The 55,454-nt window shown below is 67.5% G+C and carries 53 protein-coding genes, 1 tRNA gene and 1 pseudogene (1 of these 55 running past the window's edge); 32 read left to right on the top strand and 23 right to left on the bottom strand.

The window, feature by feature from the left end; all coding sequences use genetic code 11:
- The 5 genes from K3F48_RS03640 to K3F48_RS03620 all read left to right on the top strand — a co-directional run.
- Positions 1-118, top strand: the 3' end of a protein-coding gene (locus tag K3F48_RS03640; RefSeq protein WP_222574035.1) for a DUF934 domain-containing protein. 383 nt of this gene lie to the left of the window's left edge; the window shows 118 of its 501 coding nt (coding positions 384-501); the start codon falls outside the window, past its left edge; it ends in the stop codon at positions 116-118.
- Positions 115-864 (top strand): phosphoadenylyl-sulfate reductase, encoded by a 750-nt coding sequence (locus K3F48_RS03635; protein WP_222574034.1) that lies wholly within the window; start codon positions 115-117, stop codon positions 862-864. The genes K3F48_RS03640 and K3F48_RS03635 overlap by 4 nt, the downstream gene beginning before the upstream one ends.
- Positions 861-1,775, top strand: a complete 915-nt coding sequence (gene cysD, locus K3F48_RS03630; protein ID WP_222574033.1) for a sulfate adenylyltransferase subunit CysD — start codon at positions 861-863, stop codon at positions 1,773-1,775. The genes K3F48_RS03635 and cysD overlap by 4 nt, the downstream gene beginning before the upstream one ends.
- Positions 1,775-3,391 (top strand): sulfate adenylyltransferase subunit CysN, encoded by a 1,617-nt coding sequence (cysN, locus tag K3F48_RS03625; protein ID WP_222574106.1) that lies wholly within the window; start codon positions 1,775-1,777, stop codon positions 3,389-3,391. Before cysD ends, cysN begins: the two co-directional genes overlap by 1 nt.
- A gap of 363 nt (positions 3,392-3,754) precedes the next feature.
- Positions 3,755-4,282 (top strand): hypothetical protein, encoded by a 528-nt coding sequence (locus K3F48_RS03620; RefSeq protein ID WP_222574032.1) that lies wholly within the window; start codon positions 3,755-3,757, stop codon positions 4,280-4,282.
- Between the two features lie 272 nt (positions 4,283-4,554).
- On the opposite strand, the gene K3F48_RS03615 is transcribed toward K3F48_RS03620, so the two are convergent.
- Together K3F48_RS03615 and polA are read right to left on the bottom strand one after the other, a co-directional pair.
- Positions 4,555-4,794, bottom strand: coding sequence for a helix-turn-helix domain-containing protein (locus tag K3F48_RS03615; protein WP_222574031.1), 240 nt, complete (start codon positions 4,792-4,794; stop codon positions 4,555-4,557).
- 76 nt (positions 4,795-4,870) lie between these two features.
- Positions 4,871-7,855 carry a DNA polymerase I gene (polA, locus tag K3F48_RS03610; protein ID WP_222574030.1) on the bottom strand — a complete coding sequence of 995 codons (2,985 nt, stop codon included), beginning with the start codon at positions 7,853-7,855 and terminating at the stop codon, positions 4,871-4,873.
- Between the two features lie 179 nt (positions 7,856-8,034).
- Between polA and K3F48_RS03605 the strand changes: the two genes are divergently transcribed.
- The gene (locus tag K3F48_RS03605; protein WP_222574029.1) at positions 8,035-9,807 is read left to right on the top strand and encodes a symporter-like protein; all 1,773 of its coding nucleotides are present in this window, start codon (positions 8,035-8,037) and stop codon (positions 9,805-9,807) included.
- 273 nt (positions 9,808-10,080) lie between these two features.
- Here the strand turns inward: K3F48_RS03605 and K3F48_RS03600 are convergent, their stop codons facing one another.
- Positions 10,081-10,605, bottom strand: a complete 525-nt coding sequence (locus K3F48_RS03600; protein ID WP_222574028.1) for a hypothetical protein — start codon at positions 10,603-10,605, stop codon at positions 10,081-10,083.
- A gap of 213 nt (positions 10,606-10,818) precedes the next feature.
- Positions 10,819-10,977 (bottom strand): hypothetical protein, encoded by a 159-nt coding sequence (locus tag K3F48_RS03595; protein WP_255608132.1) that lies wholly within the window; start codon positions 10,975-10,977, stop codon positions 10,819-10,821.
- Between K3F48_RS03595 and K3F48_RS03590 the strand changes: the two genes are divergently transcribed.
- Positions 10,969-11,190, top strand: coding sequence for a hypothetical protein (locus K3F48_RS03590; RefSeq protein ID WP_222574113.1), 222 nt, complete (start codon positions 10,969-10,971; stop codon positions 11,188-11,190). The genes K3F48_RS03595 and K3F48_RS03590 overlap by 9 nt on opposite strands.
- A 6-nt stretch (positions 11,191-11,196) precedes the next feature.
- Here K3F48_RS03590 and K3F48_RS03585 read toward each other — a convergent pair whose 3' ends face one another.
- The 3 genes from K3F48_RS03585 to dgcA all read right to left on the bottom strand — a co-directional run bounded on the left by K3F48_RS03585 (position 11,197) and on the right by dgcA (position 15,656).
- Positions 11,197-12,639, bottom strand: coding sequence for a chromosome condensation regulator RCC1 (locus K3F48_RS03585; RefSeq protein ID WP_222574027.1), 1,443 nt, complete (start codon positions 12,637-12,639; stop codon positions 11,197-11,199).
- 801 nt (positions 12,640-13,440) lie between these two features.
- On the bottom strand, positions 13,441-14,559 hold the full coding sequence (locus K3F48_RS03580) for a hypothetical protein (protein ID WP_222574026.1): 1,119 nt from the start codon (positions 14,557-14,559) through the stop codon (positions 13,441-13,443).
- Positions 14,560-14,672: 113 nt separating this feature from the next.
- Positions 14,673-15,656 (bottom strand): N-acetyl-D-Glu racemase DgcA, encoded by a 984-nt coding sequence (dgcA, locus tag K3F48_RS03575; protein ID WP_222574025.1) that lies wholly within the window; start codon positions 15,654-15,656, stop codon positions 14,673-14,675.
- A gap of 167 nt (positions 15,657-15,823) precedes the next feature.
- Here dgcA and K3F48_RS03570 point away from each other — a divergent pair, with 167 nt between their 5' ends.
- The 7 genes from K3F48_RS03570 to K3F48_RS03540 all read left to right on the top strand — a co-directional run bounded on the left by K3F48_RS03570 (position 15,824) and on the right by K3F48_RS03540 (position 22,084).
- The gene (locus K3F48_RS03570; RefSeq protein WP_255608127.1) at positions 15,824-16,948 is read left to right on the top strand and encodes an ABC transporter permease; all 1,125 of its coding nucleotides are present in this window, start codon (positions 15,824-15,826) and stop codon (positions 16,946-16,948) included.
- A 10-nt stretch (positions 16,949-16,958) separates the two neighbouring features.
- The gene (locus tag K3F48_RS03565) at positions 16,959-17,873 is read left to right on the top strand and encodes an ABC transporter ATP-binding protein (protein WP_255608126.1); all 915 of its coding nucleotides are present in this window, start codon (positions 16,959-16,961) and stop codon (positions 17,871-17,873) included.
- Positions 17,846-18,730, top strand: a complete 885-nt coding sequence (locus tag K3F48_RS03560) for an MlaD family protein (protein ID WP_222574023.1) — start codon at positions 17,846-17,848, stop codon at positions 18,728-18,730. The genes K3F48_RS03565 and K3F48_RS03560 overlap by 28 nt, the downstream gene beginning before the upstream one ends.
- Positions 18,731-18,824: 94 nt before the next feature.
- Complete coding sequence (locus tag K3F48_RS03555) at positions 18,825-19,403, top strand: ABC-type transport auxiliary lipoprotein family protein (RefSeq protein WP_222574022.1); 579 nt, start codon at positions 18,825-18,827, stop codon at positions 19,401-19,403.
- 124 nt (positions 19,404-19,527) lie between these two features.
- Complete coding sequence (locus K3F48_RS03550) at positions 19,528-19,917, top strand: 2Fe-2S iron-sulfur cluster-binding protein (RefSeq protein ID WP_255608125.1); 390 nt, start codon at positions 19,528-19,530, stop codon at positions 19,915-19,917.
- A 417-nt stretch (positions 19,918-20,334) separates the two neighbouring features.
- A complete protein-coding gene (locus K3F48_RS03545; protein ID WP_222574021.1) occupies positions 20,335-21,369 on the top strand; it encodes an NAD(P)/FAD-dependent oxidoreductase in 1,035 nt (344 codons plus the stop codon).
- Between the two features lie 37 nt (positions 21,370-21,406).
- Positions 21,407-22,084: an O-methyltransferase gene (locus tag K3F48_RS03540; RefSeq protein WP_222574020.1), complete on the top strand. Its 678-nt coding sequence runs from the start codon at positions 21,407-21,409 to the stop codon at positions 22,082-22,084.
- A 78-nt stretch (positions 22,085-22,162) separates the two neighbouring features.
- Here the strand turns inward: K3F48_RS03540 and K3F48_RS03535 are convergent, their stop codons facing one another.
- From K3F48_RS03535 to K3F48_RS03525, 3 genes are all read right to left on the bottom strand, one after another.
- Positions 22,163-22,546: a hypothetical protein gene (locus K3F48_RS03535; RefSeq protein WP_222574019.1), complete on the bottom strand. Its 384-nt coding sequence runs from the start codon at positions 22,544-22,546 to the stop codon at positions 22,163-22,165.
- 171 nt (positions 22,547-22,717) lie between these two features.
- Positions 22,718-23,110, bottom strand: a complete 393-nt coding sequence (locus K3F48_RS03530) for a DUF2946 family protein (RefSeq protein WP_370631342.1) — start codon at positions 23,108-23,110, stop codon at positions 22,718-22,720.
- A 34-nt stretch (positions 23,111-23,144) separates the two neighbouring features.
- Positions 23,145-24,092: a class I SAM-dependent methyltransferase gene (locus K3F48_RS03525; RefSeq protein ID WP_222574018.1), complete on the bottom strand. Its 948-nt coding sequence runs from the start codon at positions 24,090-24,092 to the stop codon at positions 23,145-23,147.
- A 202-nt stretch (positions 24,093-24,294) separates the two neighbouring features.
- On the opposite strand from K3F48_RS03525, the gene K3F48_RS03520 reads away from it, so the two are divergent.
- The 4 genes from K3F48_RS03520 (at position 24,295) to K3F48_RS03505 (ending at position 28,189) form a co-directional block, all read left to right on the top strand.
- Complete coding sequence (locus K3F48_RS03520; RefSeq protein WP_222574017.1) at positions 24,295-24,936, top strand: helix-turn-helix transcriptional regulator; 642 nt, start codon at positions 24,295-24,297, stop codon at positions 24,934-24,936.
- Positions 24,937-25,079: 143 nt separating this feature from the next.
- Complete coding sequence (locus K3F48_RS03515) at positions 25,080-25,865, top strand: 3-hydroxybutyrate dehydrogenase (RefSeq protein ID WP_222574016.1); 786 nt, start codon at positions 25,080-25,082, stop codon at positions 25,863-25,865.
- On the top strand, positions 25,865-26,872 hold the full coding sequence (locus K3F48_RS03510) for a patatin-like phospholipase family protein (protein WP_222574015.1): 1,008 nt from the start codon (positions 25,865-25,867) through the stop codon (positions 26,870-26,872). The genes K3F48_RS03515 and K3F48_RS03510 overlap by 1 nt, the downstream gene beginning before the upstream one ends.
- Positions 26,873-27,085: 213 nt before the next feature.
- Entirely contained in the window at positions 27,086-28,189 is a 1,104-nt protein-coding gene (locus K3F48_RS03505; RefSeq protein ID WP_222574014.1) for a hypothetical protein, read from the top strand.
- 117 nt (positions 28,190-28,306) lie between these two features.
- Here the strand turns inward: K3F48_RS03505 and pqqE are convergent, their stop codons facing one another.
- The 3 genes from pqqE to pqqB are packed head-to-tail and all read right to left on the bottom strand — an operon-like array spanning position 28,307 to position 31,471.
- The gene (gene pqqE, locus K3F48_RS03500; RefSeq protein ID WP_222574013.1) at positions 28,307-29,773 is read right to left on the bottom strand and encodes a pyrroloquinoline quinone biosynthesis protein PqqE; all 1,467 of its coding nucleotides are present in this window, start codon (positions 29,771-29,773) and stop codon (positions 28,307-28,309) included.
- Between the two features lie 13 nt (positions 29,774-29,786).
- Positions 29,787-30,545, bottom strand: a complete 759-nt coding sequence (gene pqqC / locus K3F48_RS03495) for a pyrroloquinoline-quinone synthase PqqC (RefSeq protein ID WP_222574012.1) — start codon at positions 30,543-30,545, stop codon at positions 29,787-29,789.
- Positions 30,542-31,471: a pyrroloquinoline quinone biosynthesis protein PqqB gene (gene pqqB, locus K3F48_RS03490; RefSeq protein ID WP_222574011.1), complete on the bottom strand. Its 930-nt coding sequence runs from the start codon at positions 31,469-31,471 to the stop codon at positions 30,542-30,544. The genes pqqC and pqqB overlap by 4 nt, the downstream gene beginning before the upstream one ends.
- Before the next feature lie 438 nt (positions 31,472-31,909).
- Between pqqB and otsB the strand changes: the two genes are divergently transcribed.
- The gene (gene otsB, locus K3F48_RS03485; protein WP_222574010.1) at positions 31,910-32,686 is read left to right on the top strand and encodes a trehalose-phosphatase; all 777 of its coding nucleotides are present in this window, start codon (positions 31,910-31,912) and stop codon (positions 32,684-32,686) included.
- A gap of 59 nt (positions 32,687-32,745) precedes the next feature.
- The gene (locus K3F48_RS03480) at positions 32,746-34,965 is read left to right on the top strand and encodes a trehalose-6-phosphate synthase (protein WP_222574101.1); all 2,220 of its coding nucleotides are present in this window, start codon (positions 32,746-32,748) and stop codon (positions 34,963-34,965) included.
- A 41-nt stretch (positions 34,966-35,006) separates the two neighbouring features.
- Here the strand turns inward: K3F48_RS03480 and K3F48_RS03475 are convergent, their stop codons facing one another.
- On the bottom strand, positions 35,007-36,380 hold the full coding sequence (locus tag K3F48_RS03475) for a PLP-dependent aminotransferase family protein (RefSeq protein WP_222574009.1): 1,374 nt from the start codon (positions 36,378-36,380) through the stop codon (positions 35,007-35,009).
- Positions 36,381-36,723: 343 nt separating this feature from the next.
- Here K3F48_RS03475 and K3F48_RS03470 point away from each other — a divergent pair, with 343 nt between their 5' ends.
- Positions 36,724-37,587 carry a DMT family transporter gene (locus tag K3F48_RS03470; protein ID WP_222574008.1) on the top strand — a complete coding sequence of 288 codons (864 nt, stop codon included), beginning with the start codon at positions 36,724-36,726 and terminating at the stop codon, positions 37,585-37,587.
- A 4-nt stretch (positions 37,588-37,591) separates the two neighbouring features.
- Here K3F48_RS03470 and pssA read toward each other — a convergent pair whose 3' ends face one another.
- Positions 37,592-38,422 carry a CDP-diacylglycerol--serine O-phosphatidyltransferase gene (gene pssA, locus K3F48_RS03465; protein WP_222574007.1) on the bottom strand — a complete coding sequence of 277 codons (831 nt, stop codon included), beginning with the start codon at positions 38,420-38,422 and terminating at the stop codon, positions 37,592-37,594.
- A 26-nt stretch (positions 38,423-38,448) separates the two neighbouring features.
- The gene (locus K3F48_RS03460; protein WP_222574006.1) at positions 38,449-39,147 is read right to left on the bottom strand and encodes a phosphatidylserine decarboxylase; all 699 of its coding nucleotides are present in this window, start codon (positions 39,145-39,147) and stop codon (positions 38,449-38,451) included.
- 332 nt (positions 39,148-39,479) lie between these two features.
- Between K3F48_RS03460 and K3F48_RS03455 the strand changes: the two genes are divergently transcribed.
- From K3F48_RS03455 to K3F48_RS03440, 4 genes are all read left to right on the top strand, one after another.
- Entirely contained in the window at positions 39,480-40,496 is a 1,017-nt protein-coding gene (locus K3F48_RS03455) for an iron ABC transporter permease (RefSeq protein ID WP_222574005.1), read from the top strand.
- Positions 40,493-41,254 carry an ABC transporter ATP-binding protein gene (locus K3F48_RS03450; protein WP_222574004.1) on the top strand — a complete coding sequence of 254 codons (762 nt, stop codon included), beginning with the start codon at positions 40,493-40,495 and terminating at the stop codon, positions 41,252-41,254. Before K3F48_RS03455 ends, K3F48_RS03450 begins: the two co-directional genes overlap by 4 nt.
- A gap of 253 nt (positions 41,255-41,507) precedes the next feature.
- Positions 41,508-42,341, top strand: coding sequence for an outer membrane protein (locus K3F48_RS03445; protein WP_222574003.1), 834 nt, complete (start codon positions 41,508-41,510; stop codon positions 42,339-42,341).
- A 290-nt stretch (positions 42,342-42,631) separates the two neighbouring features.
- The gene (locus K3F48_RS03440; RefSeq protein WP_222574002.1) at positions 42,632-43,507 is read left to right on the top strand and encodes an outer membrane protein; all 876 of its coding nucleotides are present in this window, start codon (positions 42,632-42,634) and stop codon (positions 43,505-43,507) included.
- Positions 43,508-43,564: 57 nt separating this feature from the next.
- Here the strand turns inward: K3F48_RS03440 and K3F48_RS03435 are convergent, their stop codons facing one another.
- Both K3F48_RS03435 and K3F48_RS03430 read right to left on the bottom strand, forming a co-directional pair.
- Complete coding sequence (locus K3F48_RS03435; protein WP_222574000.1) at positions 43,565-44,815, bottom strand: glycosyltransferase family 1 protein; 1,251 nt, start codon at positions 44,813-44,815, stop codon at positions 43,565-43,567.
- Positions 44,816-44,821: 6 nt separating this feature from the next.
- A complete protein-coding gene (locus K3F48_RS03430; RefSeq protein WP_222573999.1) occupies positions 44,822-46,804 on the bottom strand; it encodes a glycosyltransferase family 2 protein in 1,983 nt (660 codons plus the stop codon).
- A gap of 203 nt (positions 46,805-47,007) precedes the next feature.
- Here K3F48_RS03430 and K3F48_RS03425 point away from each other — a divergent pair, with 203 nt between their 5' ends.
- Positions 47,008-49,626: a plasma-membrane proton-efflux P-type ATPase gene (locus K3F48_RS03425; protein ID WP_222573998.1), complete on the top strand. Its 2,619-nt coding sequence runs from the start codon at positions 47,008-47,010 to the stop codon at positions 49,624-49,626.
- A 10-nt stretch (positions 49,627-49,636) separates the two neighbouring features.
- Positions 49,637-50,482: a polyphosphate kinase 2 family protein gene (locus K3F48_RS03420; RefSeq protein WP_222573997.1), complete on the top strand. Its 846-nt coding sequence runs from the start codon at positions 49,637-49,639 to the stop codon at positions 50,480-50,482.
- A 165-nt stretch (positions 50,483-50,647) separates the two neighbouring features.
- Here the strand turns inward: K3F48_RS03420 and K3F48_RS03415 are convergent, their stop codons facing one another.
- The gene (locus K3F48_RS03415) at positions 50,648-50,932 is read right to left on the bottom strand and encodes a hypothetical protein (RefSeq protein WP_222573996.1); all 285 of its coding nucleotides are present in this window, start codon (positions 50,930-50,932) and stop codon (positions 50,648-50,650) included.
- Between the two features lie 76 nt (positions 50,933-51,008).
- Positions 51,009-51,743 (bottom strand): hypothetical protein, encoded by a 735-nt coding sequence (locus K3F48_RS03410; RefSeq protein WP_222573995.1) that lies wholly within the window; start codon positions 51,741-51,743, stop codon positions 51,009-51,011.
- Between the two features lie 351 nt (positions 51,744-52,094).
- Here K3F48_RS03410 and K3F48_RS03405 point away from each other — a divergent pair, with 351 nt between their 5' ends.
- The 3 genes from K3F48_RS03405 (at position 52,095) to K3F48_RS03390 (ending at position 52,788) form a co-directional block, all read left to right on the top strand.
- Positions 52,095-52,325 carry a hypothetical protein gene (locus tag K3F48_RS03405; RefSeq protein ID WP_222573994.1) on the top strand — a complete coding sequence of 77 codons (231 nt, stop codon included), beginning with the start codon at positions 52,095-52,097 and terminating at the stop codon, positions 52,323-52,325.
- Positions 52,326-52,493: 168 nt separating this feature from the next.
- Positions 52,494-52,595, top strand: a complete 102-nt coding sequence (locus K3F48_RS24780) for a DUF2905 family protein (RefSeq protein ID WP_222574100.1) — start codon at positions 52,494-52,496, stop codon at positions 52,593-52,595.
- Positions 52,596-52,653: 58 nt separating this feature from the next.
- Entirely contained in the window at positions 52,654-52,788 is a 135-nt protein-coding gene (locus K3F48_RS03390) for a DUF2905 family protein (protein ID WP_222573993.1), read from the top strand.
- An 8-nt stretch (positions 52,789-52,796) separates the two neighbouring features.
- Here K3F48_RS03390 and K3F48_RS03385 read toward each other — a convergent pair whose 3' ends face one another.
- The 3 genes from K3F48_RS03385 to pal form a co-directional block, all read right to left on the bottom strand.
- Entirely contained in the window at positions 52,797-53,135 is a 339-nt protein-coding gene (locus K3F48_RS03385) for a ferredoxin (RefSeq protein ID WP_222573992.1), read from the bottom strand.
- Between the two features lie 44 nt (positions 53,136-53,179).
- Positions 53,180-53,256: transfer RNA gene (locus K3F48_RS03380), tRNA-Trp, on the bottom strand.
- A 69-nt stretch (positions 53,257-53,325) separates the two neighbouring features.
- The gene (pal, locus tag K3F48_RS03375) at positions 53,326-53,832 is read right to left on the bottom strand and encodes a peptidoglycan-associated lipoprotein Pal (RefSeq protein WP_222573991.1); all 507 of its coding nucleotides are present in this window, start codon (positions 53,830-53,832) and stop codon (positions 53,326-53,328) included.
- A 357-nt stretch (positions 53,833-54,189) separates the two neighbouring features.
- Here pal and K3F48_RS03370 point away from each other — a divergent pair, with 357 nt between their 5' ends.
- Positions 54,190-54,780: a hypothetical protein gene (locus K3F48_RS03370; RefSeq protein WP_370631341.1), complete on the top strand. Its 591-nt coding sequence runs from the start codon at positions 54,190-54,192 to the stop codon at positions 54,778-54,780.
- A 41-nt stretch (positions 54,781-54,821) separates the two neighbouring features.
- Positions 54,822-55,237 (top strand): annotated as a pseudogene (locus K3F48_RS03365) (rhodanese-like domain-containing protein).
- Positions 55,238-55,454: the final 217 nt, after the last annotated feature.

Genomic DNA, 55,454 nt, shown 5'->3' with positions numbered 1-55,454 from the left:
GCAGCGCCATGGCGAAGCCAATTGGGCGAAGGCGCTGCGCGCGCGCAGCCTCTCCTATCAGCGCGGCCATGCGGGCGGCGCGTCCATCCTCGAGCGACGTCGAAAGGGCGTATCATGAAGCCGTCGATCGTGGATATTCTCGCGCCGCGGCTCGCCGCTCTCGATCTCGATCATCGGCTGAAGCTCGCCCGCGAGGTCATTCCGGGGCGCATCGTCTTCACGACGAGCTTCGGCATAGAGGATCAGCTCGTCACCCATTCGATTTTCACGCAGGGGCTCGAGATCGATGTCGTGACCATCGACACGGGACGCCTGTTCGAAGAGACGGTCGCGCTCTGGGAGCGTACGGAAGCGCGTTATGCGCGCCATATCCGGCCTGTCTATCCGCAGCCCGAGCCGCTCGCCGATTTCGTCGCCGAGCACGGGATCAACGCTTTCTATCGCTCGGTCGAGAATCGCAAGGCCTGCTGTGACATCCGCAAGGTCGAGCCGCTCGCCCGCCTGCTCGCCGGCGCCTCGGGCTGGGTCACCGGGCTGCGCGCCGATCAATCGCAGGCGCGCGAAGGCGTGCGCCTCGCCGAGCTCGACTCGGCCCGCAGGCTCGTGAAGCTCAATCCGCTCGCCGACTACACGCGCGAGGCGATCGCCGAAAAAATCGAGGAATTCAGCGTCCCCGTGAACGATCTGCATGCGAAGGGCTTTCTCTCTATCGGCTGCGCGCCCTGCACGCGCGCCATCGAGCCCGGCGAGAGCGAGCGCGCCGGCCGCTGGTGGTGGGAAGACGATCAGAAGAAGGAGTGCGGCCTGCATGTCGGGCCGGACGGACGCCTCGTGCGCGGCGCGGCGCCGGAGGCCGAGCAATGAGTGTCGCGGCGAAGACGCTCGGCCATCTCGACAAGCTCGAGGCGGAGAGCATCCACATCATGCGCGAGGTCGTCGCCGAATGCGAGCGGCCGGTGATGCTCTATTCGATCGGCAAGGATTCGGCGGTGATGCTGCACATCGCCATGAAGGCCTTCTATCCGTCGAAGCCGCCGTTTCCGCTGCTGCATGTCGACACGACCTGGAAGTTCCGCGAGATGATCGCGTTTCGCGATCGTCGCGCGGTCGAGACCGGAATGGAGCTGCTCGTCTATTCGAACCCGCAAGGGCGCGAGATGAACATCGATCCGACGGTGCACGGATCGCAGCTGCATACGCAGATCATGAAGACCGACGCGCTGAAGCAGGCGCTCGACAAATGGAAATTCGACGCGGCCTTCGGCGGCGCGCGCCGCGACGAAGAAAAATCCCGCGCCAAGGAGCGCGTGCTCTCCTTCCGCAATGCCCAGCATCGCTGGGACCCCAAGGCGCAGCGACCGGAGTTCTGGCGGCTCTACAACGCCCGCAAGGGTCCGGGCGAGAGCCTGCGCGTGTTTCCTCTCTCCAATTGGACCGAGGCCGATGTGTGGGACTATATCGCGCGCGAGGGCATAGATGTGGTGCCGCTCTATTTCGCCAAGGAGCGTCCCGTCATCGATCGCGACGGCATGCTGATCATGGTCGACGACGAGCGGCTGAAGCTGCGCGACGGCGAGATGATTCAGCAGAAAATGGTGCGTTTCCGCACGCTCGGCTGCTATCCGCTGACGGGCGCCATAGAGAGCGCGGCGGCGTCGCTCGACGAGATCATCGCCGAAATGCGCGCGAGCCGCTCCTCCGAGCGACAGGGGCGCGTCATCGATCACGACGGCTCCTCTTCGATGGAGCAGAAGAAGCAGGAGGGGTATTTTTGATGCACGGCGGCCTCGCTTCGTCCACGCCGCCGCGATCGGCCGGCGGGCCTTCGCCCGCGGAAAAACCTCTGCTGCGCTTCATCACCTGCGGCTCGGTCGACGACGGCAAGTCGACCTTGATCGGCCGCCTGCTCTATGACGCCGATCTCGCGCCCGACGATCTGATCGCGGCGCTCGAGCGCGATTCCAAGAAGCACGGCACGCAGGGCGACGATCTCGATTTCGCGCTGCTCGTCGACGGCCTCGCCGCCGAGCGCGAGCAGGGCATCACCATCGACGTCGCCTATCGCTATTTCGCGACGGGCAAGCGCAAGTTCATCGTCGCGGATACGCCCGGCCATGAGCAATATACACGCAATATGGCGACCGGCGCCTCGACCGCCGAGCTCGCCGTGCTGCTGGTCGACGCGCGCAAGGGCCTGCTCGATCAGACGCGCCGCCACAGCATGATCGTGTCGATGCTCGGCGTGCGCCATGTCGTCGTCGCGGTCAATAAGATGGACCTCGTCGATTATTCGCAAGAGGTCTTCGCGGCGATCGAGCGCGACTTCCGCGCCTTCGCCGCGCCGTTGCGCTTCCTCTCCATCGCGCTCATTCCGCTCGTCGCGAAGGACGGCGACAATCTCGTGCACGCCAGCGAGAAGATGGGCTGGTATGCGGGTCCGCCGCTGCTGTCCTATCTCGAGAACGTCGCTCTGGACGATAATGCGCGCGTGTTGCCCCTCCGCTTCCCCGTGCAATGGGTGAACCGTCCATCGCACGACTTCCGCGGCTTCTCCGGCTTCATCGCCGGCGGCAATGTGAAGCCCGGTGACATCGTCCGCATTCTGCCGGCGGGGCGCGACACGCGAATTTCGCGCATCGTCACCTCTGACGGCGATCTGGCTCACGCGGTCGCCGGCCAATCGGTCACGCTGACGTTGACGGAGGAGATCGACGTGTCGCGCGGCGACATGCTGGTCTCGCCCGTTTCTCCTGCCGAGGTCGGCGATCGTCTTTCGGCCAAGCTCTTGTGGCTGGTGCGCGAGCCGCTCGCCGTCGACAAGAGCTATCTCCTGAAGCTCGGCACGAAGACGACGCCCGCTTCGGTGAGGAAGGTCTCCTCGCATATACGCGTCGAGAGCGGGCTCGCCGAGCCGCTGAGCGATGCGAGCGCGACGCTCGCCTTCAACGAGATCGGCGAGGCGGAGCTTTGGCTCGACACCGCCGTCGTCTGCGACCCTTATGCGGACAATCGCGAGACGGGCGGGTTCATCCTGATCGATCGCGTGACCAATGAGACGGTCGCGGTCGGCATGGTGCAGCAATCGACCTGGACCGAGCGCAGCCCGCGCAATGGCGTCGAGGCGAGCTATGCCTCGATGGAGGGCGTGCCGACGCCGCCGCGCGAGGCGGGGCCGACGCCGCTGCGCAGCCTCGTCAAGGCTCTGTCGTGGCGCGTGCCCGGCAGCCTCGTCACCTTCGGCGCCGCCTTCGTCTTCACCGATGATTTGCGCGTCTCCGCCGCGATCACCGGAACCGAGATCGCCTGCAAGATCGCGCTCTATTATCTGCATGAGCGTCTGTGGTCACGCTTTCGCATCGGCATGAAGCCGACCGACGACGCGGGGCTGTAACGCCAGAAGGCTCGCATGACGCGCCCGCGTCATCATTGCCTCGCTCGCAATGACGGCGTCTTCTGAAGTGGCGTGCGATTTCTGGCGCAATAAATGCTTGTTCGAACAGGAGAGCGCGACGCGCCGGCCTGAGGATCGAAAGCCGACACGGCTGTCTAGACCGCTCCGGCGTCACAATGCCTTTGAAGAATAGCCTTCGCGCGCGGCTCGAGCCGCTTTTCCCTCCTCGCATATCGATCAGCGTCGGGCTGAGGCGACGTTCGTTCTCTGTCGGGAAGCGTTCGAGCCGGAACGCGCGCCTATGAAGATCGGCCGTCATAGTCTCGAATGTTTCGGGAACGGACGGACAACCGAAAGCCTGAGATGACCACCATAGAGTCCACCGCCTTCGGCCGCCTGGAGGCGGAAGGCCGCCTGCTGAAGCCCGCCCACAAGGGGACGACGCATCACGCCGGACGCTTCGGCTTCCGCGGCGAGATCGCCATCACGCTCGACCCGCTTCTCACCCTCGCGGCGGTCTTCGCGGCGGCGCAGGATGGAGAGCCGGCATTGTCCTTCCTCGCCGGATCGCTCGCGAGCTTCAAGCAGCTTCCTTCGCTCGTCGAGACGCTCGGCGCGAGTCTCGAGCCGAAGGGGAAATATTTCGTCTATGTCGGCGATCTCGACCGCGCCTCGCGCTATCAGATCAGCTTCGGCGGCGTGCCCTTCTATGTCCTGCCGATCGACGACACCTCGGTCTACAACGAGCTCATCGAGCTCTTCTATCTCGATAAGACCAAGATGAAGAAATATGACACGGCCGAGAAGCTCGACACGATCGTCGACGGAGGTCTGAAATATGACACGAGCTATGAAGCCATCAGCTATGAGGACGGGCTGAAGCGGCTCTGATCGTCCATTTGCAGAGATCCGGGCCGTCGTTGCGAGGAGCAAAGCGACGAAGCAATCTTTAGAGTCGCCCCACGGCTCTTCGCTATGCTCGCAATGACGGCCGAGGCTGCGTATACGATACGAGCTCGAGCCTTGGACCGCGAGCCTCAGGCTCGCTTTCGTTGCTTCGCGCGCGCCCGTCAATGCGCCTCGTCCCAATTCTGCGCCGCGCGCGCCTCCACTTGCAGCGGAACGGAGAGCGTCGCCGCCGTCAGACGATAGAAGCTCTGCCTTCACGGCATGTCCCTCAGGCTCGCGATGAGCTGAACGGGATCGAACTTCAATATCTTCGCAAGCTCCAGAAACTCCACCACATCGACGCGCCGCTGGCCGCTTTCCAGCCGGGCGACGAAGGACTGGTATTCTCCGAGCCGCGTCGCGACCTGCGCCTGCGTCAGACCCAGTTCGTTCCTGCGTTTGACGAGAAAATCGATCAGCGCCTTCTGGCGCGCCGATCCGACCGCTTTTGCCAATTGCGCCCCCGCGCTGAACCGGGATGGGTCGGCGAAAATCGAAGCTGATTTGCGCGCTGAACGCTCGAGGCCGCGTTCAATGCGCCTCGTCCCAATTCTGCGCCGCGCGCGCCTCCACTTGCAGCGGCACGGAGAGCGTCGCCGCGGGATGTGGCGCCTCCTCCATCACGCGCTTCACCACGGCGATCGTCGCCTCGGTCTCGGCGAGCGGCGCCTCGAACACCAATTCGTCATGCACCTGCATCAGCATGCGCGCAGAGCAGCCGGCCGCGGCGAGCGCTGCATCCATGCGCGCCATGGCGCGGCGGATGATGTCGGCGGCGGCGCCTTGGATCGGCGCGTTGATCGCCGCGCGCTCGAAGAAGGCGCGCTCGGAAGCGTTCGACGAGGCGATGCCCGGAAAATGGCATTTGCGGCCGAAGATGGTGGTGACGACTCCCGTCTCGCGCACCAGCTTCTTTGTCTGATCCATATAGCCGCGAATGCCGGGGAAGCGCTCGAAATAGCGCTTGATATAGGCGCTCGCCTCCTCGCGAGGAATGCCGAGCTGATTGGCGAGGCCGAAGGCGGAAATGCCGTAGATGATGCCGAAATTGATCGCCTTGGCGCGGCGGCGCACATCGGACGGCATGCCCTGAACCGGCACGCCGAACATCTCGCTCGCCGTCATCGCATGAATGTCGATCCCGTCGGCGAAGGCCTGCCGCAATTGCGGAATATCGGCGATATGCGCGAGCAGGCGCAATTCGATCTGCGAATAATCGGCGGAGATCAGCGCATGACCCGGCTCGGCGACGAAGGCCTTGCGAATTTTGCGGCCGGCTTCGTTGCGCACGGGAATGTTCTGCAGATTGGGCTCGGATGACGAGAGGCGCCCGGTCGTCGTCGCCGCGAGCGAGTAGGAGGTGTGGACGCGATTGGTGGCCTTGTTCACGAAGCCGGGCAGCGCATCCGTGTAAGTGGATTTGAGCTTGGAGAGCTGGCGCCAATCGAGAATGCGCGCGGCGAATGTGTTGCCGGTTTCGGCGAGATCCTCGAGCACGCTCGCCGACGTCGACCAGGCGCCGGTCGCGGTCTTCTTCGCGCCGGGCAGGCCCATCCTGCCGAACAGAATATCGCCCAATTGCTTGGGCGAGCCGAGATTGAAGCTCTCGCCGGCGAGGTCGTAGATCTCCGCCTCGAGCCGCGCCATGTCCTGCGCGAATTCTCCCGAGAGACGCGAGAGAATGTCGCGATCGATGGCGACGCCGCGCCGCTCCATTGCGGAGAGCACGCCGACCATCGGCCGCTCCAGCGTCTCATAGACGCTCGCCATATGCTCGGCGGAAAGGCGCGGCTTCAGCACGCGCCACAGGCGCAGCGCGACATCGGCGTCCTCCGCCGCATATTCCGTGGCCTTGTCGAGCGGCACGCGCGCGAAGCCGATGAATGTGCGGCCGGAGCCGGCGACAGCCGAGAAGGGGATGCATTCATGGCCGAGATGCTTCTTGGCGAGCTCGTCGAGGCCGTGATTATTGCGCCCGGAGTCGAGCGCATAAGAGATCAGCATCGTGTCCTCGATCGGCGCGACATGAACGCCGCAGCCGCCGAGCACGAGCAGATCATATTTCATGTTGTGCGCGATCTTCAGCACGCTGCGCGCTTCGAGCAGCGGCTTCAATCGCGCGAGCGCCTCGGCGAAAGGAATTTGCACGGGCGGCGGCTCGGCGTCGCCGAGGAGATCGGGCGCCGCCGCCGCGACATGCTGCAGCGGTATGTAGCAGGCGCGGCCGGGCGCAGTGGCGAGAGAGACGCCGACGAGATTGCAGGACATGGGATCGAGCGAGGTGGTCTCCGTGTCCATCGCCACGACGCCGGCGGCGAAGCCCTCCGCGATCCAGGCGTCGAGCCGCTCCAGAGTCGTCACCGTCTCGTAGAGCGTGCGATCGATCCTGGTCGCGACGCCCTCTTCGCGTCGCGCTTCCGCGAGGGCGGCGGGCGTGAAGGCGCCCGCATCCGCCGGCTTCGGCAGCGCGGCCGCGGGCTCGGGCGGCGCGGGCAGGGCGGGGGCCTCGGCGACCTCGCCATTGCGCGCGCGCCAGCCGGCGGGGCCGACGAAAGCCGGGTCCGGCTCGATCTCATTCGCCTCGACGCCATAAGTCTCCGCCGCGCGTCGCGTGAGCTGCGTGAACTCCATCGCCTGCAGAAAGGAAACGAGCGTCTTGCCGTCCGGCTGATGCAGTCCGAGATCGTCGAGCGGAATCTCCAGCGGCGCGTCGTCGACGAGCTTGACCAGCTTTTGCGAGGTGCGGATCAGCGCGACGCTCACCGGATCGGTCAGGACCTCGCGGCGCTTGGGCTGCTTGATCTCGCCGGCGCGGGCGAGCAGCGTGTCGAGATCGCCATATTCATTGATGAGCTGCGCGGCGGTCTTGACGCCGATGCCTTTCGCGCCCGGCACATTGTCGGTGGAATCCCCGGCGAGCGACTGCACGTCGACGACCTTGTCCGGCGGCACGCCGAAATAGTCGATGACTTCGGCGTAGCCGATGCGCCGCTCCTCGCGCGTTCCCGACGCCGGATCATACATCGACACTTTGTCGTCGATGAGCTGCATCAGATCCTTGTCGGCGGAGACGATCAGCACATCGGCGCCGCGCGCGCGCGCCTCTCTCGCATAGGTCGCGATGAGATCGTCGGCCTCATAGACATCCTGCTCGATGGGCAGGAGGCCGAAGGCGCGCACGGCGGCGCGCATCAAAGGAAACTGCGGGACGAGATCGGCCGGCGGCTCCTGGCGATGCGCCTTGTAGTCGGGATAGATCTCCTTGCGGAAGGAGTTCTCCGACTTGTCGAAAATGATGGCGAGATGCGTCGGCATGACGCCGGCCGCGCCTTCGCGGATGAATTGGAACAGCTTGGCGCAGAACAGCCGCACCGCGCCGGTCGGCAGCCGGTCGGCGCGATAGTTATATTTGGCGTCCTGGCGGATCGATTGGAAATAGGCGCGAAAGACGAAGGACGAGCCGTCGACGAGAAAAATGTGGCTGCCGGGGCCGATCGGCTGGTGAGTGAGGGACATGCGGAGCTTTCGGGATGGGCCGGGGAGGGCGGACCCTATCACCGCCGCGCGGCGCCGAGAAGGCTCGCTCCCGTGCTCGTCGGAAGGAGCGGCGCGGCGAAGCGATCAGAGTCGTGGTGCGGGACTGCTGGTTTTTGCGGGGATGCTCCGCTAGGCTCCTCATGCGAGGAGAGCGGCTCATGCGACAGACGGGCGCCGAGGAGAGTTTCGAGGAGCGGGCGCGGCTCGACGCCCGCATCGCTTTCGCCGTGGCCACCTTCGCCTCGGCCTATGGGCTCGTCGCTCTGCTCGACCGCGTCGGCGCGCCGGAACGTCTCGTCGCGCTGCTCTCGCCTTATTTCACCGTCGTCGCGCTGGCGGGACTGGGCTTCCTCCTGCATTCGATGCGCGTCTCATTTTATTACGCCGCCTCGCGCGCCGCCCCGGCGTCCTATGCCGGGCTGGCGACCACGGCGATCATGATGGGCCTCGCGGCGCCCTTCGCCGCGCGTCTTTCCGGACACTCCTCGCCCGGCGCCGTTCTCGCCGGCTTTCTGCTCGGCCTGACGGCGATTGCGGCGTCGGTCGGTCCGCTGCTGCGCAAGACGGGGGCCTTCTCGCTGACGGAGCTGCTCGCCGCGCGCTTCGCCAGCGTCGAGCCGCGGCTCGGTATGATCGCGGTCGCCGCGGTGTCGTCGGCCATTGTTGCGCTCGCCGGCTATCAGACGGCGGTCGACGCGCTGGTCGGCTTCACCGGCTCCGGGCGGCCTTTCGCGGCCTTTCTCATCGGCGCCGCCATTTTGCTGATCGCCGGACCCGGCGGGGTCGGGGGCGTGGTGTGGAGCGCCTGCGCGGCCGCCGGCGTGATGCTCGCCGGCTTCGCGCTGCCGCAGGCGGCGCTGGTCGCGCAGGATGTCGCGGTCGCTCTGCCGATCCTCGGCGACGAGGCGCTCTGGCGCGAGGCGACCGCGCTGATCGAGAAATGGGGGCTCGCCGGAGCGGGCTCGGCCGCCGATTATGCGACCGCGCTCGGGATCGCGCTCGGCGTCGCCACCCTGGCGCCGGCGCTCACGCCCTCCGTGGCCACACGCGACGTCCCGGCGGCGCGGCGGGCGGGCTTCGCCGCTCTGGTTTGGACGCTCGTCGCCGCCGCCCTGGTGGCCGCGACGATCGCCGCGTCTGCGCTGGCCCTGTCGCGCGCCGCCATCGGCCGGACGCCCGAACGTCTGCCGGATGCGATCTATCAGGCGAGCGGGCGCGGCCTCTTGCAGATTTGCGGCGCGCGTGCGGATCGGCCCGCCTCCGCGCGCGCGGCCTGTCTCGCCCGCGATCTCGCGCCCGGCGCGCCGCTGCGCCCGCAGGACCTCTCCGTTCGCGCCGAATATCTGATCGGCGGGCTCCCGCAGCTCGCCAGGCTCGGGGCCGCTTTCACCGGCCTCATCGCCTCGGGGCTGATCGCCGTCGGGCTGGTGCTCGCCGCGGCGAGCCTGCACGCCTGCGCCGCCGCCGTCGGCCATGACGCGCTCTACCGGCTGCGCTCCGAATCGGCGCTGACCAGCCGGCGCCTCGCCATCACCAGGGTCGCGCTGGTGGGCGTCACCGCGCTCGGCTCGGCGACCAGCGCCGCCAACGCCATCGACGCGCGCACGCTCGTCGGCCTCGCGCTCGCGGTCTCGGCCGCCGGCCTCGTTCCGATTCTCGGCCTCGTCTTCGTCACGCGGGCGCAGGAGAAGGATGCGATGGCGGCGCAATTGATCGGCGTCGCGACGATGGCGGGGATCTTGTTCGTCGACCCCGGTCCGACGGCCGTCGGCGCGCTGGCCTGGGCGGGCTTCGCCGGCGCGCTCTCGGGCTTCCTCGCCGGCGTCCTCTCCGCGCGCCTGTGGTCGCAAGAGACGCCGGAGAGCGTCGCCTTCGTCAGGCGCCTGCTGCGCGGCGACGGCAAGGTGCTGCGCGAGGACAAGGGGGCGTGAACGGCGCGCCGAATCGAAGCGATGGCCCGGCGCGCGTCCATGGCGTCGGCATTCACCGATCTCGGGCGGATCGTCATTATTGCTTGTCCCGCGCCATAAAGCGCGAGGTGAGGACGCGCGCGTCACGCTCGTCGCGAACGCTGGCGCAGCGATCAAGAAGGACCAAGCCGCGACGGAGAATAGCCTGAAAGCGCGCATGGGACGCTCGGGAATGGAAACGTCGGCCCGAGGTCGGGCCGACGCGATGTTTCCGCAGCGCTGTCGGCGCCTCGATTATTCCTTCGAAGCCGCAACCGCATTCACCGACGAGGGGCTGGTCGGGCTCGCGCAATTGGGGTTTCCGGCGGGATAGCGGCCGTAATAGAATTTGAAATTCGCGCCCGGGCCTTTGCCATCGAATCTCGAGATCTGCAGAACATGCCATCCTATTCCCGTGGCCACCGTGGTGACCACCTTGAGCAAGGGCCTGCGATCCGATGATCCGTTACGATCGTCATTCCTCCAGACCGTACCGCTCGGGGAGACCAGCACCGCTTCGAGATCCGTGTCCTGGCTATACACGTCGATGCGAAGGCATTCGCTGGGGCTGGCATAGACCTGCGCGACCCACGGGTCCGCCTGGGTGAATTCATCGAACTGATAGGTCCCGCCGAGCGAGAGAGCTCCGCCATTGTTCGCCGTTGACCTGCTGAAGGGCGCGGTCAAGAGAGAGCCTGCGGTCGCGCTCATCGGCGCCACCACCCCGAGCATCATGCCGATCATAAAGAGTATGGCGAGGCGATGAATTGTCAGGCGCACTTTCGCGCTCCGTGACTCGTGAATTTGCATTGTCGACATCATCAATTCTCCGAACAAAGGCGCTGCTCGTCAGAGCGACGACGCACGCGCCTATTGGTTAACGCGGCGACTATGCCGCGAGCGCAGCGGGGATCGCGTCCTCCATTCGGGGGAGAAGCGCTCAGATGAGCGGCAAATGCTTCTGCTCGCGGAGAGGCGTCGAGACGGCTCCGATCAGAGGCTGCCGGATTCGAGCTCCATGATCAGCCGCACGAGCTCGGCCTGGCGACGCGCGCCGGTCTTGTCGAAAATGCGCTTCAAATGCTTACGCGCAGTCGAATGCCCAGTGCCCAGCTCCTCGGCCACGAATTGCAGGCCATAGCCGTGCAGCATGCGAATCGCGACTTCGGCTTCCGCCGCCGTCAGCCCGTAGAGATCGCGCAGGTCTGCGTGCGACAGCCGGATCTCGCGCTCGCCTGGGCGGGCTTCCTCGCCGGCGTCCTCTCCGCGCGCCTGTGGTCGCAAGAGACGCCGGAGAGCGTCGCCTTCGTCAGGCGCCTGCTGCGCGGCGACGGCAAGGTGCTGCGCGAGGACAAGGGCGCGTGACGGCGCTCATTGGACTGTCTGCACGCGCGATCCGCTGGACGACGAGTGAAACGCGTCCCCGGGATAGCTCGCTCGAAGCGTATGCGAGCCGACGCCGAGAGATCTCGTGTAGAGCCGCGCCCGCGCCCGGACCAGAGCTGCGAACGACGAGACCGTCGCCGGAACGGAGCGGTCCGTCGTCGTTCCGTCGCCGAGCTGTCCGCCGCCGTTCCAACCCCAGCATCTGGCGGCGCCGGAGATGGCCGTCGCGCAGCTGTGAAAGCCGCCCGCCGCGATTGCCGCGACACCCTTCGAAAGGCCGGAAACGAGGACGGGCGTCGGGCGGTCTGTCGTCGTCCCGTCGCCGATCTCGCCATTGGCGTTCGATCCCCAGCATCGGACGGCGCCGTTGGCCGTCAGGGCGCAGCTGTGACCGAAAGGCCCCGCCGTGATCGCGACCACCGTGCTCGGCAGGCCGGATACGGCGACCGGAACGAGACGGTCCATCGTCGTGCCGTCGCCGAGCCGGCCATTGGCGTTCGATCCCCAGCATTTGACCGCCCCGGCGTCGGTCCGCGCGCAAGTGTGGTCGATGGCGGCCGCGACCTCGACGACGCCGTTCGAAAGGCTCGAAACGGAGACCGGCGCGAGGCGGCTGGTCGTGGTGCCGTCGCCGAGCGCGCCAAAGTCGTTGTAGCCCCAGCATTTGACGCTGTTGGTCGCGGTCCGCGCGCAGGTATGAAAGCCGCCGGCCGCCACCGCGACGACGCCGGTCGTGAGGCCCGATACGGGGACGGGAGTGAGACGGTTCGTGTCGGTTCCGTCGCCGAGCTCGCCGTAGAAATTATAGCCCCAGCATTTGAGGGCGCCGCCGGCGGTCAGCGCGCAGCTGTGATTGCCGCCCGCGGAGATCGCGACGACGCCGCTCGACAGACCCGAGACGCCGACGGGGGTGAGGCGGTTGGTCGTGGTTCCGTCGCCGACCTGTCCGGAATCGTTGAGGCCCCAGCATTTGACCGCGCCGCCGGCGGTCAGCGCGCAGGTCTGACCGCCGCCAGCCGAAACTGCGACGACGCCGCTCGAAAGGCCCGACACGGCGACTGGAGTAGGGCGGCTCGTGCTGGTCCCGTCGCCGAGCTGCCCGACATCATTCGAACCCCAACATTGGACGCCGCCGGCGCTGGTCAGCGCGCAGCTATGGTCGACGCCGAGCGCAATCACGCCCCTCCCCGCCGGGAAAGGAGAGAGCCGGGCGGAGCCGAGTGCGCGCGCGCCGTCGGTGAAGTTCACGACGCCCGCCGGCGCGCCGGCGCCGAGGCCGTCGACCTCGGCCTGCAAAGCGACGCGCTGGCCGGATGTCGACGGATTGGGCCAGGCGAGGAGGCGCGTGCGGGTCGGGCTCTCGGCGAGAGAAGGCGTCGCGAGCGCCAGAGACAGGGTGGCGACGACGCAAAATCTGACTGGTTCCATGATCGATGCCTTCCGATTTCGTGCAATTGGCGCGTCCGCTCTGGTCGAGCGACCGAAGCTGGCGGCTTGTTTGGATTTGGCGATGTCCGACGGTCGCGAACTCTTGCGCGGCGGTCCGCCGGATGCGCCTCATTGCGCGGTTGCTGGAGGCTGCGTGCGAGGATGGCGATCCGGGTCGTCCTCGGATCGTTGTCGAGCTTCGTCCAATCGGCGCCGTTCTGCTTCCTGAGCGCTCTGTTCTCGAGAAGCCGATGTGGCCGGTTGCCGGGCGACGCGATGGCTCCAGCCGATTCGGGTGGATGTCCAGCTCGTTCCGTCATTGTGCGTCTGAAAGAGCAGCGAACTCGCGCGAGCTGAAACCGAACACACGCTCATCGACGTGATTGCGGCGAGAGCCAAGGTCAGCACTATAAATGAATCGGAGCAACGCTTCGCGCGCGCCCCCTGGCGAAATGGCGTTTTCGACATGTCAGCGTCTCTCCAAAGAGCAGCTCCGCTCGCCGCCGCGGGCGATCTTGTCTGCGGAGCGCGCGGACTATGCTTCGACGGCGCTGAGGTTCGCATCCGCCGTTCGGGGGAGGATCGTCGCGTCGAACCGTCATGAGTTCGGGCGGCGCGAATGCGGGCGCACGGCGATTTGCGAGGCGCTGCGCCAGAGACTAGTGGCGTGATTCAGCCGATTTGACAGGGTGAAAAAGCGAGCCTGAAGGCTTGCGGTCCAAGCGCGGCCCATGGACCGCGAGCCTTAGAGGCTCGCTCTCGAAGCCCATTAAATTCGATGAAGCAGACCACCAGCGTCCTTCACAGGCCGCCGGCTTCGAACTCCATCAGCAGCCGCACGAGCTCGGCTTGGCGGCGCGCGCCGGTCTTGTCGAAGACCCGCTTCAAATGCGTGCGCGCCGTCGAAAGTCCGATGCGCATGTCGTCGGCGACGAATTGCAGGCCGCGGCCTTCGAGCGCGCGGATCGCGACTTCGGCCTCCGACTCCGTCAGGCCATAGAGATCGCGCAGATCGCCGCGCGACAGCCGGACTTCGCGCTCGCTGTCGATGATGATCGCCACCGCCGTGGCGGGGAGGGCGAGACTCACGGCGCGAGCGGCTCCGAGCGGCAGGATCTGCACCAGATAGGGCCGCCGGCCCGACGGGCGCGAGACGGCGACGCGGCCGCCGCAGCGAGGTTCGTCAGTGTCGGACCTGCAGGCGCGGCCGATCAGCCGCAGCAGGGCGGCGTTCGCCGAGCCGACGGAGGCGCGCAGGCCGCGGCGGTCGAGACCGAGCCCGTCGCCGGCCGCGGCGATCTCCCGCGCCGCGTGGTTGGCGTAGAGGATTTTGCCGTCGCGCGAAATCATGACGCAGCCGCGCCGCCAATGCTCGACGAGATCGAGCGCGCCGTCCCGAATCTCGGGCAGCCCCGATCCCGATCGTGTCCGCGTCGCCAGTTGCAGATGTGGCGCGAGCAGGGTCATGAGGCGCAGCACCTGCGGACTTGCGAAAGGCTCCGAGCGCCAGCGTCCGGCGACGCCGAAGATGCAGCTGCGGCCGGGATGATCGGAAATATCGATGAAGGCCCCATCGTCCACCGCGTTGGGGCGCGCCCAGTCACTGAAGAATTCGCCGCGAAGCTGCTCCTTTGTGAGGATGTCGCGAGCGCTGACGATCTTGCCCCGCACGGCTCTGCCGAGCACGGAAGCGACGGGATCGAGCCGCCCGTAATAGTCGTCGTAGAGACGTTTCTGCTCGGGATCGAGATTGACCGAGACGAATTGCGAGCGCTCGCGCGGATCATAGACGAGGAGCGCCCCCATCGTGCCGCCGCACGCGGCGGCGACGCCGTCGAGCGATCGCTCCCATAGCGACGGATCGATCGCCGCTTCGTAGATATCCGCAACGAGCGCCGAAAATCGATCGAGTGAAACCATCGTCCGCCCCGAATTCGACAACGAATTCTTGCCGCGAATATGGTTTTCCAGACCGGCGTTCCTTTGTCTAGAGAGTTTCAACGCGCTTAGACTGTTGCAAAAGTGCTTTCGTCTTACCCCCAGAGCGCTGGCTCCGGCGGGCTGACCACCGAGCCGTCGTAGCGCAGCCCCGGCTCACGGTCCTTCGCCAGCAGCAGCGGCCCGTCGAGGTCGACGAAGTCGGCCTGCTGCGCGAGAATCAGAGCCGGCGCCATGGCCAGCGAGCTGCCGACCATGCAGCCGGCCATGATGGCAAAGCCCATCCGGCGCGCCTCGGCGGCGAGGGCCAGCGCTTCGGTGAGGCCGCCGGTCTTGTCGAGCTTGATGTTCACCGCGTCATAGCGGCCGACGAGCGCCGCGAGGCCGGCGCGGTCGTGCAGGCTCTCGTCGGCGCAGACCGGGACGCGGCGGGCGATGCGCGCCAGCGCCGCATCGGCGCCCGCCGGCAGCGGCTGCTCGACGAGCTGCACCCCGGCGCGGGCGCAGGCCTCGAGGTTCTTCTCGAGATCGGCCTCGGGCCAGGCCTCATTGGCGTCGACGATCAGCCGGGCGCGGGGCGCGCCGTCGCGCACCGCGGCGATGCGCTCGATGTCGCCCGCGCCGGCGAGCTTGACCTTCAGAAGGGGCCGCTCGGCCGCCCTCGCCGCCGCCTCGCGCATCTCGGCCGGCGCGCCGACCGAAATCGTATAGGCCGTCACCAGCGGCCGCATCGTCTCGAGCCCGGCGCGACCGAAGGCGCGGACGCCCGAACGCTTCGCCTCGAGGTCCCACAACGCGCAATCGGCCGCGTTGCGGGCGGCGCCGGCCGGCAGCAGCCGCGCCAGCTCGGCGCGGCCGGCGCCCGCCTCGAGCGCCCTGCGCGCGCCTTCCAGCGCGGCGACGACGCTCTCCACGCTTTCGCCATAGCGGGCGTAGGGCACGCATTCGCCGCGACCGATCGCTTCACCCTCGCGCAGAGCGACGGTCACCGCCACGGCTTCCGTCTTCGCCCCGCGCGAGATCACGAAGCGTCCGGCGATCGGAAAGCGCTCGACGGCGATCGTCATCTCCACGGCCATTTTGATTTTCCCGTTGAAACAAGCGTCGCTGCGCCGCAATGGCGACGCTCGCGCTCGACTTCGCCTGCGCTGGAAGTTAAGACGCGGGGGGACGGGCAGAAAGGGGGAGCGGACGTGTTTCGCTCTCGGGAAGGCTAAAAACCTTTATGAACGCCAGGCTCGAGCTCATGGCTCACGTCTCGTCGCGACGGACCGGCGAGGCGGTCTCGTTCTCGCTCGAAGGCGACTGGGCGCTCGCCTGCGCTGCGGAAATGGAGCGGGCGGCGGCGACGATTGCGTCAGAGGGGCGCGGAGCGGCGCGGGCCGCGCTCGATCTCTCCCGGATTTCCAGTCTCGACACGGCCGGGGCCTGGGTGATCGGCCGCACGCTCGCCGAGCTCGCTGGCGCGGGCGTCGAGGCGAAGGTCGAGGGCGCGCGGCCCGAGCACGAAATATTGCTGCGCGAGGCGCATTTTCGCCGTTTCGAGACGCAGAGCCCGGCGCGCGGCGGCCTGCTCGTCGACATTCTCGCGGATCTCGGCCGTTCGGTGGTCTCGGTGGGCCGCGACGCCTTCTCCGGGGCGGTGTTTCTCGGCGAGTTCGTGTCGGTGACGGGCAAGGCCGTGGCGGTGGCGCGGCGCTTTCGCCTCACGTCTTTCGTCCATCATATGGAGAATTTCGGCCTGCGCAGCGTGCCGATCATCGCGCTGATCAATCTTCTCGTCGGCGCCATCGTCGCGCAGCAGGGCATCTTCCAGCTGCGACGATTCGGCGCCTCGTCCTATGCGGTCGATCTCATCGGCGTTCTGGTGCTGCGCGAGCTCGGCGTGCTCTTGAGCTCGATCATGATCGCCGGCCGCTCGGGCTCCGCCATCACCGCCGAGCTCGGCTCGATGAAGATGCGCGAGGAGATCGACGCGCTGCGCGTCATGGGCCTCTCGCCGATGGAGACGCTGGTCACGCCGCGCATCCTGGCGCTGGTCGCGGCGATGCCGCTGCTCACCTTCGTCGCCGACATGTCGGCGCTGTTCGGCGGCCTGCTCGTCTGCTGGGGTTACGAGGGCATCAGCCCGGTCGCCTATCTCGAATGGCTGCAGGCCGCAATCGGCCGCAATACGTTCATGGTCGGCATCATCAAGGCGCCGTTCATGGCCTTCATCATCGGCCTCGTCAGCGCGATGGAGGGCATGTCGACGAAGGGCTCGGCCGAATCGCTCGGGCGGCACGTCACCGCTGCAGTGGTGAAAGCGATCTTCATGGTCATCGTCGTCGACGGCCTGTTCGCCATCTTTTTCGCCGCGATCAAATATTAGAAGCGCCGACATGACCGATCTTTCCATCGTCGCGCCGGCGCAGGGCGCAAAGCAGGCACGGGAGGCGGTCGTGCGCGTGCGCGACCTCGTCGTCGGCTTCGGCAAGCACATCGTGATGAAGGGCCTCGATCTCGACATTTATCGCGGCGAGGTGCTCGGCTTCGTCGGCGGCTCGGGGCAGGGCAAGTCCGTGCTGACGCGCGCGATCCTCGGCCTCGTGGAGAAGCGCGCCGGCCGCATCGAGGTGTTCGGCGAGGATCGCGACCGTCTCTCCGCCGCAGAGCGGCGGCGCCTCGAGCGGCGCTGGGGCGTGCTGTTCCAGAACGGCGCGCTGTTCTCGAGCCTCACGGTGCGGCAGAATATTCAAATGCCGATGCGCGAGAGCCGCAAGGTCTCGCCGCGGCTGATGGACGAGCTGGCGATGCTCAAGCTCGATCTCGTCGGCCTGCCGGCGAGCGCGGCGGACAAGTTTCCGTCGGAATTGTCTGGCGGCATGGTCAAGCGCGCGGCGCTCGCCCGCGCGCTCGCGCTCGATCCCGAACTCTTGTTCCTCGACGAGCCGACCTCCGGGCTCGATCCGATCGGCGCCGCCGATTTCGACGAGTTGATCTCGACCCTGCAGCGCACGCTGGGGCTCACCGTGTTCATGGTCACCCATGATCTCGACAGCCTCTATTCGATCTGCGACCGCGTCGCCGCGCTCGCGGAGGGCAGAGTGATCGCCGCTGGAACGATGGAGGAGATGCTCGCCTGCGACCATCCCTGGCTGCGCGCCTATTTCCACGGCGTGCGCGGCTCCCGCCTCACGGGAGCGCTGCGCCGGCCGAAAGACGAGACGCCGTGTGGCGAAACGACGCCGGGCGAGACCGAGCGAGACGAGACCGAGAAAGGCGAAACATGGAAACCCGCGCCAATTACGCGCTGATCGGCGCCTTCACCGTCGCCGTGGTGTTCGCCGCCTTCGGCTTCGTGTTCTGGTTCTCGGGGCCGAGCACGACGGCGCAGTACAAGACGTATCAGATCGTCTTTTCCGGCTCCGTGTCCGGCTTGACGCGCGGCGGCGCGGTCGAGTTCGACGGATTGAAGGTCGGCGAGGTGACGCAGCTCGCGATCTCCGAGGAGGATCCGAATCGCGTCGACGTGCTGGTGAGCATCGACAAGAAGACGCCGATCAAGATCGACACCAAGGCGCGCCTCGAGCAGGCCGGCTTCACCGGCGTCAAGACAGTGGCGCTGGTCGGCGGCACGCCGCGCGCGCCTTATCTCGTCGCCGCCCCGGGCCAGCCCTATCCGCGCATCGAGGCGGAAGGCTCCGATCTGCAGAACATCATCGACAGCGTGCAGCGCCTGTCGAAGAAGGCGACCGACGCGCTCGACAAGGTCGACAAGCTCCTCGACTCCAATTCCGCGACGATCTCGCAGACTTTGAAGAACGCCGAGACCTTCAGCAAGGCGCTCGCCGACAATTCCGACGACATCGGCTCGGTGCTGCACGACCTCGCGGCGATCGGCCGCTCGCTGAAGCCCCTTCCCGAACGGCTCGACAAGCTGCTCGCCGCCGTCGATCCGAAGAAGCTCAATAGCATCGCCACCGACATCGCCGGCGCCTCGGCCAATCTGAAGAATTTTTCCGGCAGCGGGCTCAAGCAGTACGAGCTGCTCGCCGTCGACGCGCGCAAGACGCTGGAGACGGTGGAGCGCGCGGTGCGCTCGCTGGAAAAAAACCCGCAGCAGGTGATCTTCGGCGCGTCGCCGGCGCTGCCGGAATACAAGGGACGATGATGCGGGGTCTTCGCTTTGAACCGCGGCGGCGTTCGAGTAATCTACCGAGTGTCGAAAGGCGGCGTTGCGCTCCGATTCGAGGAAGGGTGAATTCATGACGCCGTCGAAAGCGGCGCCCACGGCGCTCGCGCTCGCGCTCGCCGTCTCGGCCTGCTCGGGCGCGCCGCAGCGCGAGAGCTTCGATCTGTCGAGCGCGCTCGGCGAGAGCGCGGCGGCGCGGCCGCTGCGCCGCACGCTCGCGGTCGCCGAGCCGCATGCGATCCAGCCGATCGATTCCGATCGCATCGTCATCCGCACCGGACCCAATGGCCTCGCCAATCTCGCCGAGGCGCAATGGGTCGACCGGCTGCCGCGCCTTGTGCAGGCGCGCCTCATCGCCGCCTTCGACCGCGGCCGCAAGACCGGATCGGTGGCGCGGCCGGGGCAGGCGGCCGAGCGCATTCTCTCGACCGACATCCGCCGCTTCGAGATCGACGTGTCGAGCGGGGAGGCGGTGGTCGAGATCGCCGCCGAGATTTTGGATGCGCGCGGCGTGGCGACAGGGCCGGGTCGCATCTTCTCGGCGCAGGCGCCGGCGGAGCATTCGACCGGACCGGCCGCCGTCCATGCGCTGGACGAGGCGCTCGCTTCCGTGCTGCGGCAGATCGTGCGCTGGGCGGCGTCGCAGGGCTGACGGCGCGCCGCCGCGCTCTTTAGGAAAGACTGGCGCGCCTGACGCGCCGATGATAGGTGAACGGCCCATTAGATGAGCGGCGATCGGTCGAGGCATCGACCACGCAACCGAGAGACGAGAGATCATGGTGAAGACCTGCCTCGATGAGCAAGTGACCCGCTATGGCGCCGAGCCGGGCGGCGGGGCCCCGACCAAGGCGAAGATCACCTTCATCGATTCGCATGGTCAGGCCCGCACCGTCGAAGGCGAGACCGGCTCGACGGTCATGGAAACGGCGCGCCGCAACGACATTCCCGAGATTCCCGCCGAATGCGGCGGCGCCTGCGCCTGCGCGACATGCCATGTCTATGTCGATGAGGCCTGGGTCGAGAAGACCGGCAAGCCGTCGCAGATGGAGGAGGACATGCTGGACTTCGCCTTCGAGGTGAAGCCAAATTCGCGCCTCAGCTGCCAGATCACCGTGCGCCCGGATCTCGACGGCCTCGTTGTGACGACGCCCGGCCAACAGGGGTGACGGTCGCGGCGGCTTCGCGCCGCCGCTTCATTGTCTTCGACCAAAGCCGCGCGCCGCGGCGTTTTGTTTTGCGAGAGCGGCGGCGCCGAGCCACGTTCGAGCGCATTGCTTCCGCCATCGCCTCCTGGCGAGACACGCGCAGGCAAGACGGTTGCATGACGCCGCGGATGCTATAGACCATGGCGGCGAACCGATCGCCGGCTTCGGCCGGGTGCGCTTCCGCCGGGAGCGGCTCTCTGGCCGACGCCGGCCGACTGCGCCGAGGCGCTCGCGCCGGCGCGGCGTTCCGCAGACCATCATAGAGCGCTTTCCGATCGAACGGAATCGTTCGATCGATCAGAATTCGCTCGAGCGAAAGAATTTTAGAGCGCTATCCGATCCAATCGGATAGCGCTCTAGAGCGGCGAAGGACAAGCAATGACCGAAGTTATCGAAACCGACGCGCTGATCGTCGGGGCCGGCCCGGCCGGTCTGTTCGCGGTTTTCGAATTGGGCCTCTTGGACATCAGGGCGCATGTCATCGACATTCTGCCGCGCGCCGGCGGTCAATGCTCGGAACTCTATCCCGAAAAGCCGATCTATGACATTCCCGGCCATCCGCTCGTCACCGGCCAGGGGCTGACCGACAATCTGCTCGAGCAGATCAAGCCCTTCAATCCGACCTTTCACTTCAACGAGATGGTCGAGACGCTCACCCCGACCGGCACGCCCGAGGCGCCGTCTTTCGAGGTGACGACCGACGCCGGCGCGAAGTTCAAGGCCAAGGTCGTGTTCGTCGCCGCGGGCGGCGGCTCGTTTCAGCCGAAGAAGCCGCCGATCGCCGGCATCGACTCCTATGAGAACAAATCCGTCTTCTACGCGGTGCGCCGCATGGAGGATTTCCGCGACAAGGATGTCGTCATCGTCGGCGGCGGCGATTCGGCGCTGGACTGGACGCTGAACCTGCAGCCGATCGCCAGGAGCCTGACGCTGGTGCATCGCCGCGACCAGTTCCGCGCCGCGCCGCATTCGGTCAATGCGCTGCAGGAGCTGATCGCCGCCGAAAAGGTCTCGTTCCGACTCGGCCAGGTCGCCGCCATCGAGGGCGTCGAGGGGCAGCTGTCCTCGGTCACCATCCGCGGCAACGACAATGTCGACACGGTGCTGTCGGCGCATCGGATGATGCCCTTCTTCGGGCTCACGATGAAGCTCGGCCCGGTCGCCGATTGGGGGCTCAACCTGCATGAAAATCTCGTGCCGGTGGACACGGAGAAATTCGAGACCAATCATCCGGGCATTTTCGCCATCGGCGACATCAACACCTATCCGGGCAAGCTGAAGCTGATCCTGTGCGGCTTCCACGAGGCGGCGCTCGCCGCGCAGAAGGCGCATCGCTACGTCTTCCCGGACAAGAAGCTGCTGTTCCAATATACGACGTCATCGACCAATCTGCAGAAGAAGCTCGGCGTCTGAGCCGAGCGTCGTGCGCAATCCGGGAGAGGAGAAGCCCATGTCTTCGGAAAGCTCTTCGGAGAGCTGGAGCGCGGTCGACGCCTATATCGCCGAGCGTCTCGTCAAAGCCGACGCGGCGCTCGCGGGAGCGCTCGCCGCCAATGCCGCGGCGGGCCTGCCGGCGATCGACGTCTCGGCGGCGCAGGGCAAGCTGCTGCATCTTCTCGCCCGTTCGATCGGCGCGCGCAAAATCCTCGAGGTCGGGGCGCTCGGCGGCTACAGCACGATCTTTCTGGCGCGCGCCCTCGCCGAGGGCGGGCGTGTGGTGACGCTGGAGCTCGAGCAGGCGCACGCCGATGTCGCCGCCGCCAATCTCGAGCGGGCGGGCGTGCGCGAGCTTGTCGACATTCGCGTCGGCCCGGCGCTCGACACGCTGCCCAAGCTCGAGAGCGAAGGGGCGGGGCCGTTCGATCTCGCCTTTATCGACGCCGACAAGCCCAACAACGCCAATTACTTCCACTGGGCGCTGAAGCTCTCGCGCCCCGGGAGCCTCATTATCGTCGACAATGTGGTGCGGGAAGGCTCGGTGCTGAACGCGCAGGGCGATGAGATGGCTCGCGGCGCCCGCGCATTGTTCGACGCTATTGCGGCGGAGCCGCGTGTGACCGCGACCGCCATTCAGACCGTTGGCGTCAAAGGCTGGGACGGCTTCGCCATCGCTTTGATCACAGGCTGAAAAGAAGCGAGCCTGAAGGCTCGCTCTTCTCTGGAGCGGAAGGACGCGCGAGCCGAAAGGGCTCGCGCCATCGTCTCGTCAGGCGTCCTCGAGCGCGCGGTCGCGCGCGGCGGCGCCCTTGTTGATGGGCTCGCCCTCGGCGTCGAAGAAGAAGGCGTCGATCTGTCGGCCGCGTTCGTCATAGCGCCAGGCGATGCGGGCGACGCCGAGGCCCTTGCGCAGGGTCGGCTTGCCATCGGCGCTGAAATAGGCCTCCTCGACCTTGTTGCCGCGCTCGTCATAGCGCCGCGCGACTCGCGCCGCGCCGATGCTCTTGCGCTTCACCGGACGCCCATCGGCGCCGAAATAGGTCTCCAGCACCTCGACGGGCCGGCTCGACGGGAAAAATGCGCGCTGCGCGGCCGCCGCGCGCGCGGCTCCGCGAGCGGAGCGTCGCTCCTTGGCGGAAATTTCGTAATCCATGACACCACTGCCTTTCGGCGAACCATCGACGCCAATCCACGGTCTCGCGCTCTCGATGCGCAGTTCACGCCGTCTGGATCGAACAGAACGATGAGTTCTCGAGTTATGGGGAATTGCGCCTTCTGCCCAACGGGGGAAGAAGGCGCGCCAGGCGCAGCCTTCGGCCGCTAATCAGGCGACGCGCGACGGCGGCGCCCGAGCCCCCAGAGGCAGAACCTCCCGACGGGGGAGGAGGGCCGTCTCGCGCGGCGGCGAGAGCAGGCTCGCATAGAGCGCCGTGGGCGCCTCATAACCAGTCGTGGCGGCGACGGCGCCTCCGTCCAGCCCCGAGCAATGCTGCAGGCAGCAGGCGTCGAAGCTGTGAGAGGCGGGGCGGGGCGCTTGCGATCGACTGTCGACGCTGGCGCGGGCCGTCAGACAGACCGCGCCGCCCAGCGCTCCCTGACCGGCTCTGGCGCCGATCGAGACGCCCAGGGCGATGCCTTGCAGAACGAACAAATAAGCGACGAGCAGCGTCGCCGCCGTCTGTCCATATTGCCAGGATTTGTCGCTCTTCTGGGTCACGATCCGAGCAAGATAGGCGGCGACGCGCCCGCGGTCAATGGAGCGGCGCGCTGTTCGCTCGCCGTTCCGGGGCCGAAGAAGCGCCGGATCGGCGTCGCCCGGGGCGTCTGCCGGCGATCAGATAGAGCAGAACGCCCCCGGCGGCGCTGGCGTCGCCAGGTGCGTCCTCGCCCACAAAATCGCGCCAGGCGGCCTCGAAAAAGCTCTCCGACCCGCCGCCGGCCAGCACATTGTCCCGAATCTCCGCGCGCTCATAGGGGCCGACGCCCTCTGTCCGCCAGCGCTCCCACGCCGCCGCCATGGCGATTTCGGCTGGGCTCGAAAACGGCGGGATGTGGGGATGGGCCTTGTCCGAGAGCCAGACCTTCACGTCCTCGAGGCCGAGCCGCGCGAAGAGGCCCGGAAGCAGCTCGCCGACGTATTCCGCGCCTTTGCCGCGGCGCGCACGGCCGAGAACCTGCCGCCAGGCGAATTCCGACCGCCGGACGAGCCGGTCCGGCGGCTCTTCGACCATCGCTCCGCCGAATGGCAGACGCGCCACGAGATTATTCGGCTCGGCGCAGAGCACGAGGCCGCCGGGCGCGGTGATGCGGATCATCTCCGCGAGCGCCGCCTCGGGGTCGGGCAGATGGAGCAGAAGAGTTTGGCAGGTGGCCAGATCGAAAGCGCCGTCGGGCAGGGGCAGATGACGCGCGTCGGCCGTCAGCGCCTCGACCCGCCCGCCGCCCTGAAGGCGCGCGAGATAGTCGGCGACATGGCGCGGCTCGCGGTCGATTCCGACGAGCGAGGCGCCCGGAGCGAGGCGTGGAAGCAGCAGAGCGCTCCAATGGCCGACGCCGCAGCCGAGGTCGGCGGCGCGTCGGACGCGGCCGAGCGCGAGACGCGCGGCCATCAGGTCGAGAAAATCGGCGTTCCAGAAAAAATTCCGCTCCTCGCCGAAATATTCGGACGAATGCGGACGGGTAGAGTCGTGCTCGGACATGCGAATCCCCATGACGAAAACGGTCGCCCGCGAGCGGGCGTCGATGCGCGGTTTCGGATGGGGATGGCTCACATGCATCTTACGATAGCACGCGCCGGCGTGAAGATCGAGCTTATGCCGCGGCGCCTCGCCGCGTCGTTAAAACTCGAATTGCGGAGGACGCCCGACTGTTCTATTCCTAGCATAGGAACGAGGTCCGCCAATGGCTGAAATCTTGACCCATGCGCAGATCTGGGCGGCGCTCGACGCTCTCGGCGACCGCTACGGCCTCACGCCGTCCGGCCTCGCCCGCAAGGCCGGGCTGGACCCCACGACATTCAATCGCTCCAAGCGGCAGACCGCGGACGGCCATTTGCGTTGGCCTTCGACCGAATCGATCGCCAAGGTTCTGCAGGCGACCGGCGCCGGGCTCGACGAATTCATGGCCCTCGTCGCCTCCAAGGGCGCGAAGCCTATGCGCAGCTCGCGTCCGCTGATCGGCCTCGCCCAGGCCGGGGTCGGCGGCTTCTTCGACGACGCCGGCTTCGCCACCGGCGCCGGCTGGGAGGAGATCGACGTGCTCGCCGACGCCGACGAGCATTCCTACGCGCTGGAGATCTCCGGCGATTCGATGGCTCCGCTCTATCGCGACGGAGATATCGTCATCGTCTCGCCCTCGGCGCCGGTGCGGCGCGGCGATCGTGTGGTGGTGAAGACGACCTCGGGCGAGATCCTCGCCAAGGAGCTGAAGCGCCAGACCGCGAAAACCGTCGAGCTCAAATCTTTCAACCCCGACTTTCCGGACCGCGTGCTGCCGAAGGAGGAGGTGAGCTGGATGGCGCGCATCCTCTGGGCGAGCCAGTGAGCCCCGCGAACGCGGTCGCTCGTCTTTTTCCTACTGCGCCGGCAATGTTTCGTTCGAGCGAATTCTGATCGATCGAACGTTCCGTTCGATCGGAAAGCGCTCTAGATTGCGTCCGACGCCATTTCGACCAGCAAGGAGCGCCGATGTCTCTCGCCAAACGCAACGCCGTCGTCACCGGCTCGACCAGCGGCATAGGCCTCGCCTGCGCCCGGGCCCTCGCCAAAGAGGGCGCCAATGTCGTCATCAACGGCTTCGGCGATCCGGCCGAGATCGAAAAGGAGCGCGCCGGGATCGCCGAGGAGTTCGGCGTCACGGCGATCTATGACGGCGCCGACATGTCGAAGCCCGAAGAGATCGCGGCGATGATCGCGCGCGCCGAGCAGACGCTCGGCTCGGTCGATATTCTCGTCAACAACGCCGGGATCCAATTCGTCTCGCCGATCGAGGAGTTCCCGATCGAGAAGTGGAATCAGATCCTGGCGATCAATCTCTCGGCCTCCTTCCACACCATCCGCGCCGCGACGCCCGGTATGAAGGCGCGGCGCTGGGGCCGCATCGTCAACATGGCCTCGGCGCATTCGCTGGTCGCCTCGCCGTTCAAGGCGGCCTATGTCGCCGCCAAGCACGGGCTCGCCGGCCTCAACAAGACGGTGGCGCTGGAGCTCGCGACCTTCGGCGTCACCGCAAATTGCATCTCGCCCGGCTATGTGTGGACGCCGCTGGTCGAGCGGCAGATTCCCGATACGATGAAGGCGCGCAATCTGACGCGCGAGCAGGTGATCGACGACGTGCTGCTGCAGGCTCAGCCGACCAAGCAATTCGTGACGGTCGAGCAGGTCGCGGCGCTCGTGGTGTTCCTGTGCTCGGACGCCGCCGCGCAGATCACCGGCTCCAATATTTCCATCGACGGCGGCTGGACGGCGGCCTGATGCGCAAGAAGGTCACGCTCGCGCTGCAGGGCGGAGGCGCGCATGGCGCCTTTACCTGGGGCGTGCTCGACTCCTTCCTCGAGGATGGCCGGCTCGAGGTGATGGGGATCAGCGGCGCGAGCGCCGGCGCCATGAACGCGGTCGTCTATGCCGACGGCCTGCGCGAGGGCGGGCCGGCGCGCGCCCGCGCGCAGCTCGCCGAATTTTGGCGCACCATCAGCGTCGACGGCGACATGAGCCAGGCGCAGCGCGATCTCGCCGACATCGTGTTCGGCTTCATCGATCCGTTCAAGCTGCGCGGCAAGCTCGCGCAGAACGCGACCGCCTATCTCTCGCCCTACGAGTTCAATCCGCTCGACATCAATCCGCTGCGCGACGTGATCGCGCGTCTCGTCGATTTCGACGGGCTGCGCGCGACCGACGATCTGAAGCTGTTCATCTCGGCGACCAATGTGCGCACCGGCAAGGTGCGCATCTTCCGTCGTCCCGAGCTGACGATCGACATGCTGATGGCCTCGGCCTGCCTGCCGACCTTGTTCAGAGCGGTGGAGGTCGACGGCGAGGCCTATTGGGACGGCGGCTATATGGGCAATCCGGCATTGTTCCCGCTCTACACCGAGACGCCGTGCCGCGACATCATTCTGGTGCAGATCAATCCGATCGAGCGGGACGATGTGCCGCGAACGTCGGGCGACATCATGGACCGCCTCAACGAGATCACCTTCAACGCTTCTCTGCTGCACGAATTTCGCGCCATCGACTTCGTCGCGCGGCTGATCGACGCCGGACGTCTGAAAGGAACGCATTACAAGAAGGTGCTGCTGCATCTCGTCGAGGGCGGGGCCGAGATGAAGCGCTATGGCGCCGACACCAAGCTCGACGCCGATTATGATTTTCTGCGCTCCCTGTTCGACATCGGGAGAAAGGCCGGACGGCAATTCCTCGACGAGCATTTCGATTCGATCGGCGTCGAAGGCACGCTGCAATTGAAGGAAGAGCTCGTCTGACGGCGACGTCTCGTCGGCGCAAAGGCCCGGCGCGGCAAAGAACGGCCACAATTGTCTTTTTTGTGATAACGACGGAGGAAACCCGGCCGAAGTTCGGGAATATGCGTCCGCGACCGTTGTTTATCGGATGTTCGGAGGCGTCCTCATCAGCTTATATCGGAACGGCTTTCGACCATGTCGCCGGCCCTTCGAACGCGAACCGGAGGTAACAGCATGAACGCGCCCAGCGAAAAGAAGCTCTTGGACGAGTTCGAAGAGTTGAAAAAAATGCTGCGCGGCTCCGGCGCCGTCTCGCAGGGCGAAGCGCCTCCGGTCGCGCCTGTCGCCGATCCCGCGCCGGAGCGGCCAGCGCCCTCCGTGAGCCTGCCGCCGCGCGAGTCCCCGCGCCGGCCGAACGTCGCATCGGTTCCGCCGCAAAAGCCGCCGCCGCAGAAGGCGTCCGCGCCGGCGTCCCAATCCGCGCCGCGCGCGACCGTCGCGCCCGAGGGAGGGCGACGGCGCCTCGTCTATCTCGCCGCGGCTGTCGTCGTGCTCGTGGCCGGAGCCGTCGGGATGACGATGATGTTGCTGCGCGAGCCGGACGATGCGGGAGAGGCCGCCGTCCTCGAGACCGAGGCGCCGACGCAAGGGGCGGCGGTCGAGCGCCCGGATGCCAGCGACGCTACGGCCCGCGACGCCGGCGCCGAGCCGCCTTTCGATACGCCGCCGCAATCGACGGCGGACGCCCCCGCCACAGCGCCGGACGCTGCTCCGGTCGCAGCCGAGGCGGACATGGGCGCGCGCGCCGCCGCTTCGAGCGAGCCCGAGGCGGTTCCCCCGGCTGCGGCGCAGCCGCCCGCCAAGGCTTTCGCCGAGCCAGCGCCGGTGATCGCTCCCGTCCAACCTGCGGCGCCTTTCGCCGCTCCGGCCAAAACCGTCGCCGCTCCCGACTCCGCCGCGCCGGCGCAGACGCCGCCCGCCGCGGCCCATAAGCCGCGCGCCGCGGCGCCCAAGCCCGCCGCCAAGCCGCACGACGCCAAATCCGGCGACGCCAAATCCGGCGACGCCAAGACGAGCGACGCCAAGACGAGCGACCCGCATGCACGCGCCCCCAAGCCGGCCAAGCCCGCCAAGCGCAAAACCGACGAGAGCGCCGTCACGCCGCCGCCGGCTCCGGCCGCCGCGTCTGCGCCGACCGCCGCCGCGGAGGTCGCTCCGCCCGCTCCTCCGTCTCCGCCGCCTGCGGCGGCGGAGCAGCCCAATATCATGGAGCGCGCCGTCAATTCCGTCACCGGCGCGGTCGGCGACATCGGCCGGGCGACCGGAGTCATTCCGTAACCCGCGCGAAAAGCTCACGACGGCGAGCGCAGCCGTCGTTGCGTCTGGACCGCGAGCCTTCAGGCTCGCTCTTCGAAGCCCTTCGATTGGACTGACGCAAGCCCGCCGTCGATCGTGTCAGGCCGGCTCGTCCGCGAGCGCGGACTCTCTGCGCTCGGCGCCACCCGGCCGCCGATAGACGAAAGGCGGCGCCGGCAGGCGCGATTCGTCTTCGCCGAACGCCGTGAATTGCGCGTGATGGTCGGAGAGATGGCAGGCCGGATCGGTCGCGGTGGCGTCGCCGGTGACGGCGAGCGCCTGGCAGCGGCAGCCGCCATGGTCGATCTCGCGCCGCTCGCAGCTCTTGCACGGCTCCTGCATCCATTCCTCGCCGCGGAAGGCCTCGAAGGCCGCGCTTTTGCGCCAGATGTCGGCGAGGGAGCGCTCGCGCACATTGTCGAAGGCAAGGCTCGGAATCGTCTGCGCCGCATGGCAGGGCAGCGCCTTGCCCGAGGGCGTCACCACCATGATGCTGCGTCCCCAGCCGCCGGTGCAGGGTTTTGGGCGCGAGGCGTAGTGATCATGGATCACGAAATCGAAATTGAGCACGCCCTGCAGACGCTTCTTCGCTGCGTCGACGATTCCCACCGTCTCCAAAAACGTCTCGCGCGTCGGGATCAGCGCCGCGCGATTGAGCTGCGCCCAGGCGTAATATTGAATATGCGCCACCTCGAGCCGCTGCGCGCCGACCTCCACCGCGAAATCGATGATCTGCGGCAGATGGTCGATGTTCTGCCGATGGATCGGCGCATTGATGGTGAGGCCGAGGCCGAATTCGCGCGCCCAGCGCGCGACATCGCGCTTCCTCTCGACGCCGCCCTCGAACGCCGAAATGCGGTCGGAGCTTTCGGCGACGACATCCTGCACCGACACTTGCACATGATCGAGCCCGATCTCGGCGAGACGCTGCAGCCGCTCGCGGGTCAGCAGCACGGCGGAGGTCACGAGATTGCTGTAGAGTCCGGCCTCGACCGCATAGCCGAGGATCTCTTCGAGATCGCGGCGCAGCGTCGGCTCGCCGCCGGAGAGATGCAATTGCAGAGCGCCGATGGACGCGGCCTGGCGAAACGTCTCGCCCCATTCGGCCGCCGTCAGCTCCGTGTTCGAGCGCTCGAGCTCGAGCGGATTGGAGCAATAGGGGCATTGCAGCGGGCAGCGATGCGTCAGCTCGGCGAGCAGGCCCGCCGGTCCGCGCTCGAAAGGCGCATAGGAGCGCGCCGTATTGGAGAGGGCAGGGGGCGCGAAAGCGTCGGGGCCGTCGCGCAGCAGCCTCTTGTCGGCGAGACCCTGCAGCATGGCGATCACATCGCGCTCTATCACCTCGACCGGCGCCGAATAGGCCGCGGCGAGACGCTGCGAAATTTCGGCGACGCTGGCGGCGCCGTCGAGCAGCGACAAAACGGCGACGCCGATGGCGTCGAGCTCATAGGCGCGCTCGGGCGCGAGGACGACCTTGCGCCGCCGCACGACGTCCTCGTGCAGGCGCGAATAGCGCGTGAAGGCCGGCCTGCACTCCGGCGTCACCACGAAACGCGCGTCGCTCATTGCTTCGGCTTCCTCAATTCTCCGGCCGGAACGCCCCGGGCGGGACGAGGCCGGTCACATAGGCCTGATGCAGCGCGTCGAGCTGCGCCCACAGCACATTGCATTTGAAGCGCACGGCGTCGACGCAGGCCTCCTGCTCGGCCCGCGTATAGGCGTGCGCCTTGATATATGACAATGCGAAATCGGAATCGCGAGGGGCCTGCGCGAGGCGACGCTTGAAATAGGCCATCACGCTATCGTCGACGAAATCGTAATTCTCCAGCATTCCGGCGATGCGCTCGCGATGAATGGCCGGCGCGAACAGTTCGGTCAGCGAGGATGCGACCGCGATGACGAGCGGCTGCTCGACGACGAAGCGCACATAGGCTTCGACGGCGAATTTCGTGGCCGGCAGCGCGCCCTTGCGCGAGGTCACATAATCGCGCGGCAGGCCGAGCCCGTCGGTCAGCACCAGCCAGCGCTCGATGCCGCCCGCTTCCTCGCCGAGGCCGTCGTGATCATGGATGCGGTGAATCCATTCGCGGCGCAATTCGCGGTCGTGGACGCGGCTCATGAAGGCGGCGTCCTTGCGCGGCACCGCCTCCTGATAGCAATAGCGGTTGAGCGCCCAGGCCTGCACCTGGCCCTTGTTCAGCTTCCCGCCATGCAGAAGCTTATGGAACGGATGCTTGTCGTGATAGCGCTCCGCGCCGACGGCGCGGATCGCCGCTTCGAACGCCTCCTTCGACAGGGGCGGCGCGTCGTGCCATTCGGCCGTCGAGAACTCGTTCATAGCGTGACCTCCATGCCGTCCTCGCCGATCTCCCATCCGGCGTCGTTCACGATTCTGCGCTCCTTCGACGCAGCGTCGAGCGTCGGATTGGAGTTATTGATGTGCACATAGATTTTGCGCGCGACATCGAGATTCTCGAAGGCCGCCATCGAGCCGTTCTCGCCGGTCATGTTCACATGGCCCATGCGCGAGCCGGTCTTGCCGAGCAGTCCCTGCTCGATCATCTCGTTCTCATGGAACAGAGTGCCGTCGAAGAAGACGAGGCTCGCGCCTTTCAACCTGGCCTTCAGCGCGTCGTCGATCTCGGCGCAGCCGGGAATATAGAAGCAGCTCTTGCCTGTCGCCGTCTCGATGATCTCGACGCCGAGCGTGTCGCCGACTCTGGTGCCGAAATCGGCGGCGCTCTTGTCCTCGAGCCAGAGCGCGATTTTTCCATGCACCGGAAAAGCGCGTACGGCGAGGCCGAGATCGACGCCGGCGCCCTGCAGCGGAATCGCTTCGTCGAAAGGAAATTCGATGCGCGTCACCAATTCGGGAACGAGAATGTCGAAGATGCGATTGCCCGCGAGCACGTTCAAAATGCGCGCCGAGGAATAAATCGAGAAGGCCTGCGCCTCGCGCAGATTGAGCAGCCCGGCGACATGGTCGACGTCGCCATTGGTGAGCACGACGGATTTGATCGGGCTCGCGCGCAATCCATCGCTCGGCCCTGGCGAGAGCTGGGGCGCCGCGGCAATCTGTTGGCGCAAATCCGGCGAGGCGTTGAGCAGTGCGAAAGTCACGCCGTCGGCGCTGACCGCGAGCGAGGATTGCGTGCGCGGCGAGAAGCCGGGCTTGCCTTCGCGCACGGCGCGGCAATTGGCGCAATTGCAGTTCCACTGCGGGAAGCCGCCGCCGGCGCCCGCTCCGAGTATTTTGATGAACATGCGCTTGTCGGCGGCGCCGTGTGACGAGGCGCAGCCTCTCCCTCTCGAACCGACGTTCTAGAACGAAACCGGCGCCGATCGAAGCGCCCCTTCGTCCGCTCCCTTTGTTTTTTCCGCTTTTTCCCGAGCCCTGCGCAGGCCGAGGCAGCGTCGTGGCCGCACTATGTCGGGGCCTCGCGCGCAAGGCAAGCGCCACATGGCCGCAGCCGTCGCCGCCGGCTCGCGGCCGAGGGCGCATTCTCGTCGCTTTTTCGCCCTATGCCGGTTTCTGATACGCAGAGCGAATTCTGATCACGAGTCTGTTCGAGCCGAAAGCGCTTTTCCGTCGTGAAAGCTCTGGACTGGCTCGACCTCGCGAACGGGCGCTCTGCTGTCGATGTCTGATCGAGATCACGGGGGGTAATGATGGACGTCGCAGCGCAGCGTGCGAATTTACGGATGGCCGCGGCCGAAGTCGCGCAACGGATCCTGAGCGCGCCTCACGCCTATGCCTTGTTCCTCGATCTCGACGGAACTCTGCTCGACATCGCCGAGCGTCCCGATGCGGTTCGCGTCGAGCCGGGTCTCACGAGCGATCTCGATCGCCTGCGCGACAGTCTCGCCGGCGCGTTGGCGATCGTCTCGGGCCGCACGCTCGACGACATCGACGGCTTTCTCCATCCGCTGCGCTTCGACGCCGCCGCCGAGCACGGCGCGACGCTGCGTCTCGCCGATGGCGACGGCGCGTCGCTCGCCGCGACGATCGACCCCGACGTCATCGCCGCGGTCGAGACCGCGGCCGGGACATTCGCGGGCGTGACGGTCGAGCGCAAGCGCTCGGCGCTCGCGGTGCATTATCGCGCGGCGCCGCATGCGGCCGAAGCGCTCTCGGCAGCGTTGCGCGACATTCTCGCACGCTCCGGCGCCGAGCTGCGGCTGATCGCCGGCCGCTGCGTGTATGAGCTGACGCCGACGCTCGCGTCCAAGGCGCGCGCCGTCGAGCGTCTCTCCTCGTTCTTTCCCTTCGCCGGCCGCCGGCCCATCTTCATCGGCGACGACGCGTCGGACGAAGAGGCCTGCGTGCTGGTCGAGCGATCCGGCGGCGCCGCGCTCGCGGTCGCCGGCGAATATTTCGCTCCCGAGCGTTCGGCCTTCGCCGGGCCTGAGCAGGTTCGGCGCTGGATCGCGACGCTCGCCGCCGATCTCCGCGCCGCTTGCGGGGACCGTGGGCGATGAGGCGCGCCGCCGCATTGCTCGTCGCCGGGCGCCCGGAGGGAAAGCTGCTGTCGTCGCAAATGAAGGAGGCGCTGAGATATGGCGCCCTGAGCCTCGCCGTGATCGTCGGCTTGACTTTGGCCATCGTCCCTTTCGCACATTCGCTGATCGAGCAATGGTCGCGCCATGATGTGGAGCAGCGCTCGCGCCTCGTCTATAATTCGATCCAAGGCTCTGTCGTGCGCGCCATGGCGGACGAGGCCTGGGAACGGCTCGGCTCGATCTTCGAGAGCGTCGCGCAGGACGATCGCATCCTCGCCGTCGGCCTCTGCGACGAAAAGGGCGGTCTCGTCGAGCCGACGCGGCTGATGCCGCGCACCTTTTCCTGCGAGAAGGTCGCGCGCTCGGAGGCGGAGAGCTTCTCCAACATCTCGAGCGACGGACGGCATGTGCTGGTCGGCGCCTTTCCGATCGTCGACCGCGCGCGCAAGGCCTATCTGATCGTTCTTCACGATTTGAGCTTCATCGACGCGCGATCGGGCGAGGCGCAGACCTTCTTCGTCGCGGCGCTCGCTGGCGTTGCCTTGACGATCATGGGCGTCTCGGCGGTCTTCGCGGCGGTCCTGCTGCGCGGATGGATGGGCGCGCTGCGCCTCGCCGTCGAGGAGGCGCGGTTCGGCGGCCCGGCTCTGTCGGGCGGCCGCGAGCGCTCGGCGCTCGACAAGGAGATTCAAAAGCTGCTGCGCGAGGCCGAGGTCGGCCGCGTGCCGATCGAGACCGGACAGATCGAATGGTCGCCGGCGACTCTGCAAAATCTGCTGCGCGAGGCCTTGCCCGGCGCCGAGGTGCTGATCGTCTCCAATCGCGAGCCTTACATCCACAATCGTTCCGATGGCGGCGTCGTCGTGCAGACGCCGGCGAGCGGGCTGGTCTCGGCGCTGGAGCCGGTGATCCGCGCCTGCGGCGGCACATGGATCGCGCATGGCAGCGGCGACGCCGATCGCGAGACCGTCGACGAGCGCGACCGCATCGCCGTGCCGCCCGAGGCGCCGGCCTATTCGCTGCGCCGCATCTGGATCAGCGAGGAGGAGCAGGACGGCTATTATTACGGCCTCGCCAATGAAGGGCTGTGGCCGCTCTGCCATATCGCCTTCGTGCGGCCGGTGTTCCGCGAGGCGGATTGGCGCGCCTATGAGAAGATCAACGAGCGCTTCGCCGACGCCGTGGCGCGCGAGGCGCAGACCGATGATCCGATCGTGCTGGTGCAGGATTATCATTTCGCGCTCGCGCCGCGCATGATCCGCGAGCGGCTGCCCAAGGCGACCATCATCGCCTTCTGGCACATCCCCTGGCCCAACGCCGAGACTTTCGGCATCTGCCCGTGGAAGGAGCGCATCATCGAGGGCCTGCTGGGCAGCACGATCCTCGGCTTTCACACGCGCTTTCACTGCAACAACTTCTTCGAGACGGTCGATCGCTTCGTCGAGAGCCGCATCGATCGCGAGCATGGCACGGTGACGCTCGGCGGTCATGAGACCTTCGTGCGCGCCTATCCGATCTCGATCGACTGGCCGCCGAAGGCGCTCGCGGCGCAGCCGAGCGTCGAGGAATGCCGGCTGCAGACGCGCCGCTCCCTCGGGCTCGCGAGCGATGTGACGCTCGCGGTCGGCATCGAGCGTTTCGATTACACCAAGGGCATTCTCGACCGCATGAAGGCGGTGGATCTGCTGCTGACGCTCGATCCCACGCTGAAGGGGCGTTTCGTCTTCGTGCAGGCCGCGGCGCCGACGCGCAGCCGCCTGCCGACCTACAGCCGGCTGCAGAGCGAGGCGCAGGAGCTGGCGCGCGAGATCAACGCCCGCCACGGCGACGAGTCCTACCGGCCGATCCGGCTCGTCATCCGCCATCACGAGCCGGCGGAAGTGTTCGCTTTGTTCCGCGCCGCCGATCTGTGCATCGTCAGCAGCCTGCATGACGGAATGAATCTCGTCGCCAAGGAGTTCGTCGCCTCGCGCGACGACGAGCAGGGCGTGCTGGTGCTGTCGAGCTTCACCGGCGCCTCGCGCGAGATGGCCGAGGCGCTGATCGTCAACCCTTACAACATCCAGGAGATGGCCGAGGCCATCGGCATGGCGCTGCGCACTCCCGCCAATGAGCAGCGCGAGCGCATGCGGCTGATGCGCCAGCGCGTGCGCGAGCGCAATGTCTATCGCTGGGCGGGACAGATGCTGATCGACGCGGCGCGCAGCCGCCAGCAGCGGCGCATCCTCGACATCGCGGAGAAGAATCAGCGGCGATGAGGCGCGGCGCGATCGGCGCGCCGTCTCCGTCTCACGGCGGCTCAGCCGGCCCGCATCCGCGGCGTCTCCGCGCGGAGCGCGCGTCCGAGCGCCTCATAGATGCGCGGATCATCGGATTGCGAGACGTTGAAGCGGAGATAATCATGCGCCGTCTGGCCGAGGCTGAAGGCGTTGCCGGGCGCGAGCACGATTCCTTCGGCAAGGCAGCGTCGGGCGATTCGCGACGCGTCGGCGCCGTCCGGCAGGCGGGCCCAGACGAACATGCCCGAGCGGGGTTCGAGGAACGGCTCGATCCCGAGCGTGCGGAGCCGGCGGATGGTCGTCGTCATGGCGTCCGCGAGCCGGACGCGCAGCGCCTCCAGATGGCGGCGATAGCCGCCGTCCTTCAGCAGCGTCAGCACGATCTCGGCCGAGAGGCGCGGACCGCCGAACTGCGTGGCGAGGCCGATGTCGGCGATCTGGTCGATCCAGTCGGGCCGCGCCGCGATATAGCCGCAGCGGGCGGCGGCCGACAGCGTCTTGGAAAAGCTGCCGATCTGAATGACGTTTCGCAGGCCGTCCAGTGCGGCGAGGCGCGGCGTCGGAATCGTCTCGAAATCGGCGAAGATGTCGTCCTCGACGATGACGAGGCCGGCGGGCTCCGCGAGAGTCATCAGCCGATAGGCCGCGCCGGAGGATAGCGCGGCGCCGGTGGGATTATGCACGGCGGAATTGGTGACGTAGAGGCGGGGCTGCTTCTCCGCGAGGACCTTCGCGAAAATGTCGAGATCGGGACCGTTCGGCGTCATCGGCGCGCCGACCATATGGGCGCGATGCGCCTGCAGCAGAGCGCGAAAGTTGAAGTAGCAGGGATCGTCGATCAGCACCGTGTCGCCGGGCTCGATCAGGAAGCGGCAGACGAGATCGATCGCCTGCGTGCCGGAGCCGGTCAGCAGGATCTGGTCGGGCGTCGCGCCTATGTCCCGCTCGCCGAGCCGGCGGGCGATGAGGCCGCGAAGCGGCGCGAGGCCGAGAGGCTCCGAATAATCGGCGAGCGACGCGGCGCTGGCGCGGGCCGCCGCCTTCAGCGCTCGTCGGAGCGCCGCTTCCGGCGCCCAATCGGCCGGCAGCCAGCCGCAGCCCGGGCGCAGCATGCCGTCGCCGGCCTCCAGCGACTGACGCGACACCCAGAGCGGATCGACCTCGCGGTCGAGGCGCGGGCCGAGCTTGCCGAGCGCCAGCGGCGCGAGCGGCGCCGAGACATAAAAGCCGGAGCCGGGACGCGACCGGATCGTCCCCTCGGCGGCGAGACGCTCATAGGCCTCGACCACGGTCGAAACGGAAACGCCCATCGCGCCGGCGGCGCGCCGGACCGAGGGGAGGCGCGCCCCTGGGGTCAGCTGGCGCGCCGCGATCCGCTCTCGGATCGTCGTCATCACCAGCTCGATCCTCTTTTGCGGGCGAGAAGATCCGGTCAAGGCGTACCGCCTCTCGTATCATAACAGTTCTCGAAAACTGTATTCGTCTGTATCTGGCCGAGCAAGCGTCTTCGTCCGATCCTCCGCCTCGAAGCAGGGCGATCGCGTGAAGGATAAAATCCCGGACCCTCGTCCTGAGGAGCCGCTGCAAGCGGCGTCTCGAAGGACGGCCGCGAGCCGAAATCAAAGGCTTCTCCCGATTGCCGTCCTTCGAGACGCCCGCTTCGCGGGCTCCTCAGGACGAGGGGGGAGATAAATCCTTCGACCGATCGCCCTGCCTCGAAGAAAAAGGATATCGCGCATGGACAGGACGACGGAAGGCTGGCTGAACGGGGCCATCGGCATTTTGATCTTCAGCGGCTCGCTGCCGGCGACGCGCGTCGCGGTGGCGGGCTTCGATCCCATGTTCGTCACCGCGTCGCGGGCCTCGGTCGCGGGCCTGCTCGCCATCTGCATGCTGGCCCTCTTCCGCGACAATCGCCCGACCCGGCCCGAGCTGGTCTCGCTCGTCGGCGTGGCGCTCGGGGTCGTGGTCGGCTTTCCGCTGCTCAGCTCGCTGGCGCTGACGCAGATGACCTCGGCGCATTCGCTGGTCTTCGTCGGGCTGCTGCCCCTGACCACCGCGGCCTTCGGCGTGCTGCGCGGCGGCGAGCGGCCGCGCCTCGGCTTTTGGGCCTGCGCCCTCGCCGGCGCCGGCCTCGTGGTCGGTTTCGCCTGGACGCAGGGCGGCGGCGCGATATCGACCGGCGATCTGCTGATGCTCGGCGCGATCCTGGTCGCGGGCTTCGGCTATGCGGAAGGCGGACTGCTGTCGCGCCGGCTCGGCGGCTGGCGGGTGATCTGCTGGGCTCTTGCTCTGTCCTTTCCGGCGATGCTCGCCTGGACCGTCGCCGACTCACAACAGGCTTGGAGCCTCGCGCCGACAAGCTCCTGGCTCGCGCTCGTCTATGTCTCGCTGTTCAGCATGCTGATCGGCTTCGTGTTCTGGTATCGGGGGCTGGCGCTCGGCGGCATCGCCGCGGTCGGGCAGCTGCAATTGCTGCAGCCGCTGCTCGGTCTCGGACTCGCCGCGCTGCTGCTCGGCGAGCGGGTGGAGCTCTCCATGCTGCTGGTCACGCTCGGCGTCGTGGCCGCCGTCGCCGGCGCGAAAGGCTTCGCGAGATGATCGCTCAGGCCGGCTGCGCCTTCTCGGCCTCCTCGCGGGCGAGGGCGTTGTAGCGCCTCACGCCATAGGGAATGGCCGCGAGATAGGCGAGGCTGGCGAGGATCAGGGTCTCCATCGGATAGATGGCGAGCAGCAGCGCCGAGACGCCGACGCCGAACAAGACCAGGATCACCGAGTCGCGCGGAATGCGGCCGATGCGCTTGCCCGAAAGATGCGGAATGCGGCTCGCCATCAGAAAGGCGATGGCGAGCACATAGACGATGTAGAAGGCGACGAAGGGCTTCGAGCCCGGCAGCTCGGCGACCGAGAGATTGAGATAGAGCGGCAGCAGCACGGTGATGGCGCCGGCCGGCGCCGGCATGCCGACGAAGAAATCCGAGTGCCAGGCGGGACGGCCCGGCTGGTCCACGGTGACGTTGAAGCGGGCGAGGCGCAGCGCGCAGGCGATGGCGAAGACGAGCGCCGCGAACCAGCCGAGCCCCTTGATCTCGTGCAGCGACCACAGCCACAGGAGCAGCGCCGGCGCAACGCCGAAATCGACGAAATCGGCGAGCGAATCGAGCTCCGCGCCGAAGCGTGACGTTCCCTTCAGCGCGCGCGCGAGGCGGCCGTCGAGCCCATCGAGCACGGCGGCGGCGATGACCGCGGTCACCGCGGTGTCGAACTTGCCCTCTGTCGCATAGCGAATGGCGGTGAGGCCCATCGACAGCGCCAGCAGCGTGACGAGATTGGGCAGCACCACGCGCAGCGGAATGGCGCGGAAGCGCAGGCGCCGCCGCTCGGAAGGCGTCAGCTCGCCCTGCGGATCGGGGCGGTCGTCGAAAGAGGCGTTCATCAGCGATTCCCCCGCGGGGCGGTGCGTCAGCCGGCCTTGAAGCTCAGCGGCGCGGCGGTGGAGGTCACATCGGCGAGAATGGTCTCGCCGGCGATGGCGCGCGAGCCGACGGCGACGCGCGGCTTCACATTGGTCGGCATGTAGACATCGACGCGCGAGCCGAAGCGGATGAGGCCGAAGCGATCGCCGACGCCGATCGGCTCGCCCTCCTGCACGAAGCAGACGATGCGCCGCGCGACGAGGCCGGCGATCTGCACGACGCCATAGCGCCCCGAGGGCGCCTCGATGATGATGCCGTTGCGCTCATTGTCCTCGCTCGCCTTGTCGAGATCGGCGTTGAGGAAGATGCCGGGCTTATAGGCGATCTTGACGACGCGGCCGGTGATCGGCGCGCGATTCACATGCACGTCGAAGACGCTCATGAAGATGGAGACGCGCTGCAGCGGCTCGGCGCCGAGGCCGAGCTCGGGCGGCGGCAGGAAGAAGCCGATGGAGCAGACGATTCCGTCGGCCGGCGCCACCACCAGCCCTTCGCGCAGAGGCGTCAGGCGCTGCGGATCGCGGAAGAAATAGACGCACCAGCCGGTGGCGATGAAGCCGATCCAGCCCAGCGTCGAGGAAATCCAATGCAGCAGGAGAGCGGCGATGGCGAAGGCGGCGATGAAAATATAGCCTTCGGGATGCACCGGCACGAGCGATTTGCGGACCGATTCGAAGATCGACATGGAAAGAGGCTCCGTCGCTCGGCAGGGTCATGGAATCGGCGGGCGCCGGCCTTCCGAGGACCATCCTGCGGCTTCATGGAAGCCCGAGCGGTCGCCCGGGGCTCCGGCGTCGCCGGCGGGCAGACTATTGGCATTTCGCCGCGTGAAAGTCACGGGGGGCGGCGGGCGATGGCGCGCGGGACGGGGCAGGGCGGGCGTCGCGGGGGCGAAACCGCTTGCCTTATCCGCGCGCCGTGACAATGGTCTCGCCGCGGCGGCCGCATTGTGGGCATGCGCGCCGCTGATCCGGATCGCCGCGCCCGGCCCGCGCGATCGAAGCCCGAGGTTTTTCGTTGACAGCTGTCCCATGCGGCGTGCGGGCGCCGGCGCTCGCACTATCCGTGGCCGCGCTCGCTGTCGCCGTCGGCGCGCTTTCTCTGCTCGTCGGTCCGGCGCCTCTGTCGCCCGGGGAGGTCGCCGCCGCGGTCCTCGGCGACGCCGACCCGATCGTTTCGGACATCGTCTGGCAGATCCGCGCCCCGCGCGCCGCGCTCGCTTTGCTGATCGGGGCGATGTTGGGATTGTCCGGCGCCGCGCTGCAGGGGCTGCTGCGCAATCCGCTCGCCGATCCGGCCGTGATCGGCACGTCCAGCTCGGCTTCGCTCGGCGCGGTGATCGCGCTGTATTTCGGGGTCGCCGCCGCCGCGCCGCTGGCCCTGCCGCTGATGGCGGTGGCGGGCGCTCTCGTCGGGCTGCTCGCGCTGCTGCCTCTCGCGCGTCGAGGGGAGGGGCCGTCGACCCTCATTCTCGCCGGCGTCGCCATGTCGGCGCTCGCCGGCGCCGGCGTCTCCTTGGCGCTCAATCTCGCGCCCAATCCCTTCGCCGTGTCGGAGATCGCGTTTTGGCTGCTGGGCTCGCTGAGCGACCGGTCGGTCCGGCACGTCTTGCTGGCGGCCCCCTTGATTGCCGCCGGAGCCGCTCTGATCCTTTTGCAGGCTCGCGCCCTGGACGGCCTCGCTCTCGGCGAGGACGCCGCGCGCAGCCTCGGCTTCGACCTCGACCGGGTGGGGACGGCGATCGCGGCGGGCGTCGCCATCGGCGTGGGCGCCGCCGTCGCCGTCGCCGGCTCGATCGGTTTTGTCGGCCTCGTCGCCCCTTATCTGGCGCGTCCCTTCACCGATCAGAGGCCGAGCCAGTGCCTGCTGCCGTCAGCCTCGACCGGCGCCCTGCTGCTCGGCCTCGCCGATGTGGCCGTCCGGCTGGTTCCGACCGCGTCCGAGCTTCGTCTCGGGGTCGTGACCGCCCTGATCGGGGCGCCGGTCTTCATCGTCCTCCTGCTGCGGCCCCGGGCCGAGGAGCCGAGCCGTTGAGCGGCCTGAGCATCCGCGGCCTTTGCGTCGACCTCGGCGGAACGCCGGTTCTGCGCGGCGTCGATCTCGAGGCGGGGCCGGGCGCGCTGGTCGGACTGCTCGGACCGAATGGCGCAGGCAAATCGACCTTTCTGCGCGCCATTTGCCGGCTGGCTCCCGCCCGCTCGGGAACGGTCGCCTGGAACGGCCGGCCGCTCGCCCGCATGAGCGTGCGCGAACGGGCGACGAGCTTCGCCTATCTGCCGCAGGGCCAGACCTTGCACTGGCCGCTCAGCGTTCGTCGACTCGTCGAGATCGGGCGGCTGCCGCGCCTCGGGCCGCTCGGCCGGGTCGGCGCGGCGGATCGGGCCGCGGTCGAGGCTGCGATGGCTGCCGTGGACGTCGCCCATCTCGCCGAGCGCGCCGCGACGAGCCTCTCGGGCGGCGAGCGGGCGCGGGCGCTGCTGGCGCGGGCCCTCGCGGTCGAGGCGGCCGTGCTGCTGGCCGACGAGCCGACGGCCTCGCTCGATCCCTGCCACGCCGTCGAGATCATGCAGGCGCTGAGACGCATCGCGCGAACGGGTCGCCTCGTCCTCGCCATCACCCACGATCTCGGTCTCGCGCAGCGCTTCTGCGATCGAGTCGTGCTGCTCGACCAGGGACGGATCGTCGCCGACGGCCCGCCCGACGAGGCGCTCACCTCCGAGCGGCTGCGGACGGTCTACCGTGTCGATCCGGCGATGCTTTCGGGTTGGGCGCCGGCCGGCGCCGCCGGTTGACGCGCCCCGCGCCGCTTCGCCCGCGCCTGATTCCACGACTGTTGCCGATTTGACACAGCGCCCCACAAAAAGCCGAGACGAGCGTTTCGATCGCGCGCCTCTGTTGACGCTGCTCGTATTTGTCCGTACGTCTCGACGCGAAGCCGCCGGCTCTCTTCGAAAGGGCCGGCAACAGGCTGGATGCTTTTCAAGCCCGGTGGGTTTCGGCCGCGGCGGATCGAAAACCAGATATAGAATCGATGAGGGCCTTGTCATGAGATTTTCCCTGGCTGCTGCAACGCTCGCGCTCGCCGTTTCGGCCGGATCCGCGCTCGCCGCCGATCTTCCTTCGAAAAAGGCCGCGCCCCTGCTGCCGCCTCCTCCTCCGCCGCCGCTGTGGACCGGCTTCTACGTCGGCCTGAATGCGGGCTACACCTGGGACGAGAGAGGCAATGTCCTCGTCAACTCTCCCGCCAGCATCTGGGCCGTCGGCGTCAGCGGCAGCGGCGTCGCATCGCCCTCCAGCGATGGCTTCATCGGTGGCGGCCAGATCGGCTATAATTATCAGTTCGGCCAGACCTTCGTCGTGGGCGTCGAGGCCGATATCCAGGGCATCGGCAGCAGCGGCAACACCGCGACCCGCACCAATTTCTTGACTCCGGTCACCTCGACCATCTCCGCTTCGAAGCAGCTCGACTATCTGGGCACGGTGCGCGGCCGGCTCGGCTATCTCGTGACGCCGACGCTGCTCGTCTATGGCACGGGCGGCCTCGCCTATGGCCAGACCAATCTGAGCGCGACTGTCTCCCAGTCCGCGCCGGGCGGCGCGGTCGGCTCGTCGAGCGTCAGCTTCTCCGATACGCGCGTGGGTTGGACCGCAGGCGGCGGCGTCGAATGGCTGTTCCTGCCGCAGTGGAGCGCGAAGGTCGAGTATCTCTATTACGATCTCGGCCGGACGAGCGCGTCGAGCCCGCTCACCTTCCAGGGCGGCCAGGTCGGCTTCACGACGGTCTCCAGCCAGTTCAAAGGCCATGTCGTGCGCGCCGGCGTGAACTATCACTTCAACCTGTTCTCGCCGCCGGCGGCTCCGGTCGTCGCCAAATATTGATCGGCCATTCAGCGGATCGATCGAGAAGTCTCTGTCTCCGTTGCAGCATAAAGCCCGGCCGGACGGCCGGGCTTTTTCGATTCGATATGAATTCCTCGACGGCAGGTCGAGCCATCGTCGTGGATTAACGTCGGCTTTACCGTGATATTGTAAAAATCTGCCCTGTGAACGCTGCGTGAATTGTCTCGAGTCGGCGGCGTTTTTCTCGATTCCGCGTAACGAATCGATGCTCGCGCGCGCCGCAGCATGCGGCTGGCGCGCGTGTCGAATCTCGTCGAAAGGGCAATCCCATGAAAACATCCGTTCTCGCCACGGCCGCATTCATCGCGGCCCTGACCGCCGGCTCGGCCATCGCGGCCGATCTGCCGTCGCGCCGCCTGCCTCTGCTGCCGCCGCCCCCGCCGCCGCCGCTGTGGAGCGGCTTCTATCTCGGCTTCAACGCCGGCGCGACCTTCGGCGGCGGCCCGACCCACACCACTGCGGTCCCCGGCGTCGCCGCCGCGGCCTGGGGCGCCAATCTGGCGACCTCCGCCGCGCTGACGACCGGGAGCTACCCGGCCGACGACGCGCGCTTCCTCGGCGGCGGCCAGATCGGCTATAATTTCCAGTTCGGGTCCTCCTGGGTGATCGGCCTCGAAGCCGATATTCAGGGCGTCGCCGGCTCGCGCAGCACGGCCAAGAGCTCCAGCATCGGAGTTCCGGCGGGCGTCCTCGAATTCATCACCTCCGACACGAACGCCGCCAAGACGCTCGATTATCTCGGCACCGTGCGCGGCCGCATCGGCCTCCTCGCGACTCCGACGCTGCTTCTCTACGCGACCGGCGGTCTCGCTTATGGCGATGTCGGATCGAGCGTCTCGATCAGCCAGGCAAATCTCCCCTTCGCTCCGTCCTTCGCCTCGTTCGGCCGCTACTCGGACTTGCGCGTCGGCTGGACCGCCGGCGGCGGCCTGGAATGGCTGTTGGCGCCCAAATGGAGCGTCAAGCTCGAATATCTCTATTATGATCTCGGCAGCGTGAACTACGCCTTGTCCACCCTGTCCTTCCCCGGATTCTACGCCAGCACGCCGTTCGCGAAGACGCGCTTCGACGGTCATGTCGCGCGAATCGGCCTCAACTATCATTTCAACTGGTCGGAGCCGGCCCCGGTCATGGCGAAATACTGAAACTCGCCCATCCGCTCTGAGAAAACCGAAGCCCGGCCGATCAGCCGGGCTTCGCCGTCAGAGGCGGGCCAGAAACGCCTCTATGCCGGCGAAGTGGCTCGGCCAGTCGGGCGCTGCGAAGTCGCGAGCCGAATGGGCCGCGGCGAGACGCCGGGGCCCGCGGCGGTCGGCGAAAGCGAGGATCGCCTCGCTCCATCCCTTCCCGTCGATCGGCGACAGAAACAGCGCGCTCCCCCGCGCCACCTCGCGAAAACTCGCAATATCCGAGACGATCGCCGGCGTCCCGAGGGCGAGCGCCTCGACCACGGGCATGCCATAGCCTTCGGCGAAGCTCGGCATCAACAGGGCGTTGGCGTTGGCGAGGAGCCGGCGCAGGCTCGGCGCCGAGAGATCGTGAACCCAGCGAACCGCCTTTCGCAGCGCCTCGCAGCGGCGCAGCATGTCGACGACAGCTTCGTTCTCCCAGCCGCGGCCGCCGACCAGCACGAGCTTCGGCGTCGGCGCGCCGGAGGCGGCGAGCGCGCGCCAGACATTTAAAAGCAAAAGGTGATTCTTGCGCGGCTCCAGCGTCGAGACGGCGACGAAATAGGGGCTTTCGGCGAGCGCCGGATCGTCATCGCCGGCGCTCTTTTCCCCGAGTGTCGAGGCGAGCGGCTGCACGCAAATGGGCGGCGCCGGCCGTCCGTGCGCGGAAATTTCGCGCTCCAGCCGATCGGCGACGACCGTCGTCGTGGCAATCAGCGCGCAGGCGTGGCTCAGAATGGTCTCGAGCCGGCGGCGAAACAGTCGCTCATAGCCGCGGCGGAAGAATTCGGGACGATCGAGCGGCAGGAGATCATGCACGAAGAACACCGGCCGCACATCCGGCCGCCGCGACAGCCAATCGAACAAAAGCGGAAATTCGCAGGCGTGCTGGGCGATGTTGAGATAGATCGCCGATTGCGGGATCGCGCTCGAGGCGTCGTGAGCGAGACGCCAGCGCGTCTGCCGCCAGAGCTCGCCCAATCGAGAGCGACGGGCTCGCTCGCGCGGCGTTTCGGACGCGCCGAGTAGCCATGCGCGCAGGCCCTCCCAGCCGTCGTCCGGCGAGGTGGCGCCTTGCGGCGCGATCTCGCCGAGCAGAACCTCGAGACGCTCGCGCGCAAAAAGATGCGGCCGCGGAACAGCATAATGCGCGGCGCAGGCGAGGCGAGGATGGGCGGCGAAATGGCGGGCGTAGGCGAGATCGACGCAGCCTATGCCGGCCGAGCCGATCGCGCGTCCGCGCGAGACGAGATGCGTGGCGTCATAGACGATCGGCCGGCTCATCGGCGCTCACCAGAGCGCGACATGCCGCGCATAGAGCGACAGGCCGGGATGATGGAACGGATCGTCGCGAATGACCTTGCGCCAGCGGTCGCGGAAATAGGCGCGCGAATTCGCATAGACGCTCATCGGCCGGAACATCGCCGCGCCGCGCGAGGCCGACTCCAAATGCACGAGCCGCGCCTCGGGGACATAGCGATTGGTCCAGCCGCGCTCGGCGAGGCGCAGGCAGAGATCGGCGTCGTTGAACTCGATCGGCAGATGCTCGGCGTCGAAGCCGCCGACCGCCTCGAACTTGCGGCGCTCCACCGCCATGCAGGCCGCGGTGACGGCGGTCGTCTCACGGGGATGACGCGCGCGGTCGAGCCAGCAGGGCGCCTCGGGCGGGACCAGCGCGCCGAAATGGCCGGCGTCCTGGCCAATGCCGATCACGACGCCCGCATGCTGCACGCGCCCGTCCGGGAAGGTGAGCAGAGCGCCGATCGCGCCGGCCTCCGGCTCGAGAGCGGGGCGCGTCAGCCGCTCGAGCCAGTCGGGCGACAGAACGATGGTGTCGTTGTTGAGAAAGACGAGGACCTCGCCGTTCGTCGTCGCCGCCGCGTCATTGTTGAAGCTGGCGAAATCGAAGGGTCCCGGCCGCTTCACGACGCGCACGCGCGGGTCCTGCGACGCTTTGTCGAGAATGGCGAATGTCTCGGCGCGCCGGCTGCCATTGTCGACGATTACGAGCTCGAAGGACGGATGCGTGGAGAGCCGCAGCACGCTGTCGAGACAGGGGCCGAGCAACTCGGGCCGGTCGCGCGTCAGCAGAATGATCGAGGCCGAGGGCGGCGCGACAGGCGCGGGCGGGGCGGCGAGCTCCGCCGGCTCCGGCGCAGCATCGTCGCGGGTCAGCAGCCAGCGGCGCAGCTGGACGATGCGCTCCGGCTCGAGTCCGAGCGCGGCGGCGCGAATCGCGCCGGCGAGCGCTGTCTCGTCGGGCCAATCGCGAGCCGGCGCCGCCAGCGCCGCCGTCGCGGCGAAGACGCCGCGGCCGAGATAGGGCCGAGCGCGCTCGAATACCGGGCTCCAGCCGGGCTTGAAGCTCGGCCGACGCCCCTCCGGCGTGCGAATGATCTCGTCCACATAGAACAGCCGCGCCTGCGGCGATCGGGCCGCCGCTTCGGCGAGGCAGGCGAGCGCATGCGGCGCGAGCTCGTCGCCTGCGCGCAGCCGGCAGATGAAATCGGCGTCCTGGGGGAGGGCGGCCGCGCGCGCGGCGCAAAAACGCGCGTCCGAGCGCGCGGCGACGAGGGCGCGCGCCTCCGCATCCTCATTGACGACGACGAGCCGCGCGCGCGGGTAGAGCTGCGCCGCGACCGAGTCGAGAGTGCGCGCCAGTGCGTCCGGCGCGCCGCCGCGGGCGAAGACGATGATCGCGAACAGCGGGCCGGCGCTCCAATCGCCGCGCGGCGCGTCGATTCCTCCCGGGTCGAAGGCGCGCTCGCGCCGCGCCAGAAAGGCGTCGAAGCTCTCGACCGGCTCGGAATTGGTCGCCCAGTCCAGGGCGTTCTCGGCTTCGGCCGCATAGCCGAACAGCGTCGGCAGGAAATAGGACCAGAGCTTGCCCGGCTTGCGTCGCCAGACGCAGGCGAGCATTTCGCCGAGCGAGACGGGGCGGATCGCTTCGATCTCGAACGAGAACGGCCCTGCGCGATTGGTCGGGGAGATCGAGACGGCGCGCGTTCCGTTCGGCAGGGCGCCGCGCCAGACGCCCGCGCCTGCGACGGGACCCGGTAGGATACGCTCGACGTCGCCGCGTTCGGTCGAAAAACGCAGAACTGGCCGAACCGGATCGTCGAGCAGGCTCGCGCGAAATGTGATCTCGACGAAGGGGCCGCGGCCGAGGTCCGCCTCTATCCGCAGCCAGGGCTCGTCCGATTGCGACTCGAAACGCCCGTCTGAGCGAATGACGCCCTCATCGGGCACGAGCTCGATCGCCGCACGCGTCACTCCGACACCCCTCCACGTCCTTCCACGATCGCGATTCGCACGATGGATGGTAAACGAGCCGCTCCGGGCGTTCACCATCCCGCAGAGGCTATTTTGTGGCGTCGTCCGCGTTATCTCACGTCGACGCGAACCATCGCGCCAGCGGCGACGCATCATCTCCGCCGTCGAACCGCCGAGCGCGTCGCGCGAAAGGGAGAGCGTCAATGCTTCGGCCGAACGGACCGCCCCGACACGCACAGCAGAACCGGCTGACACGCGGTCTCGACCTCGCGACGCTGCCGATCTCGCAATTGCTGGAGACGCTCGGCGTCGACGCGGCCCATGGCCTTTCCGCCGCCGAAGCGCGCAAGCGTCTTGCGATCTTCGGACCCAATGCGCTCGTCGAGCGGCGCGTCGGCTTTTTGCGAAAGGTCCTGCGCTATTTCTCTGGACCCATGGCATATATGATCGAGGCGGCCGCGCTCGTTTCCGCCATCATCGGCCATTGGGGCGATTTTTCCATCATCCTCGCGCTGCTGCTGTTCAACGCCGGCCTCGAGGCCTGGCAGGACCGCAAGGCCTCCGATGCGCTGGCCGCGCTGAAGAAGGGGCTCGCGCCCGAGGCGACGCTGCTGCGCGACGGCGAGTGGCGCACGGCGCCGGCCGCGGGGCTCGCGCCCGGCGACATTGTGAAGGTGCGGCTCGGAGTGGTCGTGCCCGCCGATGTTCGCCTCCTCGGCGGCGATTATATCTCGATCGACCAGGCCGCGCTCACCGGCGAGTCTCTCCCCGTCGCCAAAAAGCGCGGCGACCTCGCTTATTCGGGCAGCATCGTGAAGCAGGGCGAGATGACCGGCGTCGTCATCGCCACCGGCTCGCGCACGTTCTTCGGCCGCACCGCGAGCCTCGTCGAAGGCGCGGGCGCGGCGAGCCATGCGCAAAAGGCCATGTTCGAGATCGGCGATTTTTTGATGGTCGTGGCTGTCGCTCTCGCGCTGGTCATGGTGATGGTGCGCGTCTATCGCGATCTCGTCATCGTCGACGATTGGGGACTTGCGGACGCGCTCTCGATTCTGCAATTCGTGCTGGTGCTGCTGGTCGCCTCCATTCCGGTGGCGATGCCGGCGGTGTTCTCGATCACCATGGCGCTGGGCGCGCTGGCGCTGTCGAAGCAGAAGGCCATCGTCTCGAAGCTCTCGGCGATCGAGGAGATGGCCGGAGTCGACATTCTCTGCTCCGACAAGACCGGGACGCTGACCAAGAACGAGCTCACCGTGGGCGAGCCGCTTCTCGTGCAGGGGCGGGACGCGCAGGATTGCATTCGCGCCGCCGCGCTCGCCTCGCGCGCCGAGGATCGCGACGCGATCGACACGGCGGTGCTGGGCGCCTTGCGGGACAAGCATGCGATCGACGGATACAGGCTCGAGAAATATACGCCTTTCGATCCGGTGACGAAGCGCACCGAGGCGCGCGTCGCCGCGCCGGACGGCAAGACGCTCGTCCTCGCCAAAGGCGCGCCGCAGGCGATCGTGCAGCTCGCCGCGGCGCCGCCCCATGTCGCCGAGGCGGTGAAGGCGATCGTCGCCGACCTCGCCGCCAAGGGCTCGCGCGCGCTCGCCGTGGCGCGTTCCGAGGACGGCGGTCAGACCTATCAGGTGCTCGGCGTGCTGCCGATGTTCGATCCGCCGCGCGACGATTCCAAATCGACCATCGCGGCGGCGCGCGCAAAGGGATTGCGCGTGGAGATGGTGACCGGCGACGACACCGCCATCGCCAAGGAGACCGCGCGCCAGCTCGGGCTCGGCGACAATATCATCTCGGCGGCCGATGTGTTTCCGAAGGAGTTCGATCCGAACAATCTGCCGCCCGACATCGCGCAGGCGGTGGAGCGCGCCGACGGCTTCGCCCGCGTCTTTCCCGAGCATAAATATGCGATCGTCAAGGCGCTGCAGAAGAGCGGCCATATCGTCGCCATGACCGGCGACGGCGTCAATGACGCGCCGGCGCTGAAGCAGGCCGATTGCGGGGTCGCCGTCTCGGGCGCGACCGACGCCGCGCGCGGCGCCGCGGCGCTGATCCTCACGGCGCCGGGCCTCTCGGTGATCAGCAGCGCGATCGACGAGGCGCGGCGCATCTTCGGCCGCATCGAGAGCTACACGCTCTATCGCGTCGCGCTCACCATCGACATCATGTTCGTCGTCCTGCTTTCGACTGTGTTCCTCGATTTCGCGCCGCTGACCACGGCGATGATCGTCGTGCTGTCGCTGCTCGACGACGGGCCGATCATGACCATCGCCTATGACAACACGCCGGTGAGCCGCACGCCGATCCGCTGGCGCATGCCGCGCCTGCTCGCGGTGTCGAGCGTGCTCGGCATGTTTTGTGTGCTCGAATCCTTCGGCCTCCTGCTCATCGGCGTGCGCGCGCTGTCGCATCCGTCGGCGCAGGCGCTGCTCGGCATTTCGACGTCGCAGCAATTGCAGACGATGATGTTCCTGCAGCTCGTCGTCGGCGGCCACCTGCTGCTGCTGGCGGCGCGCACGGAGCGCTGGTTCTTCCTGCCGCCGTTCCCGGCCGCAAAGCTGTTCTTCGCGATCCTGCTCACCCAGATCGTCGCTGTGGCCCTGTGCTATTTCGGCTGGCTGGTTCCGGCGATTCCGCTGCGGCTCATCGGCCTCGTCTGGCTCTATTGCCTCGCCTTTATGTTCGTCCTCGGCTTCGTGCGCCGGATCTGCGAGCGCTTCGCCGACGGACGCACCATGCGCAAGACCAAGAGCGTCGAGTTGGTGCATCGGCCGCTCACGCCACATCCGGCCGTAAGGCCCTTCAAATCGGCGTCGTGAGGAGGAGAGCATGGATTGGAGCCGATACACAGTGGCGCCGGGCGAGAAGCTGCGTCTCGCAAAGATCGATCCGTCCGAGACGGGCAAGCACAAGTCGCAGGAGGAGGCGGCGCCCAAGATCGCGGCGCATATCGAGCGCATGGCGAAAGCGCAATATCTGCTCTACGCCGACGGCTCGCAATCGCTGCTGATCGTGCTGCAGGCGCTCGACGCCGGCGGCAAGGACGGCGCCATCCGGCATTTGTTCTCGGGGATGAATCCGCAGGGCGTGACGGTCGCCTGCTTCAAGCAGCCGACGCCGCTCGAGCGGTCACATGATTTCCTCTGGCGCATTCATGCGCATGCGCCGCCACGCGGATTTGTGACGATCTTCAACCGCTCGCATTACGAGGACGTGCTCGTCGCGCGGGTGCATAATCTCGTCCCGCGCGACGTGTGGTCGAAGCGCTATGACGAGATCAACGCATTCGAGCATCTGCTCTGCCGTGACGGCAATGTGCGCATCTTGAAGTTCTATCTGCACATCAGCCCGCAGGAGCAGCTCGCGCGCTTCAAGCAGCGGCTCGACGATCCGGCGCGCAATTGGAAGATCAGCGAGAGCGACTACACGGAGCGCGAGTATTGGCCGCAATATGTCGAGGCCTATGAGGAGGCGCTGGAGCGGACCAGCGCCAAGCATGCGCCTTGGTTCGTGGTCCCATCGAACCACAAATGGTATCGCGACCTCGTCGTCTCGCGCATCGTCGTCGACACGCTCGAGGACATGAAGCTGACGCTGCCGCCGACCCGCGTCGATCTGAAGCAGATCGCGGCGAAATATCACGCGGCCAAGGAGCGGGAGAAGAACGGCGGCTGATCCGTTCCGTGCGATCGGCGTGCGAGCGCCGACGTCGAGACAATAGCTGTGACAGGCTCAAAGTCTCGAAGAGCGAGCCTTCAGGCTCGCGGTCCAAGCGCGCCCTGGGCCGCGAGCCTGAAGGCTCGCCTCTCGAGATGCATGAAATTCGGCTGGTGCGAGCCGCTAGTCCGCCCTGCGCTGCGGCGCGCCGTCGCCGTCGCGCTCATCGCGGCGGCGAAAGCGCAGCACCGCGCCCGGCGCTCTATTGCGCGCGGTGATGCGCGTGCGGCCCGTTCCGGTCAGCACATAGCGGCCGCGGCTGTCGTCCCAGCGCATCAAATCACCCTGGATGGCGCGCTGACGCAGAGCCATGGTCATGGGGTCCTGTACATGGGGAGGCGCTATGTCCCCATGGACGTCGACCTTTTTCAAGGCCTCGATGAGCTTGGCTTCCTGAGAGTCGGTCATCGACAGCAGTATATGACGCCGATCGCGACGATGAGCAAGATTTTTGCGCGCTCGAGCCGCAGCCGAAACCGCCCCCTCAGCGCGGGCGAGACGAATGCGGCAGGCGGCGCTTCCATTTCTCTCCGGCCATCAGCTCCGTCCGCCGCACCCATCGCGCCTGAATGCGGCTGAGGCGGCGCGGCCCTGCCGGCGTCCGCTCTTCCTCGAACTCCTCGTCGAAAATCTCCTCGTCGAGCTCCGCCTCGTCGTCGCTTTCGGCGAAGATCGGGAGCGGCGCGACGAGGGGAGCGGGCCGGCGAGGCTTGCGCGGAGCCGGCGCGGCGACGACCGGGCGTTCCGCCTCGTCGGAAGCGGGCGGCGGCGGCGCGACCTTGCGCGGACGCCCGCGCTTTCGAGCCGGCGGCTCCGGCTCGCGAGGCGGCAGGACGTCCGCTTCGATCAGGCTGGGCAGGATGCGGCCCGTCGGCCGCAGAGCCGGGGCTTCGGCCGGCGCGGCCTCGGCGACGAGCAGAACGTCGCCCTGCGCGAGAGCAGGCTGCGGCTGTTGCGGCGAGAACGCGACCTCCGCCTGAGGGGGGGCCGGCGGGGCTTTCTTGCCGAAAACGAGGTCCGCGGCCCTCATGGCGGCTTCATAGCTGTCGTCGGCGTCGCGCACGCGCGGCGATGCAGGCGGCGGCTCCAGGAAGCGCGGCGGCGGCTCGAGGAAGCGGGGCGTCGGCTCGGAGGCGGCGTCGTCGGCTCCAGCGCGCGAGACGGGCTTCGCCGAGCGCGATTTATATTCCTTCACGAAGGGGCGGATGGGGCGGCGCATGTGTCTCCGGCGCAAATGAAAAATGGGGGGAGCCGAGGGCGGCGAGGACGCTCGTCGGCCGAATCGGACTCGCGGAAGGAGTTCGCGTCAGGATGAATGGAATCTCCCGACGCCGCTAGAGTGCGCGGTTACTTAGAGATTGTCGAGAAGATTCGGCTCATCCTGGGTATCGGCGGGATTTGACGCGCGTATCGCTGGTCTCCGCGCGCCGAGTTCTACTTTTTGGCGCGACGTCGACGTGCGTCTCATGGCGATGTTCCAGCCGCGGCCAATTCGCCGAAGCCGCGCGCGAGGATTGAAGTCCGCCAGCCTCCGCCTAGCTAATTTTCCACGGTGCGAAAGGACGAGACGATGGAGCCCTGCGATCAGCCTCTAGCCGAGATGGCGTTTTGCGAAGCGGTGAATTGCGTCTGGAAGAAGGGCGTCGGCGCGGTCCAATCGGTGATTCAGGCGCCGGCCTCCGCCAATATCTCGGACTGGGCGCTCGCCATTCTGTCGGCCCTCTGCGTGCTGGCCGTTCTGGCTCTCCTGCTCCGCGCTCTGGCTCCGCGCAGCCGCGTCCGCGAGCAGCCGCTGCCTTGAGTCAGGATCGGGCGCCGGCTCTTCGGCGGCCGATCCGCCGAGAAGGGCGAGGCGCGCCAAAGTCGCGGAATCGCCGGCGGCGCCGCACAGGCGCCTCAGAGCTTCGGCGAGGACGGCGTCACGCGGCGCGGCGGCGGCGAACAAGGTCATGCAGGAACGAAATTTCAGATCGTCCGACTGCTCTGGCTCCTCGGCGAGCGGCTGAGGCTCGGACGTCTCCCCGGCGATATCGTCATCGATCGCGGCAATGTCCAAAATCTACCGGCATGATTCAGCCGATTTGACAGGGTGAAAAGGCGAGCCTGAAGGCTCGCGGTCCGAGCGGCCCATGGACCACGAGCCGTCGGGCTCGCTCTCGAAGCCCGTCAAATTCGATGAAACGGACCACTACATCCCGCTCGCCGGCTCGCTCCTCGTGAGCATCGTGCTGAGCCTCGGCTTCTGGCTGTTCGGCCGAGGGTAGGGCGGGCCTCAATCCTCCGGCGGCAAGACGAGCTCGGCGACGGGCAGACGCTTCAACACATGCTGCTCGAAGATGCGCAGCAGATTCTCGCCTGTCAGCTCATGATACCAGACGTCGTCCGGCGTCACACGGGCGAGCGGCTCGCTGCAGCATTTGCCGAGGCAGTTGCGGCGCACGCAGGAGGCGAGGCCGATGGTCTCTTCGCTCAGGCCATTCCGGATCAGCAGATTTTTCAGGGCCGCGAGATTTTCCGACGCTTGTCCGTCTCGGTCGCAGCATGGGCCGGTGCAGATGACGAGACGCCGGTCCTCGACCGGACGCCCGAAAATGTCGAGCGGTTCTCCCATACGATCCTCATGGGAGGGGACTGCGCGGGGCCGGTCGCGACGGCTGGCAGGAGTGGAGGGACTCGAACCCCCAACCCCCGGTTTTGGAGACCGGTGCTCTAGCCGATTGAGCTACACTCCTGCGGAACGGCGCGGCGTCGGCTTCTCAATGCCGCATCGAGGGGCGCGATGCAAGCGCCCGGCGCCGAATTTATGAATTGCCGCCGCCGAGCACGGTCACCGCGCGGCGGTTCTGCGACCAGCAGGAGATATCGTCGCAGACCGCGACCGGGCGCTCCTTGCCATAGCTGATGGTGCGGATGCGCGCCGCCGAGAGGCCGCGCGAGACGAGATAATTCTTCGCCACCTCGGCGCGGCGGGCGCCGAGCGCGAAATTATATTCGCGCGTGCCGCGCTCGTCGGCATGGCCCTCGACGGTGAAGGAATAGCGGCCGTAGCGCTGCAGCCACTCGACCTGCTTGTCGAGCGTCGCCTGCGCCGTTTGCGTCAGCTCGCTCGAATCGGTCTCGAAATAGATGCGGTCGCCGACATTGACGACGAAATCCTGCGCGCTGCCCGGCGCCGCGTAGCCGGAGCCGCGGCCGGCGAGGGCGGAGTTCTCGTCCTCCGCCGCGTTCTTGGCGCAGGCGGCGATCGACAAGGCCGCGGTCAGGGCGGCGGCGACGCGCAGAGCGCGCGCGGCGGAGGTAATGTCCATGACCTCGAAACTCCTCTGACGACGACGGTCTTTCCGGTCGCCAGTCCTAGCGGGGCAGGGTTAAGCGAAGGTTCCGTCAACCTTGATGGAAGCTTGCCGCCGCGGCGCCGCCCGCGCGACGTCGGATTAAGGTTAACAGAAGCTCGATGGTCCGCAGGCTTGATGGCGGCAATGAGGCGCGGCCGCTGCTTTTCAGTGGGTTGCGCGGCGAAGATCGCGCTCCCTGCGGGAGACTCCGGGGCTGGACCTGCTCCAGGATCGTTGTTAGCAATTCGTCAACCATGCGGCGGGCCGAAGCCCCGGGAGGAGACGATGCGACAGCCGGAGGCGGGAGCGCGATTGGCGAGGATCTGCGCCGTGACGGCGGCCGCGACCGCGCTCTGCGGATGCGTCGATACGGCGGTGGAGGTGGGAGCGCGGCGGCCGAGCCCTTCGGCCGAGCGCCACAAGCCGCTTTCCCGGCCGGGCGTCAGCCCGCATGGGGCGAGCGTCGCCCTCGCCAGCATCGAAGGCGCGCCGGACGAGGTTCTGGCCCGTTTCCGGCCGATCTTCGCCCGCACGGCGGAGAGCCGCGACATCGCCACGGCGGGCGAGGCCGAGGCGGCCTATAAGCTGCGCGGCTATCTCACTGCTTATGCGGGACCCGAAGGAGCGACCCGCCTCGGCTATGTTTTCGACGTGTTCGAGCATGACGGCCGCCGGGCCCAGCGCCTGTCCGACGAGGTCGCGGCGAAGGGGGCCGGCGATCCGTGGAGCGCGCTCGGCGAGCAGGAACTGGCCGAGCTCGCCGCTCGCAGCGCCGACGATCTCGCGGCGTTTCTCTCCAACACGCCCGAGGCGCTGGCCGCGGCCGGCGGCGAGTCCGGCGTGACGATCGCGACCGCGACCCATCCCGCGCCGCCGGCTCAGGGCGGCGTGAAGCCGCTGGGTTTCGCCGAGGCGAAGTGACGATCGATCGCTCGCGGCGTTTAAGTTCCATAATATCGATTATGCGAATCGAGGAGAGCGCCGTGCCCACCGCCGTGACCGCTATTCCGCCCGCCTCCAGCGATCTCGCGAAGGAACACTTCGCTCGCGCGTTCGCGTTCGAGACCGACTTTGGGACGTGCATGACGCATTGTCCAGAGGTGCGGACTTCGTGCTGCTCGACGTGCGCAGCCCGGCCCTGTTCGCCAAGGGGCATATTCCCGGCGCCATCAACCTGCCCCACGGCAAGATCGTCGCATCGGCGATGGCGAAATGGAGCGACGACACCGTTTTCGTGACTTATTGTGCCGGCCCCCACTGCAACGGCGCGGCGCGTGGCGCGCTGCGTCTCGCCGAGCTCGGACGCCCCGTCAAGATCATGGCCGGCGGCGTGACGGGGTGGCTCGACGAGGGCTTTCTGCTCCAGCCGGAGGGCTGACGGAGCGGCGAGTTTCGCCTACAGGGTTGAATCCAAACGGCGCTAGACGGCGGGCGGAAGCGCGGCCCGGGATTTTTCGGCGACTCCGCGAATTCATCTAGCCATGATGGCCCGTTTCCTGGTAAAAAGGCGATTGCGCGGGACTATATGGCATTCAACTGGCACAGTTACCAACGCAGCGAAACCGGCTCTCCGACAGAGGCCGGCGGCTTTGCGC

The organism is Methylosinus sp. Sm6, from assembly GCF_019802345.1.
GTDB lineage: Bacteria > Pseudomonadota > Alphaproteobacteria > Rhizobiales > Beijerinckiaceae > Methylosinus.
This window is presented reverse-complemented; position numbering and strand designations above follow the sequence as displayed.

What these genes read in the sequence shown, in the direction of transcription:
- polA (WP_222574030.1), bottom strand. Translation starts at nt 7,855, where the DNA reads ATGTCCCTCACTCACCAGCCGATCGGCCCCGGCAGCCACATTTTTCTC.
- K3F48_RS03550 (WP_255608125.1), top strand. Translation starts at nt 19,528, where the DNA reads ATGGTGAAGACCTGCCTCGATGAGCAAGTGACCCGCTATGGCGCCGAG.
- K3F48_RS03565 (WP_255608126.1), top strand. Translation starts at nt 16,959, where the DNA reads ATGACCGATCTTTCCATCGTCGCGCCGGCGCAGGGCGCAAAGCAGGCA.
- K3F48_RS03435 (WP_222574000.1), bottom strand. Translation starts at nt 44,815, where the DNA reads ATGAGCCGGCCGATCGTCTATGACGCCACGCATCTCGTCTCGCGCGGA.
- K3F48_RS03415 (WP_222573996.1), bottom strand. Translation starts at nt 50,932, where the DNA reads ATGACCGACTCTCAGGAAGCCAAGCTCATCGAGGCCTTGAAAAAGGTC.
- K3F48_RS03555 (WP_222574022.1), top strand. Translation starts at nt 18,825, where the DNA reads ATGACGCCGTCGAAAGCGGCGCCCACGGCGCTCGCGCTCGCGCTCGCC.
- dgcA (WP_222574025.1), bottom strand. Translation starts at nt 15,656, where the DNA reads ATGGCCGTGGAGATGACGATCGCCGTCGAGCGCTTTCCGATCGCCGGA.
- K3F48_RS03545 (WP_222574021.1), top strand. Translation starts at nt 20,335, where the DNA reads ATGACCGAAGTTATCGAAACCGACGCGCTGATCGTCGGGGCCGGCCCG.
- K3F48_RS03420 (WP_222573997.1), top strand. Translation starts at nt 49,637, where the DNA reads ATGGATTGGAGCCGATACACAGTGGCGCCGGGCGAGAAGCTGCGTCTC.
- K3F48_RS03390 (WP_222573993.1), top strand. Translation starts at nt 52,654, where the DNA reads ATGGACCACGAGCCGTCGGGCTCGCTCTCGAAGCCCGTCAAATTCGAT.
- cysN (WP_222574106.1), top strand. Translation starts at nt 1,775, where the DNA reads ATGCACGGCGGCCTCGCTTCGTCCACGCCGCCGCGATCGGCCGGCGGG.
- K3F48_RS03410 (WP_222573995.1), bottom strand. Translation starts at nt 51,743, where the DNA reads ATGCGCCGCCCCATCCGCCCCTTCGTGAAGGAATATAAATCGCGCTCG.
- K3F48_RS03405 (WP_222573994.1), top strand. Translation starts at nt 52,095, where the DNA reads ATGGAGCCCTGCGATCAGCCTCTAGCCGAGATGGCGTTTTGCGAAGCG.
- K3F48_RS03510 (WP_222574015.1), top strand. Translation starts at nt 25,865, where the DNA reads ATGCGCAAGAAGGTCACGCTCGCGCTGCAGGGCGGAGGCGCGCATGGC.
- otsB (WP_222574010.1), top strand. Translation starts at nt 31,910, where the DNA reads ATGGCCGCGGCCGAAGTCGCGCAACGGATCCTGAGCGCGCCTCACGCC.
- pqqB (WP_222574011.1), bottom strand. Translation starts at nt 31,471, where the DNA reads ATGTTCATCAAAATACTCGGAGCGGGCGCCGGCGGCGGCTTCCCGCAG.
- K3F48_RS03445 (WP_222574003.1), top strand. Translation starts at nt 41,508, where the DNA reads ATGAGATTTTCCCTGGCTGCTGCAACGCTCGCGCTCGCCGTTTCGGCC.
- K3F48_RS03520 (WP_222574017.1), top strand. Translation starts at nt 24,295, where the DNA reads ATGGCTGAAATCTTGACCCATGCGCAGATCTGGGCGGCGCTCGACGCT.
- K3F48_RS03480 (WP_222574101.1), top strand. Translation starts at nt 32,746, where the DNA reads ATGAAGGAGGCGCTGAGATATGGCGCCCTGAGCCTCGCCGTGATCGTC.
- pqqE (WP_222574013.1), bottom strand. Translation starts at nt 29,773, where the DNA reads ATGAGCGACGCGCGTTTCGTGGTGACGCCGGAGTGCAGGCCGGCCTTC.
- K3F48_RS03585 (WP_222574027.1), bottom strand. Translation starts at nt 12,639, where the DNA reads ATGGAACCAGTCAGATTTTGCGTCGTCGCCACCCTGTCTCTGGCGCTC.
- K3F48_RS03535 (WP_222574019.1), bottom strand. Translation starts at nt 22,546, where the DNA reads ATGGATTACGAAATTTCCGCCAAGGAGCGACGCTCCGCTCGCGGAGCC.
- K3F48_RS03425 (WP_222573998.1), top strand. Translation starts at nt 47,008, where the DNA reads ATGCTTCGGCCGAACGGACCGCCCCGACACGCACAGCAGAACCGGCTG.
- K3F48_RS03515 (WP_222574016.1), top strand. Translation starts at nt 25,080, where the DNA reads ATGTCTCTCGCCAAACGCAACGCCGTCGTCACCGGCTCGACCAGCGGC.
- K3F48_RS03560 (WP_222574023.1), top strand. Translation starts at nt 17,846, where the DNA reads ATGGAAACCCGCGCCAATTACGCGCTGATCGGCGCCTTCACCGTCGCC.
- cysD (WP_222574033.1), top strand. Translation starts at nt 861, where the DNA reads ATGAGTGTCGCGGCGAAGACGCTCGGCCATCTCGACAAGCTCGAGGCG.
- K3F48_RS03525 (WP_222574018.1), bottom strand. Translation starts at nt 24,092, where the DNA reads ATGTCCGAGCACGACTCTACCCGTCCGCATTCGTCCGAATATTTCGGC.
- K3F48_RS03540 (WP_222574020.1), top strand. Translation starts at nt 21,407, where the DNA reads ATGTCTTCGGAAAGCTCTTCGGAGAGCTGGAGCGCGGTCGACGCCTAT.
- pssA (WP_222574007.1), bottom strand. Translation starts at nt 38,422, where the DNA reads ATGAACGCCTCTTTCGACGACCGCCCCGATCCGCAGGGCGAGCTGACG.
- K3F48_RS03385 (WP_222573992.1), bottom strand. Translation starts at nt 53,135, where the DNA reads ATGGGAGAACCGCTCGACATTTTCGGGCGTCCGGTCGAGGACCGGCGT.
- K3F48_RS03475 (WP_222574009.1), bottom strand. Translation starts at nt 36,380, where the DNA reads ATGACGACGATCCGAGAGCGGATCGCGGCGCGCCAGCTGACCCCAGGG.
- K3F48_RS03580 (WP_222574026.1), bottom strand. Translation starts at nt 14,559, where the DNA reads ATGGTTTCACTCGATCGATTTTCGGCGCTCGTTGCGGATATCTACGAA.
- K3F48_RS03595 (WP_255608132.1), bottom strand. Translation starts at nt 10,977, where the DNA reads ATGCTGCACGGCTATGGCCTGCAATTCGTGGCCGAGGAGCTGGGCACT.
- K3F48_RS03505 (WP_222574014.1), top strand. Translation starts at nt 27,086, where the DNA reads ATGAACGCGCCCAGCGAAAAGAAGCTCTTGGACGAGTTCGAAGAGTTG.
- pqqC (WP_222574012.1), bottom strand. Translation starts at nt 30,545, where the DNA reads ATGAACGAGTTCTCGACGGCCGAATGGCACGACGCGCCGCCCCTGTCG.
- K3F48_RS03635 (WP_222574034.1), top strand. Translation starts at nt 115, where the DNA reads ATGAAGCCGTCGATCGTGGATATTCTCGCGCCGCGGCTCGCCGCTCTC.
- K3F48_RS03440 (WP_222574002.1), top strand. Translation starts at nt 42,632, where the DNA reads ATGAAAACATCCGTTCTCGCCACGGCCGCATTCATCGCGGCCCTGACC.
- K3F48_RS03460 (WP_222574006.1), bottom strand. Translation starts at nt 39,147, where the DNA reads ATGTCGATCTTCGAATCGGTCCGCAAATCGCTCGTGCCGGTGCATCCC.
- K3F48_RS03470 (WP_222574008.1), top strand. Translation starts at nt 36,724, where the DNA reads ATGGACAGGACGACGGAAGGCTGGCTGAACGGGGCCATCGGCATTTTG.
- K3F48_RS03620 (WP_222574032.1), top strand. Translation starts at nt 3,755, where the DNA reads ATGACCACCATAGAGTCCACCGCCTTCGGCCGCCTGGAGGCGGAAGGC.
- pal (WP_222573991.1), bottom strand. Translation starts at nt 53,832, where the DNA reads ATGGACATTACCTCCGCCGCGCGCGCTCTGCGCGTCGCCGCCGCCCTG.
- K3F48_RS03570 (WP_255608127.1), top strand. Translation starts at nt 15,824, where the DNA reads ATGGCTCACGTCTCGTCGCGACGGACCGGCGAGGCGGTCTCGTTCTCG.
- K3F48_RS03605 (WP_222574029.1), top strand. Translation starts at nt 8,035, where the DNA reads ATGCGACAGACGGGCGCCGAGGAGAGTTTCGAGGAGCGGGCGCGGCTC.